The organism is Nonomuraea sp. NPDC050691 (assembly GCF_040654455.1).
Classification (GTDB): domain Bacteria; phylum Actinomycetota; class Actinomycetes; order Streptosporangiales; family Streptosporangiaceae; genus Nonomuraea.
This window is the reverse complement of record NZ_JBFAIA010000041.1, coordinates 1-51,187: the sequence shown is the minus strand read 5'-3', so window position 1 is coordinate 51,187 and position 51,187 is coordinate 1. Positions and strand designations below refer to the sequence as shown.

The window sequence follows — 51,187 nt, the reverse complement described above, 5'->3', positions numbered from 1 at the left end:
AGGTGCGGCCGATGCCGACGCAGCCCTCGGGCCGGTCGATGCTCACGATCTTGTCCCGGTGCGGGAACGGGGTCATCGGCTGCCAGCCGGGCGTGCCGGCCAGCGCGCGGGCCAGTTCGATGTTGCTCGGCCCGCTCTGCATCATGCCGTGCAGCAGCACCAGTCCGGGCCCGGAGCCGAGGGTGCGGTAGGCGATGGCGGTGCCGTCGGCCGAGGTCACGTGCTTGACGGCGGTCTTCACGTTGCGCATGGTCGTTCCCCATCCGTGGTGTGGACGTGCCAGAAGTCCACGCTGGGAGGCCCGGATATGCTTGCGAGTGCCATCTCGTGGCCGGGATCCGCCCCGCGCGGGTTTCGCTTCGAGGTTTTCCGAGGGCTCCGGCGGCGGTGTTCCCGCACCTCCGCCGGGGCCTTCATGCGTGTTCGGGTCAGTCCGTGACGCGCCCCCCTTCGGCCAGCTCGGCGACGTCCGCGGGGAGGCGGCCCGTCCCGTGGAAGGCGCGCCACTCCTCCAGCCGGGGGAACGTGCCGCCGGCCAGCTCGTCCAGCAGCGCCCGGGTCCACGCGGCCTCGGCCTCACGCATCGCCAGGCCGTACTCCGACTCCAGGACGAACAGCCGCGGAAGCCCGCCGGTGTCACGCTCCAGCGCCTCCCGCTGGGCGGCGATCAGGTCTTGCAGGGCGTCGAGCCGCCGGCGCAGCAGCGCGGTCACCTCCTCGGGAGGCAGCCCGGCCATGACCGACAGCCCCGCCTCGAACCTGCGCGGCGCCTCCTCGGGGTCGGACAGCAGCTCGCGGGTCCAGTCGGCCAGCTCGGCGCGCCCCTCCTCGGTGATCTCGTAGACGGTGCGCTCGGGCCGGCCGCCCTGCCGGTCACTGCCGGCCTCCCTCAGCAGGCCGTGCCGGGCCAGGTTGTGGACGACGGTGTAGAGGGACCCCCACTTGATCGCCATGTCCTGGTCCTTGCCGCGGGACCGCAGGACGGAGGCCATCTCGTAGGCGTGCATCGGGCGCTGGGCCACGACGGAGAGCACGGCGAGCGCCAGCAGGCTGCCCACCTTCCGCCGCTTCACCATCTCGGGGCCTCCACACTCGCTCGTTCACGAATACTCGTTTACGAGTATACGTCGGCGAGCATCGTCTGCACAGCCCTGTACGGCTCGCAATCCAGCCGATTCCCGGTGCTCCTGCCCTCCTGCTCACCGGCGAGATGGTGACCATCACGTCTGCGCCGATTGCCCACGTCGTGCGGGCCCCGGTCCGGTGAGCACATGGCGTCGAGTGTCTCCTCGCGGCGCCGGCCACCCGTCCGCGCCGATCCGGGCTTCGTCAGATGTCCAGGCGGGCGGCGATGCCGTCGAGGAGGCAGTCGAGGCCGAGGTCGAACTGCCATCGCGCGTCGTCCTTGCGGGTGGCGGTGCGCAGGTAGTGCTGGAAGGTGGGATAGCGGCCGGTCCGCATGTGCCAGGTCATGAGCGGGGCGAGTTCGCCGCGCAGTTCGTCGCCGCTGGACAGGCTCTGCTCGCTCATGAGGGCGCTGACGGCGCTCTCGTAGCTCATGGCGCCGTGCACGTAGGCGTCCACGCCGCGAAAGACGCTCATCATGGTGTCGGCGTCCAGACCGAGGCCGTCGAGCGCCGCCAGGGCCTTCTCGGCCACGGCCATCCGGCGGGGCGTGAGGGCGAGCTTGGCCTGTGGCGGCAGCTGGGCCAGCCATCGGTGGTCGAGCATCAGCTCGCGCGTGCTCATGGCGAGCGCGCGCAGGCTCTCCCGCCAGCCGAGGCCGTCGGGCAGGCGCAGGTCGGCGTAGACATGGTCGACCATGAGTTCCAGCAGGTCGTCCTTGCCGGACACGTAACGGTAGGGCGCCATGGGGGCGACGCTCAGCTCGGCGGCCAGGCGGCGCATGGTGATCGCCTCCAGACCTTCGGCGTCGGCGATCGCGACGGCGGCCGTGGCGATGCGCTGCGGCGACAGGAGCTGACGGGGAGCCGGTGCCGGCCGCTCCAGCCGCTCCCACAGCGATGTGCTCTTGTCGGTGCTCATGCCACCGGCCCTCTCTCCTCCACGTTTCGATACAACGTATCAGCAGTAGACAACGTACACACGGCTGTGTACGTTGTATCACCTAATGTACGATGTACACATAAGGGATGGACATGCTCAAGGTCACCGTCATTCTCGGCAGCGTCCGCGAGGGGCGCTTCGGCCCCGCCGTGGCGAACTGGATCATGAACCACCTGCACCAGCGCGACGACATGAGCGCCGACCTGATCGACCTGGCGCAGACCCCGCTGCCGACGGTTCTGCCTGTGCTCGGGCAGCCGCCCTCCTCCCAGGAGGACAGGGACCTGCTGGCGGCCGTCTCGCCGCGGCTGGCGGCGGCCGACGCCTTCGTCATCGTGACGCCCGAGTACAACCACAGTTTCCCGGCCGCGCTGAAGAACGCCATCGACTGGCACGGCACCGAATGGCAGGCCAAGCCCGTCGCCTTCGTCTCCTACGGCGCCTTCTCCGCCGGGCTGCGCGCGGTCGAGCAGCTGCGGCTGGTGCTGGTCGAACTGCACGCCGTCACCCTCCGCGACAGCGTCGGCCTGCAGCATCCGTGGGCGCAGTTCGACGGCGACGGCAAGGCCCTCGACCCGGCCGCCGACGCCGCCGCCAAGGTCATGCTGGACCGGCTCGCCTGGTGGGCGTACGGGCTGCGCGAGGCCAGGGCCGCCCGCCCCTACGCCGTCTGAGGCGCCATGACCCGCCTTGGAGTCCCCGGACCGCGGACCGGCACCACCGACCGCACCGACGCCGGCGCATCCACCCCCGCCCATCGACTCGGACGACGGAGCCTTCGCCGCGTCCCATGACAAGGAGTCTCGACATGCGGTTCTTCCGTTACCGCCGCGATCGGCCTGGCTCGGCGGCGCTGCGCGGCACGTTGCCGGAAGAGCGCCGGTCCTCCATGGACCGGAACGCGCCGGGCGTTGATCGCGTCGGCCTCGACGCCGAGCGGGTGATCCGGTGAGACTGACGCATTTCGGGCACGCCTGTGTACGTGTCCAGAACGGCGATCGGGCGCTGGTGATCGACCCGGGCACCTTCTCCGACGCGAAGACGGCGTTGGCCGGAGCCACGGCCGTGCTCGTCTCCCACGAGCACCCCGACCACGTCGACGTCAAGGCACTCGAGGCAGCCCGGGCCGGCAACCCCGCGCTGACCGTCCACACCCATGCGGCGCTGGCCGCCGAGCTCGGCGAGGGAGCGGCCGCGGTCGGCGCGGATGAGACCTTCACCGCCGCCGGCTTCGCCGTGAAGGCCGTGGGCGGCGTGCACGCCGAGGTCATCGACGGACTGCCCGGCTGCCCGAACCTCGGGTTCATCGTGGACGGCCTCTACCACCCGGGAGACTCCCTGTTCGTCCCCGCCGACGAGGTCGACACCCTGCTGGTCCCGGCGGCCGGCCCCTGGGTGAAGATCGGCGAGGCCATCACCTTCGTCCGAGGCGTCCGGCCGGCCCGCGCATTCCCGATCCACGACATCCAGCTCAGCGAGGTCGGTCTGGAGTACTTCGACGCGTGGCTCGAGGAGGAGACCGACTACGCCCGCATCCCCGTGGGCGATTCGGTCGATCTCTAGATCGATGCGGTGACCACCGGCGCCTGACGCGATCTACGGCGCGGTACGCAGCATGCGCGGGACCAGCTGCGCCGCCCGCTGCTCGGGGATGCCGCCGGCGAGGGCGACGCGGGCGAGCGCGGCGCGGAACCATCCGGCGCCGGGCCCGCCGTTCCGGCCGAAGATCGGCTCTGTGGCCGCCCGTTCGCCGCAGAGCGCCCGCAGCAGCCGGCAGGTCAGCGGCGGGAGCACGAAGGCGGCGGCGTCATCGTGTCCGGGATGGAGGACGATGACGACGTGCTGACCCCCGTGGCCGTCCGCGACGACGCGGAGGTCCTGCCGGGTCACACCGGCCACCGCCTCGGCCGGAGCGCCGGTCGCGTCCAGCAGGGCGACCGCGGCCGCCTCCGCCGTGTGGCCCTCGGCCGCCAGCTTGGCGACGCCCAGGCGCAGCGACCGGCGTTCGTCGCGGGTGAGCGTGACCGTCCCGCTCGTGGTGGGGGCAGGGGCCGCCCTGGTGTGGTCGTCGTGACCGGCCCGGATGGAGCCGGCCTCCCAGGCGAAGTGGTAGAGCGAGGTCAGGGCCGCGTGTCTCCTGCTCACCGTCGCCCTGGCCAGGGACCTGCCCGGACTCTGAGGCAGACGACCGGCCAGGGCCGCGTCACAGTACTGGCGGACGTGCACCCCGGTGGCGTCGAGCAGGGCGAGGCCCGGATGGCCGGCGCGCAGCCAGCGCAGGAACGAGGCGAGCGTCCGCAGGCGGAACCGCCGGGCGCCGTGTGAGGGGGCTTCGTGCAGCCAGGCGGCCACCGTGCGCCGGCTGATCAGACCCAGCCCGTCGACCAGGTCGATGTCGGCCCCGTCCACGTCACCGCCGTCACCGGGGCGGCGACGCGGACGCAGACCGCCGATCTGCCCGACACTCGCCACCCGTACCGCGGAACCGGCCGTCCGGGGCTTGGGGAGACCGAGGGGATCCGAGTCAGAGGCGCCAGTCATGCTGTGGATCTTCTCATGGGGGCGCGTTCGCCCGCTCGACCGGATGGCTTCTACGCTGCTCCGATGAACGTCGAGTTCAGCGGCGACATGTGGCTCTGGAGAGGGCCGGCCCCGTGGCACTTCATCACCGTCCCGGACGAGCGTCACGCGCTGCGCATGGCCGGCGCCGCGGTGAGCTACGGCTGGGCCTGATCCCGGTCGCGGCCCAGATCAACGGAACCCGGTGGAAGACCTCACTGTCCCCCAAGGACGGCAGTCATGTGGTGCCGGTGAAGGCGGGGGTTCGCCACGCTGAAGGCTCGACATGGGGGACGTGCTGACCGTCGATGTCCGAACCGATGCCGGGTTCGGCCTTTCGCCCTTCCAGGACGCCTGCGGACGCCCCATCTGATCACCAAACAAAGCCTCAAAAATCCACCCAAGACGGCTACACATGGGCCGAGCCGGGGAATTGCGGGATCAGAAGGACGTGACGCTTCCATGCTGAAGCACCATGACCAGCAGGGCGGCCACCAGCGTGGCGATGAGCACCCAGCTGATCAGGATGATGACCGTGGAGCGACGCGGCCTCCGACTGAGGGGCCCCTGGCCGGCGGCCTTCGCCTCGTTGCGGCGGACTCGCTCGTTGAACGACTCCAGCCGCGCCACGAGACGGGGATCGTCATCGACGAGGTGCCGCTCGATCTGTGCCAGCAATCGCTCCTCGTCCTGCGACCAGGCCATGGATGCACCTCCGGAACGCAAGCTCTGTGCGGGTGTTCTGCCCAACCCTGAAGATCATTAGCCCCCGCCCTGTCAGGTAATTGCCGCCTCTTTTCCGTTTGCGATCACGCTCGAACTTCTGTTCTAATCAGTGGCATGCGCTGGGACAACCTCCGCCTGACAGCCGCGAATGCGGATGATCCGGTCGTGCCGCTGTTCGCCCGTGGAGCGGTCACGCGCACCTTCGACACCCCCGAGTTCCGGGGCATGACGTTCTACGAGATCCACGCCCGCTCGATCATCAACCGGGTGCCGGCCGCCAGCCGCGTCCCGTTCGAGTACACGATCAACCCCTATCGGGGGTGCGGTCACCGCTGCGTCTACTGCTTCGCCCGCAACACCCACCGCTACCTCGACCTCGACACCGGGGCGGACTTCGACTCCAAGATCGTCGTGAAGGTCAACTCCGCCGACCTGGCCCGCAGGGAGCTGGCCGCCCCGGGCTGGCGGGGGCAGCACGTCGCCATGGGCACCAACGTCGACTGCTACCAGCGCGCCGAGGGCCGCTACCGGCTCATGCCAGGCATCCTGGGCGCGCTGCGCGACGCGGCCAACCCGTTCTCCATTCTCACCAAGGGCACGCTGATCCTGCGCGACCTCGACCTGCTCACCGAGGCGGCCGAGGTCACCGAGGTCGGCGTCAGCGTGTCGGTCGGCTTCATCGACGCCGACGTCTGGCGCTCGGTCGAGCCCGGCACCCCCGACCCGCGGCGGCGCCTTGAGGTGTGCGCCACCCTCAACGAACGCGGCATCGGCTGCGGCGTGCTGATGGCGCCGATCCTGCCCTATCTCACCGACTCCCCGGCCCAGCTCGAGCGCACGGTCAGGGAGATCGCGGAGGCGGGCGCGACGCACATCGCGCCGATCGTGCTCCACCTGCGGCCGGGAGCGCGCGAGTGGTGGCTGGCGTGGCTCTCCCGCGAGCATCCGCGTCTCGTGCCGCGCTACCTGGAGCTGTACGGCAGGGGCGCCTACGCGCCGCGGGAGTACCAGCGGCGGATCACCGAGCAGGTCAGGGGCCTGGCCGAGCGCCACAAGGTGGGCGCCGCCACCTCGCGGCAGAGGCGCCGCATCGGCCCGCCCTCTCCCGCGGCACCGCCCGCCCCCGCCGACCCAGCGCCGGAGCAGCTCAGCCTGCTCTGACGGGCTTGAGGCCGCTGGGACGGATACCGTTCCGACTCACTGGTGATGCTATGTCGGGTTTCGGGGCTGAATGGGTATTAAGCGGCTTAGTGTGCCGTTCGGGCACCATAGCCACACGGGGGAAACCATGGCAGACACCAAGAAGAAACCGGCCACCAAGTCCGGCAAGTCCAAGAAGGAAGCGATCAAGACCAGCAGGCAGGTCAAGGACGCCAAGAAGGACACCCGCAAGCCGGACGAGGCCTAGCCGGTGACCTGAGGGGCAGCCGCGGCCACGTCCCGGCTGCCTCACCCCCCACCGGGACGTCACGCCATCCCGGGACCGCATCCGGCGACGTCGATGCAGCCTTCGCACCGAGGCGCCCTTCCCCCGGCGCACCTTCGCCCCCAGCACAACCTTCGCCCCGGCGCTCCCCGTATCCGGGTTCACCGGGAAGCCGCCGGCCACCTGGTTCAGAGGGACGGCCGGCGACCTGGCTCGGGGGGCGGCCGACCACCTGATGCAGGGCGGCCGGCCGACCACCTGCCAAGGGACGTCGAACCACCTGGTGCGGCGGCCGTCGGCAACCCTGCGCCGGGCGGGGCCGTCGGCCACAACTCTCAGGCCGGACGACCACGCCACACGGAACCCACACACTGGGCCTTCAGACGGGACCTTCAGCGCGCCAGGGTCTCGGCTCGATCACCGATGCAACCTTAAGAGTATTTGCGGCGTCTAATGATCATAGGTGGGGATAGTGCCACGGGGATGAATGGTGCACTCCGCCGAAGCGAGACAATTAGCCGGTGGTGAGAGCGGCTCGCCACCGGCCACGTGTGTTGTGACACTCTCAAGTCAAGGGGGACCCCGCAGGTGCGCGCACTGGCACGCAAGGGCAAGTCGGCGATGGTCAGACTGTACAAGGGCTACAACCGGCGCAAGGTGCGCAAAGCACCGCCCCCTTCCATTCATCAGGTGCGGATCCTGCTGCTCCACGCCAACGGCATGGGCGGCACGATCAGGACCGTGTTCAACCTGGCCAGCTACCTGGCGCGCGAGCACGACGTGGAGATCGTCAGCATCCTGAAGGAAGCCGAGGAGCCGTTCTTCCCGATCGACCCGCGGGTCAAGTTCCGCTTCCTGGACGATCGGCTGGACCCGAGCGCGGACCCGATGCGGGCGATGCTGTCGAAGATGCCGAGCCGGTTGATCCCCAAGGAGGAGACCGCCTACCACCGGTTCAACCTGTGGACCGACCTCAAGCTCGCCCGCTACATCCGCTCCCTCGACACCGGCGTCCTCATGGCCACCCGGCCCGGGCTGAACCTGGCGATGGCCCAGCTCGCGCTGCCCAGCGTCATCACCGTCGGCCAGGAGCACGTGGCCCTGCGCACCCAGGTCGAGCCGATGCAGGAGCTCATCAAGTGGCGTTACCGCCGCTTCGACGCGCTCACCACGCTGACCAAGGCCGACCTGCGCGACTACCGCAACACGCTGCCGAAGAAGCCCAGGCGCCTGGTGCGGATCCCCAACGCCGTGCCCCCCATGGGAGGCGGCACGGCGGACCTGAACTCCAAGGTGGTCGTGGCCGTCGGCCGCATGACCCGGCTCAAGGGCTTCCACCGGCTGATCACCGCGTGGGAGACGGTCGCACAGTCGCACCCGGACTGGCAGCTGCGCATCTACGGGGCGGGACCGCAGGAGGACAACCTGCGCGCCCAGATCACCGAGGCCGGCCTCGAGGGCAAGGTCGTGCTGCCCGGCCCGACCTCGGACGTGGGCGCCGACCTGGAGAAGGCCTCGATCTTCGTGCTGAGCTCGCGGCACGAGGGCTTCCCGATGACGATCCTGGAGGCCATGGCCAAGGGATTGGCGATCGTCAGCTTCAACAGTCCGCACGGGCCCAAGGAGATGATCACCGACGAGGTGGACGGGCTGCTCGTCAAGCCCCGTACCAACGCCAACCTCGCCGCGGCGATCATCCGGGTGATCGAGGACGAGGACCTGCGCCGCCGGCTGGCGGCCGGGGCTCTGGAGACGGCCCGCACGTACGACGTCGACGCCGTCGGCGCGCAGTGGGACGCCCTGCTGGAGGAGCTGCTGGCCCGCCGCAACGGCACGTACGTCAAGCCGGAGCCCCCGGCTCCCACCACCACCGACCCCCAGGACGCCTCCGGGCCCCGGGAGGTCTCCGAGGCCCGAGCCGGCGACGCCCGTGACGACGCCGACGACGCCCAGGACGAGAACGAGGCCGGGGACGACGACTTCCGGGACTCCGAGGACGCCCGGGACGAGGACGAGTCCGGCGACGACGAGCGCGACGAGAGCGCCGGTCCGGAGGAGGGCGTCCGTCGGCTCGACCGTCCCGGTGACGTGCCGGGCCGGGGTGCTTTCGAGCCGCGCCGCCAGACCGTGAACGAGGCCACCGCCCCGTCCGCGTAGCGCGACCGGCCCGTACGACGCGACCGTTCATGACGCGACCGTTCACGACGCGCCGGACCGCGCCCCGGCCGGCGCGGCCAGGTCGGGCGCCCGACGACAAGAGTGGCGCCCGCTCGTCAGCGACCGTTCGCGCCACGCCAGGCAACGCCCTTGGCGCGGCACACCGGCCGGCCACTGTTCGCGATGCGCCCGGCCACGACCACCCGCGCGGGAGGCGACTCCCGTGCGGGCCCGCACGACGCCAGGACGTGCCACCACGGGCGCGACGGCGCCTTGAGGCTTCCGCCCACGCCCACGTACGTCCGTCCCGCGGAGAGCGCGCGGCCGCCGGCCAGGCGTGACCGGCCGGTTGGGGCAGCGTCACACCCGGCCGGGCACTCGACCGGTTGCGCCGCCTCGTCGGGCCACGCCTCCCAGCGCTCGCGCGGCCCGGCTCGTCCGGTCACGAACAGCATGGACGAGCCCGGGCTGAGCAGCCCGCACAGCACGCCCGCGGCCTTCTCCCTGGCGCCTCCCTGGTGCGCGACGTCACCGAGCGGACGCCTCGAGATCCTCGACGAGCACCCGCCACCCGCCGGCTCTCCCGCCTTAAGTGTCGAAGTCGGCTATGCCGGGAATCTCTCTAGAGATCTGTGCCCAACACCCGTCACCCCCCATCGGAGGCGTGCTTGAGCACAAAGGACACGGTCGCCCTCATCGCGGGAGGCGTCCTCGTCATCTCCCTCTTCGGCACCGCGAAGGGCACCCAGGCCACCCACGGCACCGCCGCCAACACCGCCACCAGCCCACTGGCCAACCGCGGCGGCACCCGCCCCGGCCTCGCCCCCATCACCTCCGACGCCGACCGGGCCGCCGCCCGCAGGCTCATCTCCCGGCTGCGCGTCAAGGGCCGCGGCCCCGCCACGGGGTACACGCGCACCCGGTACGGCGACAACTGGGCCGACACCGCCCCGAGCGTCCCGTACGCGGGCAACGGCTGCCGCACCCGCGACGACCTGCTCGCCCGCGACGGCCAGGACGTCCGCTACCGCAAGGGGTCGCGGTGCGTGGTCGTCGCCATGCGGCTGGCCGACCCGTACACCGGCAAGGCCATCGCGTGGCGCAAGTCCGACGCCGACGAGGTACAGGTGGACCACGTCGTCCCGCTCGCCTACGCGTGGCGGATGGCCGCCGCCCGCTGGCCGATGTCCAAGCGGCTGGACTTCGCCAACGACCCGCTCAACCTCCTGCCCGTGGACGGCGCCGCGAACGAGCAGAAGGACGCCTCCGGCCCGGCGAGCTGGCTGCCGCCCCGCCGCCGCATCCGCTGCGCCTACGTGACCCGTTTCGCCCAGGTCGCCGTCAAGTACGACGTGCCGGTCACCCCGGCCGACAAGCGGACCATGCTCGCCCAGTGCCGCTGACCGATCGGCGTCATCTGGTGTCCTGCCCGTCGTCCGACCACTCGAAGCCGTGGCCGAACGTCGCCTCGGCCAACACCCGCTGGCCGGCGGCGTTCGGGTGGAAGAAGTCCCACTTGCTGATGTGGTCGAGCGTGAACCGGAAGCGGAACACCTCCCCCTCATCCGTGCGGCAGGAGTCGCCCAGAGCGGCGCACGCCTCGGCCGCCTCCTCGTTGTAGGCGATCACCCTGTCGCGCACCCGCGCGCGCCGCTGCATGTCGGCCCGCTTGACCGACGAGGGACGCGCCAGCATGGACTGGCAGATGTGCCCGGCCGTCCAGAACGTCCTGGCGATGGCGTGGCTCCTGCCGACCTGCCACAGCCGCCGCAGGTCCGGGACGCTGGCCATGAACACCCGCACGCCTGGCACCCCCTCGCGCAGCGCCGCCAGCGCCGCGTCCAGCCGCTGCCGGTACACCGCCACCGGCGTCATCTCGCGCTCGGTTCCCACGCACGCGTCCTGGGCGCCGATGAGGATCGTCACGTAGCCCGGCTTGAGCTCGATGGCCTGACGCACCTGGTTCATCAGGCCGGCGCTGGTGGAGCCGGGCACGGCGAGGTTGCGGTTGTGCCCCCGGATGTCGCCGTCGAGGCGCAGCAGCCGCAGGTAGTGGCTGGTGACCTCCGCGTTGTCGCCCGCGGACCACGACCGGGAGGTGCACGACACGTACCAGCCGCAGGCGTTGAATCCGCTGGAGATCGAGTCGCCGAGTGCCACCATCGACGTCGGCACGGGGACACCGGTGGCGGCCCGCGCGGCGCCGGAGCCGTGCAGGACGCCGGAGCCGGACAGGAGGACCACGGCGGCGAGGAGGCGAGGGAACATGGCCCCCAAGGTAGGGATCCGATCTTGGACCCACTATGACCGGCGGGGAAGGTGGGCCATTTCACAACCGACTTCATATCCCGGCTTGACAGTCCCGCCGCGGGCCGGGCCGGAGGCGGCGATACCGCCAACAAGGCCGCACGTCCGCAAATATGCTGCTTTTTCTTGGATCTATGACCGTTACTCCCCATTCCAGGGGGTCACAGTCGAACGTGTTCAGTTCCCGCATAGAGTGTCTTGAGTGAGTGTCGCGCTCGGAACCACCCGCCCGCTACCGGTTCGCACCACGCCCGTGGGCGACCCCGGTGACCTGCTGGCTTCCCTGCCGAAGACCGCGCCGTTCGCGTGGATCCGGCACGGCGAGGGGCTCGTCGGCTGGGGGGAGGCCGCTCGCGTGGAGGTGCCGCCGGGTCCGCGCCGTTTCGCGTGGGCCCGTGAGTGGCTGGCCGAGGTGCTCGGCGACGCCCACATCGACGACGCGGTCAAGACGCCCGGGTCCGGGCCGGTCGCCTTCGGCACGTTCACCTTCGACGAGAACGCGCCCGGCTCCACGCTGATCGTCCCCCGGACGATCCTGGCCCGCCGCGACGGCCGCGCCTGGCTCACGACCGTGGGCGAGCCGGGCCTGCAGCCGTTCACCCCGATCCGTACGCCGGGCCGCATCCGCTACAGCGACGGCAGCCTCACCGCGCCCGAGTGGGAGCACATCGTCGCCCGCGCCTCGCGCCGCATCCGCGCCGGCGAGCTGGAGAAGGTCGTCCTCGCCCGCGACCTGCTCGCCACCGCCGAACGGCCCATCGACATTCGGCTCCTGCTGGCCCGCCTCAGCCGCCGCTACCCGGAGTGCTACACGTTCTCCGTCGCGGGCCTGGTGGGCGCCACCCCCGAACTGCTGGTCCGCCGTACCGGCAAGCACATCGAGTCGCTCGTACTGGCCGGGACGACGCCGCGTGGCACCAGCGCCGCCGACGACGTCGCCCGGGGCGCGGCGCTGTTCGCCTCCGAGAAGGACCGGCACGAGCACGAGTGCGCGATCGCGTCGGTCCGGCAGACGCTCGCGCCGCTCTGCGCCTCCCTCCACACCCCCGACGAGCCGGAGCTGCTGGTCCTGCCGAACGTCCAGCACCTGGCCAGCCACGTCACCGGGCGGCTGGCCGACGGGGCGTCCGTGCTGGACGTCGTCGCGGCCATGCACCCGACCGCCGCCGTCGGCGGCACCCCGACCGGCACGGCGATCGAGGTGATCCGCGAGCTGGAGGGCATGGACCGCGCCGGGTACGCCGGGCCGGTGGGCTGGATCGACGCCCACGGCGACGGCGAGTGGGGCATCGCCCTGCGCTCGGCGATCGTGGAGGGGCGCCGCGCCCGACTGTTCGCGGGAGGCGGCATCATGGGCAACTCCGACCCGGCGTCGGAGCTGGCCGAGGCCCAGGCGAAGTTCCGCGTCATGCAGTACGCCCTGGAGGGGTGAGCGCCTCGCCGTCTCAGGCCGACGGGACGTGGATGCCCTCGCCGGTCTCCACGCGGGCCCGCCCGGCGGTGAGCGTCGCCAGCCACGCGGTGAACGCGGGCACCTCGTCCTCCCCCACCGCCACCGCGAACTCGACGGCCGGCCCGTACGCCACGTCGCGCACGGCGTACCGCGACGCGCGCAGGCCGTTCTCCACCCGTCCCGCCTGGTCGTGCGCCACCGACACGCGCACCAGCCGGGCCGGCACCATGCGCACCGCCTCGGCGCGGTCCAACGTCTCCGTCACCGCCGAACCGTAGGCCCGGACCAGGCCGCCGGCACCGAGCAGGACGCCGCCGAAGTAGCGCGTCACCACGGCCACCACGTCGCTGAACCCCCGGCCGACCAGCGCCTGCACCATGGGGGTGCCGGCGGTGCCGCCGGGCTCGCCGTCGTCGTCCCCCTTCTGCACGCGCTGCCCGATCACGTACGCGGTGCAGTTGTGGGTGGCGGCCGCGTGGATCCGGCGCCGCCCGGCGATGAACTCCTGCGCCTCCTCGACCGCGCTCACCGGCGCCACCGCGCAGACGAACCGGGAGCGCCGCGCCTCCGTCTCGTGCTCGACGGCGGTTTTCAGGGTGAGGTACGAAGAGGACACGTCACCAAGCTACCGCCTTTACAAAGTAGATCAACGGCGTGGATCGAGAACGGCGACGTCAACGCGCGCACGGCGCTGCGCGAGGCGATCCGCCGGACGCTCGACGCCGACCCCGCCCTGACGAGCGAGCCGGCCCTCATCGCATGCGCGACGCGGCCGCTCACGACTTCAGCTTGAGCCTCTTCCTCGACGCCCCCGGGAACACGACGACCAGGTGCTGCTCCTCCCCCGCCTCGTCGACCCGCACGTGGACACGGAGCCGGTAGCGGCCCTTCCCCTTGATCGCCAGGTTCGGCATCGGGGCACCCGCGCCCGCGTCTCCGCCCTCGCCCTTCTCCGGCACGGTGAGCCGGCCGCTGCGGCTGACGATCGGCACCTCGGTGACCTGGTCCCACCCGGCCGTCCGCTGTGGCGGCGCGGCGCGGAAGGCCTTCACGGTGAGGCACAGATCAGAGACGTCTTCGACGTGCCCGACGAGCACCGTGCTGCCGGCCACCCCGATGAGGGTGCTGTCGTCGTAGACCTTGTCCATCGCCTGCTCCGCCGCCTCGTCGGCCGATTCGTCCTCGGGATCGTGGACGAGATAGCCGTGATCGCCGTCGACGAACAGGAAGTAGTTGGCCGTGGCCTGGACGACGCCCTTCGCCCGGGGCCACGGGTCGCGGCACTTCGCGTTCTTCTCGGCGATGTAGGCGGTGTTCGCCGCCTCCGTCTCCGCGGCCGACCGCAGCAGCTCGGGATGGGTCGCACCGACGATCTCCGGGCAGACGTGGACGAGGTCCCAGGGGTCCGCGCCCCAGGCGGGCCGCGCGCTCCCGGCCCGCGTCAGAATCGCCTCCTGCTCGTCGCGGTCCTTCGTACGGCACAGCGTCCGCCCGTACGCGAGGATCGCCTGGTCCGGCAGGTCGTCCGGGAACATGGGCGGGACTCCGCCCTCTCTGCTCCGCGCTCGGCACAGGAACGCGGCGTCGCGTTCCGCGGGTTTCAGGTCGCCGAAGCCGGGCCGGTCATAGCAGTCGATCGACCAGCCGGTGTAGGTGTTGTGCGGCGTCTGCTCCGGGTGGATCATCGCGATGATCGGCAGTACGGTCACGGCCGCCACCGCGAGGCGGATCACGCGCCGCCGCGCGGGCGGAAGGTCCGCCGGGTGGTCCTCAGCGGGCAGTTCACGGGCGGTCGCCGCGATCCACACGGTGCTGACGAGCCCCACCGCGTCCACAAGGACCAGCATCGCCAGATGACCGCTGGAGATCCTTCCGAGGAGAAGGTTGAGCGGGATGACCAGCGCGTAGACTCCCACCGACAACCACCCGGCGACCTGCGTGCCGCGGCTCCACCGGCCGTCGCGCCGCTGCCCGACGACCGTGATGATGGTCGCCGCCACTCCGCCCAGCATCAAGCCCACTTCGACGACGCCGCCCGATCCGAGCTCCGGGAGGTCGAGTTCGTCGAGAAGCGGGTTGGCCGTCCCGGCCAGCTCGACCGCGAACATCGCCCCGGCCGCCGCGCGCAGCACGCGGGACCGCCAGCGGATGACGAGCAGGTAGAGGACGTCGATCGCGGTCCATAGCGCGAGCTGGAATGCCGCGTCGACCGCGTCGGGCAGCAGCCCGATCGGGTACCACAGGACAAGGATGTACGCCACCGCCAGATACAGCAGCCGGCGCAGCGCCTTCGCCCGGCGGTCCAGCGGTCCCTGCGCGGGGGCGCGCAGGATCAGCCACAGGAGCGCGGCCTTCACCAGGGCGGCCACGAGCAGCGCCACAACCGTCGGGGTGTCGAACCCGCCGCGGGCGTGGAATTCCCCATAGGCGGTCGGCGGCGACCATTCGGCGGCCACCCAGAGCCAGGCGTCGTCGAGCACCAGGCCCGCGAGCGCCGCCGCAAGAGTCAGACCTACCGAGCCGATCCTGATAATCCGCCAGAGATCATCCGAAAGCACGGGACGCGATCTTAGCGCGGCGGTCGGCCTTCAACGCCCGACTGTCGGTGCGGATCCATAGGCTGCGGCCCATGATCGACACCACGTTGTGCGAGACACCCGCATGAACGCCGTCCAGGAGCTGCTCGACCGGATCGAGGCAGGCTCGGTGGCGAACCTCGTCACGTACCTGAACGGTCTCGGCGAGGACGACAAGCGCGTGGCCGCCCGGCACCTGCCCACTCATCTCGGCGAACGCCGGCGTTCCGGGTTCGAGGCCGAACAGCGGGTACGCGAGCTGGCCCTCCTCTACCGTCTGGCCGGAGCGGCCTGCCTGGGCGGGCCCGGACAGGTGGCGAGCTGGCTCGACCGGCGTGAGCTGCGCTGGGTGAAGCCGGAGGCCGACGCCGCACACGTCATGTCCGTGCTCAGCGACCGGCCGGAGGAGTGGCGGCGCGACCTGGCCGTACGCCTGGTGCAGCGGCTGCGGCCGGCCACCGGTTCGACGTGGCAGCGCATACAGGCGCTGGGAAACTGGGATCTGGCCGCGGCGCTGGTGATCGAGACGGGCGCGGAGCCGCCGGAGAACGACGCGTTCGTGTCCGGATGGGTGTTGCGTATGGCCGAGCGGCAGCGGTTGAACCCGAACCGGGTGCTCGCCGGCGATCGGCTGCTCGATCACATGCTGCCCCGCCTGTTCCAGGCCCAGGGCGTGGCGGACGGGCTGATGTGGGACCGGGGCTGGGGAGACGGCCCCACCGTCCTCGGGCAGCTCGTCGCGATGGCCGGGACGGGCCGCGTACCGCGCCAGGTGCTGCTCGACGGCTGTGTGAGCCGGTTCCTGGCCGGAGCCGACGCGGCCGAGGCCGCCCCCTTCGTCACCATGTGGCGGGAGCTGGAGCCGGAGGCGGCCGAGGTGCCGGTGGCCGACTTCGTACGGATGGTGCCATCGGCGTCCTCGCCCGTGGTGCAGCTCGCGCTGGAGGAGCTGCGGAGGGCGGAGCCGGCGCTCGACGGGGAGCTGTTCGCCGAGGCGGTCCAGGCGCTGGCGTACCGGCCGGAGAAGAAGTACATGGCGGCCGCGGTGAAGTGGATCGCCGCCGCGTCGCCGTCCAGGGGCGCACTCGCGGTCGCCGCGCTCGCCCCCGTCTTCCACGTGGACACGCCCAGCCTGCGCGAACGCGCGGTGCGTGTCGCGGTCAAACTCGCCCCGCACACCGCTGAGCCCGGCAGGGAGGCGATCCGCGAGGCGGCCGCCTGGCTGCCCGCCGACCTGCGCGAACGGGTCGCCGCCGCTTTCGGCGCGGTGGAGGAGTTCCAGCCGGAGCCCATGAGCGCCGCGACGCTGACCGCGACGCCGCTGCCCGCCCTGGCCCCGCCCATGACCTCGGTCGCGGAACTGGCCGCCGAGCTGGCCGAACCGCTCTGGCCGGAGGTGCCCGCTCAGTTCGAGCGCATCCTCGCCGCTCTGGTCAGGCTCACCCACCAGGACCGCGACGCCGTCGTGGCGGGGTTGCAGCCCTGGTGGCAGACGAACTGGCGGCATCCGTTCGACGCGCACACGTACGCGCACGGCATTTCCGGCTTCGACGAGGACATCCGTTCTCTGCTGGCGCGTTGCGCGCTGGCCGTCGTCTCACCCGCCGACAGCCGTGTGCTGACCGCGACGCTGAACGAGAGCAGCAGCCGCTGGCCCAGCTCCGAACCAGCCCCGCAACGATTCGTCCAGCGGCGTTTCCGCGAGGTCATGTCCCTGTTCGAACGGGGCGAGTCGATCCCTGTGCTGCTGGCCACCCCGACCTCGCCCACCGGACACGTCGACGCCGCGACCCTGCTCACGCGCATGGAGGAACTGGGCGACACCGAGCCGCTGGAGACCGACTTCCTGCAGGCGCTGCTGCGGTTGCCGCGCCACATCGATCCCGGACTGGTGGTGCGGGCGGAGAAACTGCCGTCCCAGGCGGGCCGGCGGCTGGCAGCCTGCCTGCGCGACGGCGGGCTGCCCGAGCCCGTCGTCACGTGGGAGCTTCTGGCGTTCGACCGCCCGGCGTCCTACCAGCAGTCGCTGCAGGAGGCCCATGCCGGCCTCACGCCGCCCGAGGGCGTCTCCGGGCAGCTCGCCGAACTCTGGACGCTGCACCCCAAGCCCGGCTATCCCCCCTTCTCCCGGCACATGGTGTGGTGGCCGCCCGCCATGCCGTCCCACCGTGAGGCCGTCGCGGCCCACGTCCTGGCGTGCCTGCCGTGGGCCGCGGACAGCACTACCGGCCAGGTCGAGGTCGTGGCCGCCCTGGCGCACACCGGCGGCCCCGCGGGCATCGCGACCGCCGGCGCGATCGTCATCGGCATGGGGCATCGGCTCCCCGCCCAGCGGGCGCTCGCCGCCGACGCGATCATCACCCTGGCCGCGTACGGTGACCTGCCGGCAGCCGACCTCGGCCGCGCCGTGGGCCGGATGGTCCGAGGCGAACAGGTCAAGCTCCATCGGGTCACCGGCGTACTCGACGAGGTCACCTCAGCCGGGGCGCACGCCGAGGTGTGGACCGCCCTGAAGGAAGCGATCCCGCTGCTGCTGCCCGGGCCCGGCGAGAAGGCCAAAGCCGGGCTGGGCGAGCTGCTCAAGGTCGCCGTGCGAGCGGCGGAGTCGACCGGGGCGCGGGGCGACATACCGAGGCTGGCGGACCTGGCCGCGCGCAAGGGCTCAAGCCAACTGCTCCACCAGGCACGACGCCTGTACGAAGTGATCGCGGCGTAGTGCACGCGGACCCGGTAGTGGCCCGGGCGGCCGTCGAGGGACAGGTTGGGCAACTCGGCGCCGCCCAGATCGTCCCTGAGCACGATCTCGCCGGTGGGTCGATCACGCCCGGGGGCCGATCCAGACGACTGTGGCGGGATTCCCGTCGTCCATCTGATCGCATGGGGGGCGACATCGACCCCCGCTCAGAGGATCAGACCCGTGAGCACCGCAGCGCCCGGACTCGGCGGTCCGGGCGAGGGTCAGGCCGTCAACGCGGTGCGCAGCTTGGTGAGCACGGCGCGCAGGATGCGCGAGACGTGCATCTGCGAGATCCCGAACTCCTTGGCGATCTCCGACTGCGTCATGTTGCCGTAGAAGCGCATCAGCAGGATGTTCTTCTCCCGGGGCGGCAGTGCGTCGATGAGCGGCTTGATCGCCTGCGCGTCGAGCAGGGTGTCCAGCGACTGGTCCTGCGCAGGCAGGAGGTCACCCAGCTCGGCCGCCTCCTCGTCGCCGTTGCCGACCGGGGCGTCCAGCGACAGCGCCGAGTAGGCGGTGGACGCCTCCATCGCCAGCAGCACGTCCTCCTCGGAGATGCCCAGCTTGGCGGCCAGTTCGGCGACGGTCGGCGAGTGTCCGAGGACCTGGGTCAGCTCGGCCGTCGCCTTGTTGATCTCGATGCGGCGTTCCTGGTAGACGCGCGGCACGCGGACAGCCCAGGTGCGGTCGCGGAAGTGCCGTTTGACCTCGCCGAGCACGGTGACCATGGCGTATCCCCTGAACTCGTGCCCGAGGGAGGGGTCGTAGCCGTTGACGGCCTTCATCAGGCCCACGTAGGCGGCCTGGCGCAGGTCGTCCATGGACTCGCCGCGGTAGCGGTAGCGGCGGGTGATCTCGCTCACCAGTCCCTCGTGCATCTCCACCAGACGCTCGCGGATGCGCGCGGCGTCCAGGTCGGAAATGCCGGGGTCGGCCAGGCGGGTCAGGAGTTCCTCGGCGGTGAGCTGGCGGGATGTGGTGGTCAGGACGGGCACGTGCTTCTCCCAGATGTGCCGGCGGCCCCGTCCATGAGAAAAAGCCCATGCAGAGGCACGCCTCGTTTCGCGTGAGAGGAAGCCCTCTGCTGGACTTCGAGATCCACCATCCCCGCCGGCGCCCCTCCTCTCACCTGCTAACGGTAACGGATTCATAACTAACAGCCCAAAAGTCGCGGCCATCGAACCGTATGCTGTACGGTACAGCGTACCGATACGATGGAGGCATCGCTTGACCCCGAACGACATCCGGCCCTTCCGCTTCGAGCCCGACCGCGGCGACCTCGACGACCTGCGGGAGCGACTCGACCGGGTGCGCTGGCCCGACGAGGTCCCCGGCCTCGGCTGGCAGTACGGTGTTCCGCTCGCCCGCATGAAGGAGCTGGTCGGCCACTGGCGCACCGGCTACGACTGGGACGCCGCGCTGGCCGAGCTCAACGCGCACGACCAGTTCGTCACGGACATCGACGGCCAGAACGTCCACTTCCTGCACGTCCGATCCGCCCGCCAGGACGCGTTGCCGCTGCTGATCACGCACGGCTGGCCCAGCTCCCCGGTCGAGTACCTCGACGTGATCGAGCCGCTCGCCCGCGACTTCCACCTGGTCATCCCGTCCCTGCCCGGTTACGGCCTGTCCGGCCCGACCACCGAGACGGGCTGGGGCTCGACCCGGATCGCGAAGGCGTGGCTGGAGCTGATGACCCGCCTCGGCCACGAGCGGTTCGGCGTGCAGGGAGGCGACTGGGGCACGTGGATCTCCCGAGAGATCGGCGTGCTCGCGCCCGAACGGGTGGCCGGCATGCACGGCAACGGCATCATCTGCTTCCCCATCGGCGTTCCCGGCGAGCTGGACGGGCTGACCGAGGTGGAGCAGGAACGCATGGCCTTCCGCGAGCGCTACCTGACCGGCCAGTACGGCTACAAGCTCATCCAGTCGGCCCGGCCGCAGACGTTCGCGTACGGCATGGCCGACTCCCCCGTGGCGCTGCTGGCCTGGTTCGCGAGCGTCTACCACGAGTGGAGCGACGAGCCGATCCCCGACGACCGGCTGCTCACCACCGTCATGCTCTACTGGCTGACCAACACGGCCGGCTCGGCGGCCCGCTCGTTCGTGGAGACGCCCGACACCGACCAGGACACCAGCGTCGAGTGGGAGCTCAAGCCGGCGACGGTGCCCACGTCGATCTCGGTGTTCCCGAAGGACATCCTGCGGCCGATCCGCCGATTCGCCGAGCGTGACAACGCCGTCGTCGGCTGGGTCGAGCACGAGCGCGGCGGCACGTTCGCCGCGCTGGAGCAGCCGCAGGCGTACGTCGAGGACGTGCGCGCCTTCTTCGCCACGCTCCGGTGACGGCACGGAAGATCTCGCCCGGCACACAGTCCGGACCTTGACGGATCTTACACTCAGGGCATGGCCGCGCTTACTCTGGTGGTCATGTCCGTGACCCCTCTGCGGGGTGGTCCCGCACGTGAGGCCGAGCTGCTCGGCGCGGTGCTCGAGGTGTTACGCGAGACCGGTTACGACCGGCTGAGCGTGGACACCGTCGCGGCCCGGGCCAGGGCGAGCCGGCAGACCGTCTACCGGCGGTGGCGGACGAAGGCGGACCTCGTGGTGGCGGCGTTCGTCAGCGCGGCCTCCCCTCTGCCCGACGTGCCCGACATGGGGAGTCTGCGCGGCGATCTGCTGTGGCTGATGGAGTTCCTCGTCGCCGAGTTGGAGCAGCTCGGCGACGTCATCGCCGGTCTGGTGGGCGAGATCCGGCACAACAGGGAGCTGGCCGCCGCCGTCGACCGGCACTACGTGACGGGCCGCAGGCGGCTCATGCTGGAGGTGTTCCAGCGGGCCTGGGACCGGGGGGAGCTGGCGGCGGCCGCCGACACCGAGCTGTTGTGGCAGCTCGGCCCGGCGGCCCTGCTGTTCCGCGGGCTGATCAGCGGCGAGCCGGTGGACGGCGACCTGGCCCGCCGGCTGGTCGACCACGTCCTCCTGCCCCTCGCCCTGGCCCGCAGATGACGATTCCCGGCGGAATCACTCGCGCCGCAGCTCGTGCTCCAGCTCCTCCAGCTCCGCCCCGCCCGCCATCAGCCCTGTCAGCTCCTCGCGGGTGATGTCGGCCTTGCCGTACTCACCGAGGCTCGTGCCCCGGTTGAGCAGCAGGAACCGGTCGCCCACCGGGTAGGCGTGGTGCGGGTTGTGGGTGATGAACACGACTCCGAGCCCCCGGTCGCGGGCCCGGACGATGTAGCGCAGCACGACGCCCGCCTGCTTGACGCCGAGCGCCGAGGTCGGCTCGTCGAGGATGAGCACCCGGGCGCCGAAGTGCACGGCCCGGGCGATCGCCACCGACTGCCGCTCGCCGCCCGACAGGGTGCCGACCGGCTGGTCCACGTCGCGGATGTCGATGCCCATGGCCAGCAGTTCCTCCCGGGCGATCCGGCGGGCCCGGGCCACGTCGAAGGCCAGGCCCCTGCGCGGCTCGGAGCCGAGGAAGAAGTTCCGCCACACCGACATCAGCGGGATCATGGCGAGGTCCTGGTAGACGGTGGCGATGCCCCGGTCGAGCGCCTCGCGCGGGCTGCCGAGGCGCACCTCCCGGCCGTCCACGAGGAACGTCCCGGCGTCGTGCCGGTGCACCCCCGACAGGATCTTGATGAGGGTGGACTTGCCGGCGCCGTTGTCGCCGAGCACACAGGTGACCTCGCCCGCCGCGACCCCCATCGACACGTCCCGCAGGGCCAGCACCGAGCCGAACGTCTTGCCGATGCCGCGCGTCTCGATGATCAATGCTTCACCTCCTCGGCGTACCGCCTGACCAGGCGGTTGGCGAGCGTGGCCAGCAGCAGCATGGCGCCGAGGAAGAACTTGAACCAGTCGGCGTCCCAGCCCAGGAACACGATGCCCTTGTCGGCCATCCCGAAGATCACCGCGCCGACGGAGGCGCCGATCGCGGAGCCGTACCCGCCGGTGAGCAGGCAGCCGCCGATCACCGCGGCGATGATGTAGATGAACTCCTGCCCGATGCCGATGTTGGCCTGCACGGACGTGTAGCGCAGGGCGAGGATCGAGCCGACCAGCCAGGCCGCGAACGAGGTCGTCATGAACAGCGCGATCTTCGTGCGCGCGGCGGGCACGCCCACGGCCCGGGCCGCCTGCTCGTTGCCGCCGACCGCGAAGATCCAGTTGCCCGCGCGGGAGCGCATGAGCACCCAGGTCGCGACGGCCGTGACGAGCAGCCACCACAGGATCGCCACCCGGAACGGCGTGCCGCCGATCTCGACGGTGCCGGCCAGGAGCGTGCGGGCGCCCTCGTAGCCGTCGGCCCGGCGCAGCCCGCTGACCTGCACGGTGCCGGTGAGCGCCTTGGTGACGCCGAGGTTGACGCCCTGGAGCATGAGGAACGTGGCGAGCGTGACGATGAAGCTGGGCAGGCGGGTCCTCGTCACGATCAGCCCGTTGGCGTACCCGATGGCCAGGGCCACGACCAGGCCCACGAGCATCGCCGTCCACACGTCCAGGCCGTACCGGGTGGCGAGGGTGACGAGGATCAGGCCGGTCGTGCCGGTGAGGACGCCGGCCGACAGGTCGAACTCACCGCCGATCATCAGCAGCGCGATGGCGACCGCCATGATGCCGAGCGTGGCCGCCGGGTCGAGCCAGTTGGCGACGCCCTGCGGCGAGCGGAACACCGGCGACTGCGCCGCGAAGAACGCGAACACCGCGACCATCCCGACGACCGCGCCCAGCTCGGGGCGGATCAGCAGCCGTCGCGCCAGGCCGGCGCGGGCGACGCGCTCGTCCGCCCCGCCGGCCACCGCGGTCACGACTGCCCTCCGACACGGGTCATCGGGTGCCCGCCTCGGCCAGCTTGGCGACCTGCTCGGCGTTGTCCTTGGTGACGAAGCCGGGGCCGGTGTTGACCGGCAGCCCGCCGCCCACGGTGTTGAGGTTCTTCTTGTACAGGGTGAGGAACGTGACGGGCAGCCACCCCTGGAGGTACTGCTGCTGGTCCACCGCGAACAGGATCTCGCCGTCCTTGATGGCCGTCACGACGTCACCCGACAGGTCGAACGTGGCGAGCTTGGCCTGCGAGCCGGAGTCCTTGACCGCGTCGCGCGCGGCGACCGCGACGGCCGGGTTGAGCGCGAGCACGCCGTTGACCTGCTTGTCCGACTGGAGCTTCGCGGCGACCTTGGACGTGACGTCGGCGAGGTTGCCCACGTCGACCTGGAGCCGCTCGACCGTGCCGCCGAGGCCCTGCTCGGCGCCCTTGCACCGCTGGTCGAGACCCACGTTGCCGGCCTCGTGGACGACGCACAGCAGCTTGGTGACGCCCGCGGCCTTGAGCTGCTCGCCGGCGCCGCGCCCGGCCACGTCCTCGGACTGGCCGACGTGAGTGATCGCGCCGAACGCCTTGGACGAGGCGGCCCCCGAGTTGATCGTCACGACCGGGATCTTCGCGGTGACGGCGCGCCCGACGGCCTCCTTCAGCGCGTCGGGGTTGGCCATGGACACGACGATGCCGTCCACCTTCTGCGAGACGGCCTGGTCGATGAGCTGCGACTGCTTGCCGGGGTCGCCGTCGCCCTGGTACGTCACGGTGACGCCGTACTGCTTGCCGGCCGCCTCGGCGCCGTTCTTGACCACGTCCCAGAAGGCGTCGCCCGCCGAGGCGTGGGTGATGACGGCGAACGTGCCGCCGCTCGCCGCGGGCGGCGCGGAGCCGGAGGCCGGAGCGCTCTCCGCACCCGCGCCTCCGGACGAGGAGGAGCAGGCGCCCAGCGTCAGCGCGCAGAGCAGGGCCAGCACGACAGGGGTTCGTCTCACAGGACACCTCCATGACCATCAGGCTCGCCCCGGTTGTACATCAATATCAATTCTTTGTATAGACATACGGACCAATGCGATCGATCCTTGGAACGGAAAGCTACGTTCCGCTATACTGCGGGACATGACGACCCCACCCTTGAGCGGGCGCAAGGCCCAGGCCGCGCGCAACGACGAACTGATCCTGAAGGCGGCGCGGGCGGTCTTCACCGCGGACCCCGGGGCGCCGATCGCGGCGGTGGCGGAGCGGGCCGGCGTCGGGATCAGCGCACTCTACCGCCGCTACCCCAGCAAGGAGGACCTGCTGCGCAAGCTGTGCTTCGACGGGCTGCAGCTCTACATCGCGGTGACGGAGAAGGCCCTGGACGACCAGGGCGACCCCTGGGAGGCGTTCGCTGGCTACATGCGCGGAATCGTGGACGCCGACACCAACTCGCTGACCATCAAGCTGGCCGGCACCTTCCAGCCCACGCCGGAACTGGGCGCGGCGGCGAGGCGCGCCTCCGAGCTGGCCACGCGCGTCCACGCGCGGGCCGTGGAGGCCGGGGTGCTCCGGCCGGACGTGACGACGGCCGACATCGCGCTGCTGTTCGAGCAGGTGGCGTCGGTCAAGCTGGGCGACGAGGAGCGCACGGCGCAACTCCGGCACCGCTACCTGGCGCTGCTGCTGGACGCCCTGCGCCGCCCCGCCACCCACGGCGGCCTCCCGGGCCCGGCCCCCGAGGACCCCGAACTCGCCGCCCGCTGGGTCCCCTGACGGCTTCCCGCCCAAAGACGCGAGCCGGCCGAGAGGGCGCAGCACATCAGGCGCCCGAGCCGTCACGGCGAGAGGGCCGGGCCGATCCTCACCTCACTCCGCCACCTCATTCCTTCCTCCCCCTCAGAAGACGCGAGCCGGCAGAGGCGGCGCGCCATGTCAGGCGGCCGCGCCGTCACGGCGAGAGGGCCGGGCGAGGCGAAGGGGGCGAGCAGGCGGAGGGTGTAGGCGCTTGGCGGGGTGAGGTGGCGGAGGGGTCAGGCACGTGACGGGAGGGAGGGCGCGGAAGGGGTCAGGCACGTGACCGGGAAGAGCGCGGAAGGCGTCAGGCGGGTGGCGGGGAGAGGTGGCAGGACAGGGCCAGGGTGCGGCGGGCGCGGGCCACGATCGGGGCGTCAACGAAGCGGCCGTCCGGCAGCGCCACCGCGCCCAGCCCCTCGCGCTCCGCCCGCTCGGCGGCCTCGGCGATCTCCGCGGCCCGGGCCGTCTCCTCCTCGGTGGGCGTGAAGGCCCGCCGGATCACCGGGATCTGCCGCGGGTGGATGGCCGCCCGGCCGAACATCCCGATCCCCCGCCCCGCCGCGCACGACGCCAGCAGCCCCGCCTCGTCCCGCACGTCCGGATAGACGGACATGGGCACGGGCGGCAGACCCGCCGCGGCGGCGGCCAGGACGACCTGGAGACGTAGCTGGTTGAGGGCGGCCTCGTCGGTGATGGACAGCTCGGCGGCCAGGTCCTGCTCGCCCAGCGCCACGCCCGCCACTCGCGGGTGGGCGGCGATGGCGGGAGCCGCCAGGATCCCCGCGGCCGACTCCAGCACCGCGTACGCGGGCACGGGGCAGTCGCCGAGCGCGTCCAGAACCCCGGCCGACTCGACCTTGGGCAGCCGGAGACCGTCGAGTCCGGGCAGGCCGGCGAGCGCGGCCACGTCGTCGCGGCCTCGCGGCGTGGTCAGGTCGTTGACCCGCACGTGGATGGCCACGTGGCTCCCAGCCCGTTCAGCCTGTTCAGCCTGTTCAGCCTGTTCGGCCGCGTCAGCCGCTCCGGACGCGCTGAACGCGCCGGACGTGGTGGATGCGCGCTCGCGCACATAGGCGGTGACGTTGGCGCGGGCCTCGTCCTTGCGGGCGGGCACGACCGCGTCCTCCAGGTCGATGATCACCACGTCCGCCCCCGACGCGACGGCCTTGGCGAACCGCTCGGGCCGGTCCCCCGGCACGTACAGCCAGGAGACGGCCGGCCGGTGGAAGGCGGGCGCTCCGGACGCCGGGGACGTCATCCGATCACCCCCTTGGCGCGCAGGCCGGCGATCTCCTCCGCCTCGTAGGCCAGTTCCCCCAGCACCTCGTCCGTGTCGTGCCCGAGCGGCCGGCCCGGCCAGCGCACCTCGCCGGGGGTGCCCGAGAGCCGGAACAGCACGTTCTGCATCGTCACCGTGCCCAGGTCCTCGTCCGGCAGCTCGACGAACGTCTCCAGCGCCTCGTACTGCGGGTCCCGGGCGATGTCCCGGACGTCGTAGATGGGCGCGACCGCCGCCTCCGCCTCCTCGAAGCGGGCGACGACCTCGTCGGCGTCGCGGGCGGCGATCCAGGTGGCGACGGCCTCGTCGAGCTCGTCCACGTGCGCGACCCGGCCGGCCCCGCTGGAGAACCACGGCTGCGCCACCAGGTCGGGCCGGCCGACGAGCGTGACGACGCGCTCGGCGACCGCCTGCGCGCTGGTGGACACGGCCAGCCAGCGGCCGTCGCGGGTGCGGTAGGTGTTGCGGGGCGCGTTGCTGCTGGAGCGGTTGCCGGTGCGGCGCGGCACGACGCCGAGCGCCTTGTACGCGGTCATCTGCGGGCCCAGCAGGCCGAGGATCGGCTCGATGATCGCCATGTCGACGACCTGCCCGCGTCCGGTCCGCTCGCGGGCGTGCAGCGCCACCATGATGGCGTACGACATGGCGAGGCCCGCAATGCCGTCGGCCAGCGCGAGCGGCGGCAGCGTGGGCGGCCCCTCCGGCTCGCCGGTCATGGCCGCGAACCCACTCATCGCCTCGGCCAGCGTCCCGAACCCGGGGCGCCGGGCCATCGGGCCGCTCTGCCCGAAGCCGGTCATGCGGGCGACGATCAGCCGGGGGTTGAGCTTCAGCAGGTCCTCGGGGTCGAGGTCCCAGCGCTCCAGCGTGCCGGGGCGGAAGTTCTCGATGAGCACGTCGGAACGGGCGGCGAGGCGGCGCAGGATCTCCTGCCCCTCGGGGCGCGACAGGTCGATCGCGGCGGCGCGCTTGTTGCGCGACAGGGACTTCCACCACAGGCCGACGCCGTCCACCGAGGCGCCGTGCCCGCGCGCCGGGTCGCCGCGCCGGGGGTGCTCGATCTTGATCACATCGGCGCCGAAGTCGCCCAGCATCATCGCGGCGGAGGGGCCGGCGAACAACGTCGCGGCGTCGATGACCCGCAGGTCGGCGAGGCTCGTCATGGCTTATAACTTATAAGAAGTACATGTCGGGTCAACCGGGGGCCTTCGTGCGCGACACTGAACTCATGCCCAGCTCCGATCCGCGCCCCTCCGTGACCCCGCCCATGAGCAAGGCGGACTACGTCTACGGCGTGCTGGCCGAGGAGATCCGCACCGCCCGCATCCCGGGCGGCACCGCGCTGCGCGCGGCGGCGGTCGCGCGCCGCCTCGGGGTGTCGGTGACGCCGGTCCGCGAGGCGCTGCGCCGGCTGGAGAAGGACCGGCTGATCAGCTACGAGGCCCACCACGGCGCCACGGTGGTGGACCTCGGCGACGACGCGCTGGAGGAGTTCTACGGCCTGCGCGCGGTGGTCGAGGGCCTGGGGGCCCGGCTGGCCGCCACGCGGGTCACGCCGGAGGAGCTGCAGTGGCTGCGCGACCTGCACGCCGCGATGGCCCGCGACGCCGCCGGAGGGCGGTTCGACCGGCTGGGCGAGCAGAGCCGGCACTTCCACCTGCGCATCGCCGACATCGGCGGCCCCGCCTTCCTGGGCCAGCACGCCCGGGCCGTGCACGACAGCTTCCCGGTGCCCGCCACGGCCTCGCTGTGGCTCGACCCCGCCCAGGTGCCGCACCAGCTGGAGGCGCACGAGGGCATCCTGGACGCCCTGGAACGCGGCGACGGCGCCGCCGCCGAAGAGCTCATGATCGAGCACGTGCGGCGGGCGGGCGAGCACCGCCGCGACAACCCGCCGACCGACTGAACCGCCTCACCCTGAACCGCCTCACCCTGAGCCGCCTCACCCTGAACCGCGTCACCCTCAGCCGCGAGCCCGCCTCGGGCGGGCCCGCCCAGGCGCGGACGGCTTCCGCGCGCGGGCCCGCGGACGGTCAGGTGGCGAGCGCGGCGCGGATCTCGGCCAGCACGTCCAAGGTCTCCGCGGCGTCGTGGGCCGAGCGCGACAGCCGGGCGAACGCCTCGTGGTGCGCCTCGACGGTCTCGGGGTCGTCCACCACGGTCGAGCCGTGCAGCAGGTGCAGCACCAGGACGCCCCGCCGGTCCGGCCCGGCGAAGCCGAGCAGCGTGAACGGCGGCCCGTGGTAGAGGTGGCCGGTCTCGGCGCACGGCCGGGTCACCTGGACGGCGACCTCGGGCCGCCCGGCCGCCGCCGCGATCGCGTCGACCTGCCCGGCACGGTCCGCCGGGCGAGCCAGCGGCGGGTCGAGCAGCGCCCTGCGGTCCACGACCGCCCGCACGCGCGGGCCGCCGTCACGCTCGAGCAGCTCCTGCCTGCGCAGGATCACCGCGGCACCGGCCTTCACCTGCTCGGGCGTCAGGCCCGGGTGGCCGCAGGCGCGGACCGTGGCCTCGGCGTAGGCGGGCGTCTGGAGCAGGGCGGGGACGAACATGGGCGCGTACGCGTCGACCTCCACGGCCTCGTCCTCCAGCGCCAGGAACCGCGACAGCCACAGCGGCATCTCCGGCGCGTCGAACCAGCCGGGCTCCCGCTCGCCGCGCAGCAGCGCCAGCACGTGCCACCGCTGCGCGGGGTCGTGCACGCCGTACAGCTCCAGCAGGGTGGCCGTGGTGGACTCGCGCGGCGCCACGTGCCCGTGCTCGATGCGGTAGACCGTGGACGTGTTCAGCCCGGCCGCCTCGGCGGCCGTCTTCATGGACAGCCGGCGCGCCTGCCGCAGCGCCGCGAGCCGCGCAGCGACGATCTCATGCATACGTCGAATCCCCCACGCCGGTGAGAGTGAGCCAGGCCGGGACCTGGTGTGTTGCAACATACCGGCGCTTGATGCACGATGGCCACCTCTTGATCTAGACCCGTCATGCATACGCCGACCGGGAAGGGCCGACGCCGTGGCCTACACGTGGATGCTGCGTCCCGACTACCGGACTCCCCCGGCGCCCGCGGGCGAGGCCGTCCCCGCGGGCCCGTGGCGTCACGCCGACAACGGGCAGGTGATGAACGGCGTCTACGAGCGTTTCCTGCCCGGCCTGCGGATCGAGGTGGTGGCGATCTGGTACGGCTACGCGCTGAGCCGCTGCGACGGCCCGCGCATGCCCCGCTTCACCAGTCCCCTCGTGTCCGCCTGGAACCCGGTGCTGGCCCAGGGCCTGACGTCCGGGCCGGGCGCGCCGTCGCCGTACCGGGACGAGTGGTGGTGCGACCGGTGGATCGCCGAGGCCCTGCTGTACGGGCGCAAGCCCTTCGGGGTGTTCACGCTGCCAGAGGAGGAGGCGATGCGCTGGTTCACCCGCAGCGGCGGCACGGCCCTGGTCTACCGGGCGCAGCGGGCCGGCGACGGGCTGGTCCGGGTGGTGGCGGGGCTGTCGGAGCCGTACGGGCGATTGTTCGACGTGGACGCGCTGATCGCGGACTACCGGCGGGCGCTGCCGGGCGACCTGGGCGAGGAGGAGGCGGAGGCACTCGCCGCACACCGGGCGTCCTCCCCCGCCCTCGGGTACGTGCTGCGCGACGACGCCGAGGGCTCGTTCCGGCGGGCGCCGCTGTCGGTGCGCGGGCTCACGCTCGGCTATCCGCCGTACGAGACGGCGGCCCGCATCCTCGCCGAGAAGGGTGCGAGGATAGGGGTGTGATCCGCGGCGTCCTGCTCGACCTTGACGGCACCCTGCTCGACCACCGTTCGGCGGCCGACGCGGCGGTCACGCACTGGCTGTCCGGGCACGCGCCCGGCCACCCGCGCCTGGCCGAGGCGGCCGCGCTGTGGCAGGCACTGGAGGAGCCGCACCTGCGGGCCTGGCACGCCGGCGAGTGCTCGTGGGAGGAGCAGCGCCGCCGGCGGATCCGGGCGCTGTGCGTGGAACTGGCCGTGACGGTGCCGGACGACCTCGACGCGGCGTTCGGCGCGTACGCCACCCGCTACCGGCGGAGCTGGAGCGCCTACCCGGACGCGGCGGAGGCGGTCGCGGCGCTGGCGGGGTTCCGGCTGGGCGTGCTGACGAACGGGTCGCAGCGCATGCAGGAGGCCAAGGTCCGGGCGATCGGCTTCGGCGGACAGGTCGGGCCGGTGCTGACGGGCGAGGTGCTGGGCGGGCGCTACAAGCCGGCTCCGGCCTGCTACACGGCCGCGGCGCGGGCGCTGGGGCTGGCGCCCGGCGAGGTGCTGCTGGTGGGCGACGACGTGGTCAACGACGTGACGGGGCCGGCGGCGGCCGGGATGCGGTCGGTGTGGCTCGACCGGCTCGGCGTGCAGCCGCCACCCGCGGGGTTCCCGCGCATCACGTCGCTGTCGGAGCTGCCGGCGCTCGCCCGCGACGGCCTGCCCACGGCGTGAGCCGCCGCCTCCACCTGACGCGCGGCCCCGCTCCGCCCGGTCGGAGCGACCTCAGGGCCGCGTGCGGTCAGGGGGCGACCTCGGCCAGGGCCGAGGCGGCCAGGTCGAAACCGCCGACGCAGGCGAGGTAGTCGCCCGTGGCGAGCGGGTCGCCCAGGTAGACGCCACCCGCCTGACGCACGAGCAGGGCGCCGGCCGCCACGTCCCACGGGTTGGCGCGCGTACCGTACGCGGCGTCCGACCACCCGGCGGCGACGTGCGCGAGCTTGAGCGCGGCGCTGCCCACCCGGCGCACCGCCGAGAACGACGTCAGGAACCGGCCGTAGCGCCGCAGCGCTTCGTCCCCGGCGGCTATGTCGCGGGGCGTCGGATAGCTCGTCAGCAGCATGGCCTCCCGGTCGCCGGCGGCGCCGGCGCTGCGGATGGGCGTGCCGTTGCACCAGGCGCCCGCCGTCGAGGCGGTGAACTCGTCGTCGCGCACCGGGTCGTACACGACGCCCGCGACCAGTTCCCCGTCCACGGCGGCGGCGATCGAGACGCAGAAGAAGGGCAGCCCGGCGGCGAAGTTGGCGGTGCCGTCGATCGGGTCGACGTACCAGCGCAGCCGGCCGGAGCCGGTCGCCCCGCCCTCCTCACCGAGGACGGCGCTGCCGGGCCAGCGGCCCCCGATGACGGCGCGGATGGTCTCCTCGGCCGCCTTGTCGTGCTCGGTCACCGGGTCGTGGAAGTCGCTCTTGGTGGCCACCTCCGGGCGGGAGCGGAACGCCTTGCGCAGCCGCGGACCGACCGCCCGGGCGGCCTCACTGGCCGTCTCCAGCAGCGCGTCGTACGGGAACGACGTGTCCTCGTGTGGCGTGGCGTTCATGCCCGGCTCCCCCTCGTGGCCTCGACACCGCGGTATGAGGGCTCCCCTGCCCATTCCGGCGGGGTTCCCCCTTCGATCATGCCGTACGAGCTCCATGACCGTCGCATTTGTCTGGACATTATGACCTGCGTTAACCTGATCGGCATGACCGCGAATCTGGCGATCGACCTGGACCGATCCAGTCCCGTGCCGCTCTATTTCCAGGTGGCCGAGCAGATCGCCGAAGCGATCCGGCGAGGCGACCTGGTGCCCGGCGCCCGGCTCGACAACGAGATCCTGCTGGCCGACAAGCTCGGGCTGTCCAGGCCCACCATCCGCCAGGCCATCCAGTATCTCGTGGACAAGGGCCTGCTCGTCCGCAAGCGCGGCGTCGGCACCCAGGTGGTCCACGGCCAGGTCAAGCGGTCGGTGGAGCTGACCAGCCTGTACGACGACCTGCGCCGCGCGGGCCAGGAGCCGGCCACCCAGGTCATCGCCCTGGAGCCGCGGACCGTCGACGAGGAGATCGCGGCCATCCTCGGTCTGGAGCCGGGCACCGAGGCGCTCTACCTGGAGCGGCTGCGGTTCGCGGCCGGCGAGCCGCTGGCCCTGCTGCACAACTGGCTGCCCCTCGGCCTCGCCCGGCTCGGCGCCGCCGAGCTGGAGACCCGGGGCCTGTACGAGCTGCTGCGCGGCGCGGGCGTGCGGATGCGGGTGGCCAACCAGCGCATCGGGGCCCGCGCGGCGTGCCAGAGCGAGGCCAGACTGCTGGGCGAGCGGCGCGGGGCCCCGCTGCTCACGATGATCCGTACCACGTACGACGACCAGGGCCGGGCCGTCGAGCACGGCTCGCACGTCTACCGCGCCTCGCACTACTCCCTGGAGGTCACGCTCATCGAGCGCTGACCAGCGGCGGGTCGCCCGTCGCGTCGATCAGGCGCCGACCTGCGCCGGAACCCCGAAACGGGGCGTCGGCGAAATGCCCGCCGTCCCGAAGGCGTTGTTCCTCCCATAGGCGTGACTCCTCCGCCCCCCGAAGGGAGCGGCTGCTGTCCCTCCCCGGCTGAGGCGGCGGAGCAGGTGACGGCCGAGCCCTGACCGGCCCCCCTCGCCGGCCTCGGGGGCGGTGATCTTCACGGAGGGAGGTCCCATGGAAGCAGGGTCCGCGAACACCGGACCGGATCCGCGGCGGTGGAAGGCCCTCGCGGTCACCCTCGTCGTCGGCTTCATGATCCTGCTCGACGTGACGATCGTGGCGGTGGCGCTGCCGTCCATGCAGCGCGACCTCGGGGCCTCCCCCGCGCAGGTGCAGTGGGTGGTCTCCGGGTACGCGCTCACGTTCGCGCTCTCCCTCGTCCTGGCCGGGCGGCTGGGCGACGCGATGGGCCGGCGGCGCATCTTCCTCGTCGCGCTGGCCGCGTTCGTGTTGTGCAGCATGGCCGCCGGGGCGGCCCCCACCATCGGGCTGCTGGTCGCGGCCCGGCTCGCGCAGGGGATCGCCGCCGGCTTCCTCGCCCCGCAGAACTCCGCCCTGATCCAGCAGATGTTCAGCGGCGCCGAGCGCGGGCGCGCTTTCGGCTTCTTCGGCGCGACCGTCGGCATCTCCAGCGCGGTCGGCCCCATCACCGGCGGCCTGATCCTCGCGCTCGCGGGCGGCGACCAGGGCTGGCGCTGGATCTTCTTCGTGAACGTGCCGATCGGGATGGCCGCGTTCGTCCTGGCCGCCCGGCTGCTGCCGCACGCCCGGGGCGGTCGGCGCGGCACGCTGGATCTGGCGGGCGTGGTCCTGCTGGGCGCCGGCGTGTTCCTCGTCATGTTCCCGCTCGTCCAGGCCGACGCGGGCGGCGTGCACAAGCTCTGGTGGATGTTCCCCGCCGGGGCGGTGCTCCTCGCGGCGTTCGTGCTCTGGGAGCGGCGGGTCGCGGCCCGCGGGCACGAGCCGCTGCTCGCCCCCAAGCTCATCACCGAGACGCGTGGCTACGCGCCGGGCGCGGCGCTCGCGACGGTCTACTTCATCGGCTTCAGCGGCGTCTGGCTGGTCTTCGCGCTCTACTTCCAGATCGGGCGCGGGTTCTCGCCCCTGATGTCGGGGCTGTGCGTCACGCCGTTCGCGATCGGCTCGGCCGGCGCCGCGGTCGTGGCCGGGCGGCTGGTGGAGCGGCTGGGACGGCTGCTGACCGTGCTCGGGCTGGCCGGGGTCGTGGTGGGGCTGTCCGCGGCGGCGCTGCTGCTGGGCTTCGCCTCGCCGGGCCTGGCCGTGTGGGCGGCGATCCCCGCGCTGCTCGTCGGCGGTATCGGCAGCGGCTTCGTGATCTCGCCGAACATCACCATGACGCTCAAGGAGGTGCCCGTGCGGATGGCCGGCGCGGCCGGCGGCGCCCTCCAGACGGGCCAGCGCCTCGGTGGCGCGGTCGGCACGGCGGCCCTGCCGGGCGTGTACTACCTGGTGCTCGCCTCCAGCGGCGACACCTCGGAGGCGGTGACCGTGTCCCTGGGCGCGGCGGTCGCCGGGGTGCTGGTGGCCCTCGCCATCGCCGTGGCGGAGTGGCGGCGGGACGGCCGCACCAGGGCGGCCGGGCCGTGCCCGCCCGAGGTCGCCCACGGCCACACCCACGCCGGCCAGGGCTGACCGCCCCGCGAAAGCCCGGCGCACAGGACGCCCCTTGCCATACCAGGACACGATCCCGCATCATGCCTGGTGGGCTCGGTGCCGCGTCGTGAGCGGCCGGGCCCGAGGGGACCGGGGCTCCATCGCCTGCAGGAAGGGAGCGGACCGCTACCCGGTGGCACGTCTCCAGGAGACAGCGATGTCGCATCGCCCAGACACCCGTACAGCGGACGACCGAGAAGCCGGCGACAGAGCGGCCGGCGACCGCGTGGCCGACCACCAGACCGCGGCCGGCCGAGCCGCCGACGCCCGAGCCGCCGCCGCCGGGCCGGAGTCGCCGAACCTCGACTTCGCGGGCACCACCCCGTACGAGGACTACGTCCGCGCGGACGTCCTCACCCACCTCCAGCACCCCCTGTCCGACGACCCGGGCGAGATGGTGTTCCTGGTCACCACCCAGGTCATGGAGCTGTGGTTCACCGTGATCGTCCACGAGTGGGAGACCGCCGGCCGCGCGCTGCGCGAGGACCGGCTGCCCGTCGCCATGGCCGCGCTGCGGCGCAGCGCGCGCGAGCTGGAGGCGCTGAACGCCTCCTGGCGGCCGTTGGCGCAGCTCACCCCGGCCGAGTTCAACGCGTACCGGGCCGCGCTCGGCGAGGGCTCGGGGTTCCAGTCGGCGATGTACCGGCGGATGGAGTTCCTGCTCGGCGAGAAGTCGTCGTCCATGCTGGTGCCGCACCGGGGCGCGCCGCGCGTCCACGAGGAACTGGAGAAGGCCCTGCACGAGCCCAGCCTGTACGACGAGGTCCTGCACCTGCTCGCGCGACGCGGCCACGCCGTGCCGCGGGCCGTGCTGGAGCGGGACCTGTCACAGCGGTACGAGCCCCGCGCCGAGGTCGAGGCGGTGTGGGCGGAGATCTACTCCGGCGACCCGGACGCCGACCTCGCGCGGCTCGGCGAGGCGCTGACGGACGTCGCCGAGCTGGTGTGGCGCTGGCGCAACGACCATCTGGTGGCGACCCGGCGCGCGATGGGCGCCAAGACCGGCACCGGCGGCTCGGCCGGCGTCGCGTGGCTGGAGAAGCGGGCCGCGAAGACCGTGTTCCCCGAGCTCTGGACGGCACGCAGCCATGTCTGACCCGCACCCGGCATCCCACCTTCCCGAGAAGGCGCGCAAGCTCGACGAGGCGGACCCCCTGCGGGCCAAGCGCGCGGAGTTCGTCCTCGACGACGACACCGTCTACCTCGACGGCAACTCGCTCGGCGCGCTGCCCGCCGTCGTGCCCGCCCGGCTGGCCGACGTCGTGGAGCGGCAGTGGGGGCGGCTGCGCATCAGGTCCTGGACGGAGTCCGGGTGGTGGACGGCGCCGGAGCGCGTCGGCGACCGCGTCGCCCCGCTGGTCGGCGCGGCCCCCGGCCAGGTCGTGGCCGGCGACTCCACCAGCGTGAACGTCTTCAAGGCGCTGGTGGGCGCGGCCCGGATGGCGGGCGAGGAGCGCGACGAGATCGTGGTGGACGCGACGACGTTCCCCACCGACGGCTACATCGCGGAGTCGGCCGCGCGGATGACGGGCCGCCGCCTGGTCGCCGCCGACCCGGCCGAGCTCGTGGACGCCCTCGGTGCCCGTACCGCCGTCGCCCTGGTCAACCACGTCGACTACCTCAGCGGGCGGCTGCACGACCTGCCGGGCGTGACGGCCGCCGCGCACGAGGCGGGCGCCCTGGTGGTGTGGGACCTGTGCCACAGCGCCGGCGCGCTGCCGGTCAGGCTCGACGAGCACGGGGTGGACCTCGCGGTCGGCTGCACGTACAAGTACCTCAACGGGGGCCCCGGCTCACCGGCCTACCTGTACGTCCGCCGCGACCTGCAGCCCCGCTTCGACTCGCCGCTGCCCGGCTGGAACTCCCACCGCGACCCCTTCGGCATGTCGCGGCGGTACGAGGCCGCGGACGGAGCGCTCCGCGGCCGGGTGGGCACTCCCGACATCCTCTCGATGCTGGCCCTGGAGGCGGCGCTGGAGGTGTGGGACGGGGTGCCGATCGAGGTGGTGCGGGACAAGAGCCTGGCCCTGACCGACTTCTTCCTGGAGTGCGTCGCCGCGTACGTGCCGCCGGGACGCGTCGAGTCGATCACCCCGGCCCGGCACGGGGAGCGGGGCAGCCAGGTCGCGCTGCGCTGCGCCGGGGCGGGCGAGGTGATGGACGCGCTGATCGCCCGCGGGGTCGTCGGCGACTTCCGGCACCCGGACGTGCTGCGGTTCGGCTTCACGCCGCTGTACGTGTCGTTCGCGGAGACGGAACGGGCGGCGCGCGTGCTGGCCGAGATCCTGACGACCGGCGCGTGAACGCCGACGCGCGGGACGCCGCCGAGCAGGCCTCGGCCTTCTCCCATCCGCACGTGGAGCCGGACGCCACCGTCTCCTACGGCCCCCACCCCGACCAGATCGTCGACCTCTACGCCCCCCGCGACCGGCCCACCGGCGGGACCTCACCCGCCCCCGGGCCCCGCGAGGCGGCCGCGCCCGCACCGCTCGTCGTCGTCCTGCACGGAGGGGCGTGGCGGGCGGCGTACGACCGGCTGCACGTCTCCCCCTTCGCCTCCTTCCTCGCCCGCCGGGGCCTCGCGGTGGCCTCGGTCGAGTACCGGCGGGGCGGCGCGGCTCCGGGCGCGGCGGGGCGCTGGCCGGAGACGTTCGACGACGTGGCCGCCGCCCTGGACGCCCTTCCCGCCCTCGCGGCGTCCGCGCTGCCCGAGGTCGGCAAGGGCCGCGTCGTCCTCACCGGGCACTCGGCGGGCGGGCACCTCGCGTTGTGGGCCTCGGCCCGCCACATGCTCCCGCCGGGCTCGCCGTGGCGGCTCCCCGGCCCGTCCGTCGCGGGCGTCGTGGCCCTCGCGCCGGTCGCCGACCTCGTACGGGCACGCGAGCTGTCCGTGTGCTCGGACGCCGCGCTCCAACTGCTCGGCGGCCCGGACCGCTTCGAGGAGCGACGCCTGGCCACCGACCCCGCGACGCTGCTGCCCACGGGCGTGCCCACGACGATCGTCCACGGCCGCGAGGACGTCGTCGTGCCGGTCGAGGTCGCCACGTCCTACGCCCGCTCGGCCGCCGCAGCGGGCCAGGCGGTACGCCTCACGCTGGTGGAGGACGCCGGCCACTTCCCGCTGATCGACCCGGCGGCGCACGCCTGCGCCCTGGTCGCCGAGGAGATCACGCGCCTGCTGACTTGTCCGTGACCCGGGAGCACCCGGTGCGGCCGAGGAGGCGGAGGAGCTCTTTCTCCCGGGCCGCGCTGAGCCCCGCCCGGCGCTCTCGGTCCAGTCCCTGGTCACGTTCCCACGCCGGCACGTCCGCGAGCAGGCCGGCCCGCGGTCGCCGTCGGCGGCGGCCGGGACGGATCCGCGACCGCGGCCGGCGGACTACCGGCCCGTGTGAGGGCGGACGTCGATGACCGTCATGCCCGCCGCCAGGGCCGCCGCGACGCCTTCGTCACTGTCCTCGTAGACGGCGCACCGGTCGGGAGCGATCCCGAGCCGGTGTGCGGCCAGGAGGAAGATGTCCGGCGCCGGTTTACCGCGTTCGACGTCCTCGCGGGTGACCACGGTGGAGAACAGGGAGGCGTAGGGCAGGTGTCGCATGGTCCGGGAGATGACGGCGCGCGATCCGCCGGAGGCGACGGCCATGGGCAGCCGGCCGTGCCAGGTCCGGACGACCTCCAGGACGGCAGGGTGCGCTCGGATGCGGTGGGCCTGCCGGAGGAAGTGCTCGTCGCGCCGGGCGACGATCTCGCGCACCGGGACGGGCAGGTCCAGGCCGCCTTCCTCGGTCAGTGCGCCGATCATCTCCGCTGACGACAGCCCGGTGCGGGCGTCGAACCAGGCCCTCTCCAGCGTCACGCCCAGCGGGGCCAGGGCTTCGGTCATGGCGCGGTAGTTGGCGCTTTGGCTGTCCACCAGCGTGCCGTCCCAGTCGAACAGCAGGCCGTCGGCGTCCCTGGGGGCAAGCGGGGAGAGCACGCGACAGTTACGCCTTCCGAGATGCTTTGCGAAAGATGGGCAAATCCTACCTGAACGTCCCTTTGTGCGACTGTCGCGGACAGCGGAGCGATCCGGCTGGAGGGTGAGCGCGGCGACGACGGTCACGCCCATCACCGCGGCGCCCAGCCAGGATGCCGTCGTGTACCCGGCGGCGCCGAAGGCCGGCGGCAGGACTCTTCTCCTCCCCGTGACGTCCCGAGGCCGCCGCTCCCGCTCAGGCGCTCGCCCCGCTGACCTTTGTGGTCCCTCCGGCCCGTCAGGGCAGATGAAGGACGCGCGCGATCCGCGCGGCACCGCCCAGACGGACCACGAGGTCCCTCGGGGCGGCGGCGATCGTGGAAGGGCTGCCGAGGGAGTCGCCCATGTCCACGGCAATGCCGGTGAACCCCTGGCCGGCCAGGTGAGCGGCGAGGCAGGCGGTGCCGTTGGCGTTGGCGACGTCCTCGGGCACGCCGATCGACGGGGCGAACATGCGGGCCGCGACCCGGCCGGAGCGCTCCGGGACGGAGTAGACGTAGCAGCCGAGGAGGCCGAGCCGGTCGCAGGCGGCGCGGAGCCGGTCGAGGTCCGGGTCCAGCGCGGCCAGGGCCGACCGCGTGGCGACCGGAGATCGCGACCCGCGCGCCGTTGCCGCTCGTCGGCGCTCCCTTCCAGCGTCCCGCTCGGCCCTGGCCGGCCGCGGGGGTTGCGGCGCTTCCGGGAACGGGACGGCCCAGGGCTCGTCCTCCAGCAGGAGGCCGTTGGCGAGGTAACCGACGGTCCGGTACCAGCCGGCCAGGACCAGGAGTTCGAGCAGTTGCTCATCCTGGTAGTGGACGCGCAGGGCGTCCCAGGCCGGCTGCGACAGCCGCGCGGTCTCGTGCAACTCGTCGACCGCGTGCAGCAGCGCCGCATGGCGCGGCGGCCAGGAGCCGTCGACCTCGGGGGCGGCCGTCGCCCGCAGCCGCTCCGGGGTCGGCCCGGCCCTGCAGTAGCCGCGGTCAGCGTTCGCAGTACGCCTTGAGACCCCGCGCTTCGGTGTCGATGTATCGGCGGGTGAGCCGATCGGTGAGCAGCCGGACCACACCGGCCAGAGGACCGGAATGATCGATGCTGAGGGTGAGGATCGTTCCGCCTCCCGGGCCCGCGGACAGCAGGTGTCCCCCGACCGTGGTCACCCCAGCTGAGCGCCGAGCCCAGGAGAAGGACCTCTCCTGATCCAGTTCGGTGATCTCCCACTCGGCGCTGCCCAGCCGCGGCTGGGTCAGGCGCGCACGTCGCCCCGGCCGCGTCGGGCCCGAGTCGAGCCACATGGCCGTGGTCACCGTGTCGGTCCAGTCAGGCCACCGCTCGATGTCCAGCAAGACCGTCCAAACGGCCGGGACGGGAGCCGCGACAGTGGTCGACGTCCGCATGAGGATCTCCGTTCCAACAGGGCACACCTTGGCGTACCAAACGGTACATGTACCATGTGGACCATGGCCAAAGGGGCTGCCATGTCAGGCACGGCGAAAGAGGCGCTGCTCGAACGCTGCATCGAGCACCTGCAGGACGTCGGCTTCAGCGATCTCAGCATGCGCGAACTCGCCGCGGCGATCGGCACGAGTCATCGCATGCTGCACTACCACTTCGGGTCACGCGACGGCTTGCTGGTCGAGATCGTCAACCTGATGGAGGCTCGCCAGCGCGCCGCCCTGGCGGCGCTCGAAGCCGACGCAGGCGATCTCACCGACCTGTCCCGAGCCTTCTGGAAGCGCGTCAGCGACCCCGCACTCGCGCCGGCCGAGCGGTTGTTCTTCGAGATCTACGCGCACGCCCTGAACGGACGCCCTTGGGCGGCCGCGTTCCGCGAGTCGGTCGTCAGGGCCTGGACGGACCCGATCGCCGACATGCTCACCAAGCATGGTCTCCCCTCGCAAGAAGCCGGCCGCCTGGCCCGGCTTTCGCTCGCCGTCGGCCGCGGACTGCTTCTGGATCTCCTCGCCACCGGCGACCAGGCGGCGGTCGACGACGCCGCCGACCTCTTCGCCGAGTTGATCACGCGGGTCGAGGGAACACGAGACAACCATGAGCGGTGAGATGAAACATGGTGTGGGCGATCACTGCGACCTGGGGAAGCGCTGAAGAGCGTGTTATCGCGCCCGGACTGTCGCGCCATGGTCGGGCGCACTTTTCTGCACCATGTCCTCCCTGTCGATCCACCGGAAGTCCGGACTGCTGAGCCGGCCGTGACCAGCGGGCCGAGGAGGTCAAGCGCCTCCCGAGCCGTCCATGACCCAGGTGACGGTGCGGGCGACCGGGCCGAAGCCCATCGAGCGGTAGAGCCGTCCCGGCACGGGATAGGCGTCGTCGCCCCGGGGGTACACGACGGCGTGCTCCGCGCCCGCCTCCCGGGCCGCGCGCAGGGCGGCGAGGCACACCGCGCGGGCGAGCCCCCGCCGGCGGTGCCCGGGCAGGGTGCCGGTGGGCTCGATCTCGGCGACGCGCCGCGCCTCGTCCAGCCAGACCAGGCAGTACGCGGCGGCCTCGCCGTCCGGCGTCTCGGCGATCCAGTCCAGGTCCGCCCGGTACGGCCAGGCGGCCCGTACGGCCCGGTAGCTCTCCTCGGTCACCCGTGACGGGTGGAAGGCCGCCCGGTGGACCGCCACGCGGCCCGGCACGCGGGCCTCGTCCACGGCCCGCAGCCGGAAGCCCGGTGGCGGCGCGGGCTCGGGCAGGCCGTCCAGGCCGCGCACCAGATGCGTGAAGAACGGACCGTCGTCGGACGGCCGGTAGCCGGCCCCGCGGAGCGCGGCGGCGAGGTGCTCCTCGGTCTCGAGCACGGTCACGGAACGCTCGCCGGGGACCAGGCCCGCGAACCACTCCAGCACCTCCCCCGCCAGCTCCGGCCGGGCGGGGTCCACGGCCAGGTCGAGGGAGCCGGGCGGCTGGACCCATCCCCAGGCCAGCGTGCGACCGCCGGCACGCCACAGCCGGGTCGGCCACTCGTGCTCCCGCCCGGTGTGCTGGAACCTGCCCCAGGCGAGGTCACCGACATGCCAGCGCGACCGCGGCGACCAGAGACGGCTGCACAGCTCCTGCATGGCCCGCAGATCGGCCGGACCCTCGTACGTGCTGGCGATCACGCCGCCAGTCTGGCGGGCGGCCCGCCCGCGCGCATCCGGTTTTCGGCCGCCCGGGACGTCACCCGCCGGTCGCCGGTCGCCCGCGGGCCCGGCGACGTGGACGCCGTGCCGCTCAGGCGAGGGCCGCGCGGACCGCCTCCTGGGCGGCGTCGCGCAGGCGGGCGTGGACCAGCGCGTTCTCCTCCCGGTCCGTACGCACCTCCACCACGCGCGGCCCCTCGCCCCGCAGCGCCTTGGACAGGTCTCCCAGCTCCTCCACCAGCCGGTACGGCGTGCCGGTCGCGGCGGCCACGTACCCGAGGTCCACCCCGTGCGGCGTGCCGAAGACCCGCTCGAACGGGTCGCGCAGCGCCGCCTGCGGCAGCAGCGAGAAGATCCCGCCGCCGTCGTTGTTGACCACCACCACGCACAGGTCGGGCCGGGGCTCGCGGGGGCCGAGGACGAGCCCGTTCTGGTCGTGCAGGAACGACAGGTCGCCGAGCAGCGCGTACGACGGCCCGTTGTGGGCCAGCGCGGCGCCCATCGCCGTCGAGACGGCGCCGTCGATGCCGGAGGCGCCCCGGTTGGCCAGCAGCCGCAGCCCGCGCCGGGGCCGCATGGCCTGGTCGAGGTCGCGGATCGGCATGGACGAGCCGCAGAACAGCAGGGCGCCGTTGGGCAGCGCGTCGGCCAGGTCGCGGGCCAGGCGCGGCTCGCTCGTGCCCGAGGTGTCGAGCACCTGGTCCACCGCGGCCCGGGCGGCCTGGTCGGCGTGCCGCCAGGAGTTCAGCCAGCCGTCGTCACCGGAGGCCACCGGGATCTCCACGGCCTGCGCCACCTGGGTGGCCGAGCGGGTCGGGTCGGGCCAGCGGTCGAGGTCGGAGGCGACGACGATGTGCTCCTGGGCGCGCTTCAGCCACGACAGCAGCGGGCGCGACAGCCCCGGCCGGCCGAGCGTCACCACCACGTCGGGCGCGTGCGTGTCGGCGAACTCGGGGGTGCCCAGCAGGTAGTGGTAGGTCGAGACGGCGTGGTCGCCGTAGCGGCCGCCTCCGTTCGGCTCCGACAGGACGGGCCAGCCGGCCATCCCGGCGGCGGCGACGTAGCGGCGCACGTTGGCCGCGCCGTCGCCGATCACGAGCACCCCGCGCCGGGTCGGCGCGATGTGCAGGGCGACGGGCGGCGGAGCCACGCGGGTGCGCACCCATGGGCCGGTCGCGTCGCCGTCGAGCGGCTCGCTCCACGAGGTGTCGCCGTCGGGGATCAGCGGCTCGCGGAAGGCGAGGTTGAGGTGGACCGGCCCGGGATCGGCGGGCCCGGTGGCGCGATGGTAGGCGCGGCAGGCCAGCGACCGCCAGTACGCCACCTGGCCGGGACGGTCCTCGGGCGCGCCCACCTCGACGAACCAGCGGGCCGCCGTGCCGTACAGCTTCACCTGGTCGATGGTCTGGTTGGCGCCGGTGCCGCGCAGCTCGGGCGGCCGGTCGGCGGTGAGCACGAGCAGCGGGACGCCCGACTCGCTCGCCTCGATGACGGCCGGGTGGAAGTTCGCGGCGGCCGTGCCCGAGGAGCAGATCAGCGCCACGGGCCGCTCCGAGCGCCGGGCCAGACCGAGCGCCAGGAACGACGCCGACCGCTCGTCCACGCGCACGTGCATCCGCACCCGCGACTCGGCGTGCAGCGCCAGCGCCAGCGGCGCCGAGCGCGAGCCGGGCGCGAGCACGACGTCGGTCAGGCCGCAGCGCACCAGCTCGTCGACGAGCACCGTGGCCAGCGCGGTCGCGGGATTCACCGGGACGCCTCCTGCATTCGGCCGAGCCACCGGGGGGAGTCGATGGCGAACTCTGACAGGGCCCGCTCGTCCACCTCGGGCCGCCGCACGCGCAGCGCGCCACCGTCGGGCGTCAGGGGGGCGGCGGTGACGTCGCCGGACAGCAGCGTCATCGTGCCGAGGCCGCACGCGTACGGCAGCTCGGGCAGGGCGGCGGCCAGCGCGAGCCCGGCGGCCAGCCCCACGGACGTCTCCACGGCGCTCGACACGACCGCGGGCAGCCCGCACGCCTCGACCACGCGCAGCGCCTGCCGCACTCCGCCGAGCGGCTGGACCTTGACCACCGCGATGTCCGCCGCCTCGGCCGCCCGCACCCGCAGCGGGTCCTCGGCGCGGCGGATCGACTCGTCGGCGGCGATCGGCACGTCGCAGGCGCGCCGCACCCGGGCCAGCTCCTCCAGGGTGGCGCACGGCTGCTCGGCGTACTCCAGGCCGAAGCGGTCGAGCTCCTTCAGCCGTCGCACCGCCTCGTCGGCGCTCCAGGCGCCGTTGGCGTCCACGCGCAGCCGCCCGGACGGCCCGAGGGCGTCGCGCACGGCCTCCACCCTGGCCAGGTCGTCGGCGAACGTCTGGCCCGGCTCGGCGACCTTGACCTTCGCGGTGGCGCAGCCGGACCGGCGTACCAGCTCGAACGCCCGCTCGGCCGGCACGGCCGGAACGGTGGCGTTGACCGGGACGGTGTCGCGGACCGGCGCGGGCCAGCCCTCGAAGGCGGCCTCGCGCGCGCAGGCCAGCCAGCGCGCGCACTCCCGCGGCCCGTACTCGGGGAACGGCGAGAACTCGCCCCAGCCCGCCGGACCGCGCAACAGCACGCCCTCCCGGGCCGTCTGCCCGCGGAACCGGGTGCGCATCGGGATCCGGAACACCACGGGATCGCGGGTCAGCCCCCACTCCCCTCCGCCGGCCATGTCACCGGTCACCCCGCCGGCCATGCCATCGGTCACTCCGCCGGCCATGCCATCGGTCACTCCGCCGACCGTGTCGCCGGTCACGCCCGCGCCCTGCCCGTCCACGCCGGGTCGCGCGCCCCACCCTGCCACCACCGCGTCACCACTGAGTCAGTACCGATCTGTCGCCACTAACCTTACGAGCATGCCGAGCACGTCGTCGCATCCGGACCGCCCGTTGCGGGCGGTCGTCATGCCCCCGGGCCCCGAGCTGTTCTCGGCGGTGCGCGACGCGCTGAACGGCGACGGACCGGCCGTGCTGCCGCTGGCCCCCGGACCGGCCGCCGACGCCGCGATCGCCGCGCTGCGCCCCGCCGACGTCAACGGCGAGCCTCTGGAGGGCGGCCGCGGCGTGCCCGGCGACGTCGCCGTGGTGATCGCCACCAGCGGCAGCACGGGCGCCCCCAAGGGCGTCATGCTCTCCGCGCGGGCGCTGCGCGCCTCGGCCGCCGCGTCGCTGCGCCGCCTCGGGGCCGGCAAGGGCGAACGGTGGCTGTGCTGCCTGCCGCCGTCGCACGTGTCCGGGCTCCAGGTGCTCGTCCGGGCGCTGCTGAGCGAGACCGAGCCGATCGTGCACGACAGGTTCGACCCCGAGCGGGTGCTGACCTCCGGCGCCCACCACGTGTCGCTGGTGCCCACGCAGCTCCACCGGCTGGTCGGCATGCGGGCCGACCTGTCGGTGTTCGCCACGATCCTGCTCGGGGGCGCGGCGGCCCGTCCCGCCCTGCTGGACGAGGCGCGCGACCTCGGCGCGCGGGTGGTGACGACGTACGGGATGAGCGAGACGTGCGGGGGCTGCGTGTACGACGGCCGCCCCCTCGACCACGTGGACGTGAAGGTGGGCGACGACGGCCGGATCCGGGTGGCGGGGCCGGTGCTGTTCTCCGGCTACCGCTCGGGTGAGCCGGTGCCGCGCGACGGCGCCTGGTTCGTGACCTCCGACCTGGGCGAGCTGTCCGGCGGGCGGCTGCGCGTGCTGGGCCGGGCCGACGACGTGATCAACACCGGTGGCGAGAAGGTCGTGGCGGGCGCGGTGACCGCGGTGCTCGGCGAGCATCCGGAGGTGGCCGACGTCGCGGTCGTCGGCCGGCCCGACCTCGAGTGGGGCGAGGTGGTGGTGGCCGTGGTGGTGCCCGCCGACGCCTCCCGCCCGCCGACGCTGCCGCAGTTGCGCGCCTACTGCGCCGACCGGCTGCCCGCCTACGCCGCGCCCCGCGAACTGCGCCTCGCGCCGCGCCTGCCCCTGCTGCCCAACGGCAAGCCCGACCTCGTACGTCTGCGCTCCGAAGCCTGACCCCGGCCCGCCCGGCACACCGGCCACGGGCCGCGTGACCACCTGCGCACGGCCCGCTCGACGCGCCGGCGCAGGAACCCGATGACCATCCGGTGCGTCAAAGTGGAGAAGAGCAAGGGAGGAGCCTTCATGGATCAGACCCGCAAGATGTGGGCATCCGCGGCGGTCGTCGGCGTCATCGTCGTCGGCGGCGTCTCGGTCGCGGCGGCCGCCTCGGCGGGCAGGCTCGAGAAGGTCTCCAAGGAGACCAAGGCCGTGGTGCAGGTCGACTCCGGCCAGGTGGCCGAGCTCACCGGGCAGACGCCCGAGCCGTCGTCCGACACCGTGGTGTCCCGGGACGTGAACCCCGACCCCGACGCGGTCATCGACTACTGGACCGACGAGCGCATGGAGGACGCCGAGCCCATGCCGATGCCCGAGGGCGAGCCCGGAAAGGTGACCGAGGGCCCCTCAGGAGTGGTGCCCGACGGCGATCCGGGCCAGGTCAGCGGCAACTAGCCGCCCGCAGGCCGCACGTACCCGGGGTGGGCCGCCGCCGAGGCGGTCCGCCCCTTTTTCGTCCACGCGGGAACAAATAGCGGCAAATGGCGTTATTGATACTGGTGCGCCGAGCGGCCCGTACCGCCCCACCACAATCTGCCCGATCGCTTCTACTCCGTATGGAGGAGGTGTCCTCATGCCCCGAACCGCCGTGGCGACCCCACCCGCGACCCTCGACCAGCTCCTTGACCGAGGGCGAGCACAGGGTCACCTTTCTCTCGCGGAGCTGCGTCACGCGTTCGCCGAGGCAAGGATCAACCCTGCCGAGGGCCGGTCGATCCTTCGCGAGCTCACCGAGGCGGGCGTCAGCCTGGCCGCCGAGGACGAGCCGTCCCTGGGCCGGTCCGCACGCACAACCGCGAGAAAGACCACCACGACGAAGACCGCTACCAAGCGCCCGGCCAAGCCGAAGTCTACCGGCTCCGGTGCCGCCGAGTCCAAAACCGACATCACGCCCGTTCCCCCTCTGAGCGAGGCCCGCGACGACGCGCCCGCGGCCCCCAGGAAGACCCGGGCCAAGTCCACCGCGAAGACCGGCTCCGAGGCACCGGCCGACGCCGAGCCGGACCCCGACGCCCTCGCCATGGGCGGCGAGGATGCGGAGTTGGAGGCCGAGGAGGTCCTGGACCTCGACGACAACCAGTCGGCCATGGGCGACTCGGTCCACACGTACCTCAAGTCGATCGGCCGCCGCACGCTGCTCACCGCGGCGCAGGAGGTCGAGCTGGCCCGGCGCATCGAGGCCAGCCTGTACGCCGAGTACAAGATGGAGACCGACCCCACCCTGTCCGTCGCCGCCCGCGAGGACCTCGAGATGGTCGTCGAGGACGGCAGGCAGGCCAAGGACCACATGCTGGAGGCCAACCTCCGCCTGGTCGTCTCGGTCGCCAAGAAGTACACCGACCGCGGCATGTCGCTGCTCGACGTGGTCCAGGAGGGCAACCTGGGCCTCATCAGGGCGGTGGAGAAGTTCGACTACACCAAGGGCTTCAAGTTCTCCACGTACGCCATGTGGTGGATCCGCCAGGCCATCCAGCGCGGCTTCGCCGACTCGGCCCGGACGATCCGGCTGCCCGTGCACGTGCTGGAGATGCTCTCGAAGCTGTCGCGCGTCGAGCGTGACATGCACCAGCGCCTCGGCCGCGAGCCCACGCCGGAGGAGCTGGCCAGGGAGCTGGACAAGACGCCCGACCAGATCGAGGAGCTGCTGCGCACCAGCCGCCAGCCGATCTCGCTCAACGCGACGATCGGCGAGGACGGCGAGACCACGATCGGCGACCTCATCGAGGACGTCGACTCCCCCGAGGCGTCGGAGATCGTCGACCGCCAGCTGCTGGGCGACCAACTGCGGGGCGTGCTCGACAACCTGTCGCCGCGCGAGTCGAAGATCATGGCGCTGCGGTTCGGCCTGGTGGACGGCAAGCCGCACACCCTCGACGAGATCGGCAAGCACCTGGGGCTGACCCGGGAGCGTATCCGGCAGCTCGAGAAGGAGTCGCTGTCCAAGCTGCGCCACCCGAGCAACACCCGGCCGCTGCTCGACTGGGCCAGCTGACACCTCGCGCGTCGCGGGATCCGTCGTCCCGCGACGCCCGCTGGGCGCCGTCCCGGCCTGACAGACGTCCTGGGCGCGACACTGCGCGCACCACGAAAAGCCCCGGCTCTCCAGCCGGGGCTTTCACCATGTCCGCTTCTCGCCGCGCTCAGGCCGAGGCGGATGACCGCTTGAGACCTCGGTCAGCGCACCGCGGGGACCGGGCGCGGGATGCGCGGGATGCCCCACAGACGGTTCTCCTCGCGGAGGGTGCGCAGCCGCTCGACCTCGTCGGTCCACAGCCTTCCCGCCGGCGTCGCCTTGGCCTTGCGGCGGGCGATGCGGTCGTCGTAGGAGCGGACGCCGAACGTGGCCCGCTGCCCCGCCTCGGCGGCCCGAAGCGCCTCGGTCAGCGCCTTGTCGAACGCCAGGCCGGCGCCCAGCAGCACGATCTCGTCGGCGTCGGCGGCCCGCAGGTCACGCAGTGTCCGCTCGGCCTGCCTGGCCTTCTCCAGCAGCTCGGGGAAGCTCTTGGAGATCTCCTGATCCGCGTGGTAGCGGACCTCGGCCTCCCGGCTCACCCGCGGACGGAAAAACGCCATCGGCTCTGCCCCTTCGCGCAGTCGTTCTGTTGTCCGCGACAAGGGTACGCCCCTCGGCGACACACCACGTCATCGGACCACGGCGACGGCCTTTACATAGTAAGATCCCGGCATGCCCGCCAAGAGGCCACCCGTCCCCCTGTCCCGCGAGCGCATCATCGAGACCGCGCTCCACATCGCCGACACGCAAGGGTTGCGCCGGCTCACCATGCGCCGGCTCGGCGACGCCCTCCAGGTGGAGGCCATGGCCATCTACCACCACCTGCCGCGGGGCAAGGAGGCGCTGATGGACGCGCTGGCCGAGCACGTCACCGCCATCCACGTGGAGCCGGGCACGACCTGGCAGGACACCGCCCGGGCGTGGTGCCGGGCCGCCCGCGAGCTGCTGCGTGACCACCCGGGCGTGCTGGCGCTCGCGCTGACAAAGCCGCCCAAGGGCGCCACCGCGATCTCCATCAGGGAGCAGACGGACCAGCTCTCAGAGGCGGGCCTGCCGGACGCGGCCGAGGCGGTGCGGACGCTCCGGGCGTTCGTCTTCGGCAGCGTGGCGGTCGAGGTGCAGCAGTCGGGCTGGGCCGACCCCGAGGTGGACGAGTGGGTACGCCGCGACGAGCGGGCCGACGCCGACTTCGAACGCGGCCTCGACGCGCTGCTCAGGGGCCTGCGCGCCTAGCACCGCCGTCGCGACGGGCCGCGGCGCCTGCTGATCACGTGAATCACCCACCACAGAGCCGTGTTCTGGCTAGGGTGGCGAATTCACGATCAAGGAGGACGCACCATGAAGCAGACCGTGGCCCTGCGGATCGGCCGGTCGGCGCTCGTGACGGCGCTGGCCGGGGGCGCCGTGCTGACGGGCGTCGCGCCCGCGGCGAACGCCGCCCCCGCCATCACCGCCGCATCCGCCGCCTCCGCCGCCTCCGCCGCGCAGACGTTAGGGCCGTTCGGGTACGGCCGCATCAAGCTCGGGATGAGCGAGGCGCAGGCCAGGGCGACCGGGCTGGTCGTCCGCAAGAAGATCAAGGCTCCCACCACGTGCTCGACCTATGACCTGAAGGCGCACCGGTACGGGGGTGACCGGGCGGGGTTGTTCATCTCGAAGAAGCGGGGCGTGGTCACGATCTCCGCGCCCGGCGCCGTCAAGACGCCTCAGGGCATCGGCAGGGGCTCCACCCCCGCACAGCTGAAGGCCGCGTACCCCAAGCTGAAGCAGAGCGCGCTGTACGGGACACCCATCGTCCCCGTGCCGGGCAACCCCAAGGCGTCCTACGTCTTCCTCGTGTCGAAGCGCATGGTCGTCGGCGTCGTCCTGATCCTGACCGCGCAGGACTGCCTCAGATAGCGGCCCGCCTGGAGGAGCGCTACAGAAGATCTCGCGCCCCGGCCGGGCAAAGGGTTGCGAACATAGTGGCGTGTCGAGCTTGGCCCGTTATCCTGCATAAGGCACGCTGTGTCGAGGGTCACACCATCCGGGCATCCTCCTCTAACAGTCCGAACGGACTATGTCGGATTATGTGACATACGCCGCACACTTGCTAAGACAATCAGCCCGAGCCGCTCCCGTGCCCACGGGGGCCTTCCACGAGATATCGGAGGCACGCCGATGTGCCCGCACGACCCGGTCTGTCCGTCCGCCGAGGCGCCCGACCGTGAAGCAGCACGCACTGTCGCGTGCCACCCCGAGCAGGGGTGGAGCCTGCTCTGCAACGGCGTGGTCCTGTTCGAGGACACCGGGGAGCTGCTGCCGGGCGGCACCGCCATCGCCCCGCACCGCCCCGTCGTGGGCGCCGCCTGAGCTGCGCGTCCTCGCCGGGCGTCGCCGTGCGGCTCTGAGGCCGGCGCCCGGGGCCACCGCCCCTGAGGCCGCCGGGCACGCGCCGCCCGGTCCTCCCCTCACCGTCAGGACCCACCGGGATCCACCAGGCCGGTCCACCCGCAAGCCCCCTGGGGCGCACCAGACCGGCCTTCAGAACCCACCCGGCCGAGACCGGTCCTCCTCAAGCCCACCGGCCCGGAGCGGCCCGGGAGTATCGGTCACGCCGGCGATCACGCGTACGACATGATCCAACCGGCGACCAGCTCGCCCACCCGGGCGGGATCCTTCTTCAGGTCGTGCCCCTCCCCCGGCAGCACCACGAGCCGTGCCGCGTCCGCGGCGTCCGGCACCCCGAACGGGTCGCGGTCCCCGTTCACCACGAGCACGTCGACGCCCGCGCCGCGCAGCTCGTCCGCCCTGGAACGTTCCGGCTTGCCGGGCGGGTGCAGCGGGAACGCGAGCGCGACCACGGCCGCGGCCCCGACGTCCTTGGCGGTGCGGCAGGCGACCCGCGCGCCGTTGCTCCGCCCGCCCTGCACCAGCGGCAGGTCCGGCACGGTCGAACGCAGCCCGGCCAGGACGGCGCGCCACGCCTCGTCCTGCCGCTCCGCGGAGCCGGGGGCGCGGGCCCCCGCGAGCCTGAACGGCTGCGTCACCCGGGCCACGCTCGCCCCCGCCGCGAGGGCCGCGTCGCGCACGGCCAGCAGGTCGGGCGCGTCGACTCCCCCGGCCGATCCGTGGGTCAGCACGAGCAGCAGCCGGGGCCGCTCCGCCTCGTCCACCTGGACCAGCGCGGGCCCGCGCGGCGTCATGACCTCCATGCGAGAACCGTATCGGGCGCCGCCCCGCGACCGCCCTCCGGACCCACCGCGAGCGTACGGGGCCCGGTGGCCCCGTACCCGGGGATGACGCGTGAATCGACCCCAGGTCGGATGACAGCGCCTCCTGCCGGGCGCAGGATGGGGTCCATGCCTGACATGCGCCCCGTTCGTGAAGACCTCCAGGCGACGCTCGACGCGCGCCGCGACCTCGGACCGGACTACGAGGCGGCGCTGGTCGAGTCGTTCGCCGACCGGCTGGACGCCACGATCGCGGCCCGCGTCCAGGCCGAGCTCCACCGCCAGGGCCCCGTTCCGGGCCGGCCCCGGCGCACGGGGCCGCCGCTGATGCCGCTCGCCCTGGGCTCGATGGGGCTCGGCATCCCGCTGACGGCCATCGCCGCGATCAACACCGGCCTCCTGGGCCTCTCGGTGACCTGGATCGCCATCGCGGTCATCAACGTGGCCGCCGCCATGGCGTACGTGCGCCGCCCCTGACGACAGAACCTTGGGGAAGGGCCTTCGACCGGCCGAGGACCTCCCCGGGAGGCGCTCAGGCCTCTCACACGGAGATCTCCCGGAGGCGTTCAGTCCTCACGCGGAGAACTCCCGGGGACATGCTCACGCCCTCACGCGCGGACCTCCCGGGGTGATGGAGAGCTCAGGCCCTTCGACGCGGGGACCTCCGGGAAAAGGGGGGCGGGGGTCTCTCCGGGGAAGGGCTCAGGCGTCGCGGTCGCGGCGCAGGCGGACCTCGGCCGCCAGCGTCTCGTCCTCGTGGTCCAGGCCGTACGCCCAGACCTGCTCGGTCGCGATGATGGGCGGGATGTTCTTCCTCACCTTCTACCTGCAGATCGTGCTCGGCTTCAGCCCGGTCCAGGCGGGAGCGCTGATGATCCCCTTC

Annotated in this window: 53 protein-coding genes and 1 pseudogene; 29 read left to right on the top strand and 25 right to left on the bottom strand. The window is 72.8% G+C overall.

The genetic code is table 11. From position 1 onward, the window contains the following. From AB0H81_RS17945 to AB0H81_RS17935, 3 genes and pseudogenes are all read right to left on the bottom strand, one after another. Positions 1-250 (bottom strand): annotated as a pseudogene (locus AB0H81_RS17945) (hypothetical protein); the annotation flags it as partial. A 178-nt stretch (positions 251-428) separates the two neighbouring features. Further along, a complete protein-coding gene (locus tag AB0H81_RS17940) occupies positions 429-1,076 on the bottom strand; it encodes a PadR family transcriptional regulator (RefSeq protein WP_358375607.1) in 648 nt (215 codons plus the stop codon). 253 nt (positions 1,077-1,329) lie between these two features. Beyond that, positions 1,330-2,046: a TetR/AcrR family transcriptional regulator C-terminal domain-containing protein gene (locus AB0H81_RS17935; protein ID WP_358375605.1), complete on the bottom strand. Its 717-nt coding sequence runs from the start codon at positions 2,044-2,046 to the stop codon at positions 1,330-1,332. A 107-nt stretch (positions 2,047-2,153) separates the two neighbouring features. On the opposite strand from AB0H81_RS17935, the gene AB0H81_RS17930 reads away from it, so the two are divergent. The 3 genes from AB0H81_RS17930 to AB0H81_RS17920 all read left to right on the top strand — a co-directional run bounded on the left by AB0H81_RS17930 (position 2,154) and on the right by AB0H81_RS17920 (position 3,630). After that, entirely contained in the window at positions 2,154-2,741 is a 588-nt protein-coding gene (locus AB0H81_RS17930) for an NAD(P)H-dependent oxidoreductase (RefSeq protein WP_358375603.1), read from the top strand. A 134-nt stretch (positions 2,742-2,875) separates the two neighbouring features. Then, complete coding sequence (locus tag AB0H81_RS17925; RefSeq protein ID WP_358375601.1) at positions 2,876-3,019, top strand: hypothetical protein; 144 nt, start codon at positions 2,876-2,878, stop codon at positions 3,017-3,019. After that, the gene (locus AB0H81_RS17920) at positions 3,016-3,630 is read left to right on the top strand and encodes an MBL fold metallo-hydrolase (RefSeq protein WP_358375599.1); all 615 of its coding nucleotides are present in this window, start codon (positions 3,016-3,018) and stop codon (positions 3,628-3,630) included. Before AB0H81_RS17925 ends, AB0H81_RS17920 begins: the two co-directional genes overlap by 4 nt. A gap of 33 nt (positions 3,631-3,663) precedes the next feature. Here AB0H81_RS17920 and AB0H81_RS17915 read toward each other — a convergent pair whose 3' ends face one another. Beyond that, positions 3,664-4,608, bottom strand: coding sequence for a hypothetical protein (locus tag AB0H81_RS17915; protein ID WP_358375597.1), 945 nt, complete (start codon positions 4,606-4,608; stop codon positions 3,664-3,666). Positions 4,609-4,671: 63 nt separating this feature from the next. Between AB0H81_RS17915 and AB0H81_RS17910 the strand changes: the two genes are divergently transcribed. After that, the gene (locus tag AB0H81_RS17910; RefSeq protein WP_358375612.1) at positions 4,672-4,800 is read left to right on the top strand and encodes a hypothetical protein; all 129 of its coding nucleotides are present in this window, start codon (positions 4,672-4,674) and stop codon (positions 4,798-4,800) included. Continuing rightward, entirely contained in the window at positions 4,791-4,928 is a 138-nt protein-coding gene (locus AB0H81_RS17905) for a DUF1905 domain-containing protein (protein WP_358375610.1), read from the top strand. The genes AB0H81_RS17910 and AB0H81_RS17905 overlap by 10 nt, the downstream gene beginning before the upstream one ends. Positions 4,929-5,067: 139 nt before the next feature. Here AB0H81_RS17905 and AB0H81_RS17900 read toward each other — a convergent pair whose 3' ends face one another. Beyond that, positions 5,068-5,331 (bottom strand): DUF3040 domain-containing protein, encoded by a 264-nt coding sequence (locus AB0H81_RS17900; protein ID WP_358375595.1) that lies wholly within the window; start codon positions 5,329-5,331, stop codon positions 5,068-5,070. Between the two features lie 135 nt (positions 5,332-5,466). Between AB0H81_RS17900 and AB0H81_RS17895 the strand changes: the two genes are divergently transcribed. Then, the gene (locus AB0H81_RS17895) at positions 5,467-6,513 is read left to right on the top strand and encodes an Rv2578c family radical SAM protein (protein WP_358375593.1); all 1,047 of its coding nucleotides are present in this window, start codon (positions 5,467-5,469) and stop codon (positions 6,511-6,513) included. 853 nt (positions 6,514-7,366) lie between these two features. Then, positions 7,367-8,935, top strand: coding sequence for a glycosyltransferase family 4 protein (locus AB0H81_RS17890; RefSeq protein ID WP_358375591.1), 1,569 nt, complete (start codon positions 7,367-7,369; stop codon positions 8,933-8,935). Positions 8,936-9,051: 116 nt separating this feature from the next. Here AB0H81_RS17890 and AB0H81_RS17885 read toward each other — a convergent pair whose 3' ends face one another. After that, entirely contained in the window at positions 9,052-9,423 is a 372-nt protein-coding gene (locus AB0H81_RS17885) for a hypothetical protein (protein ID WP_358375589.1), read from the bottom strand. A gap of 180 nt (positions 9,424-9,603) precedes the next feature. Here AB0H81_RS17885 and AB0H81_RS17880 point away from each other — a divergent pair, with 180 nt between their 5' ends. After that, the gene (locus AB0H81_RS17880) at positions 9,604-10,338 is read left to right on the top strand and encodes an HNH endonuclease family protein (RefSeq protein WP_358375587.1); all 735 of its coding nucleotides are present in this window, start codon (positions 9,604-9,606) and stop codon (positions 10,336-10,338) included. A 10-nt stretch (positions 10,339-10,348) separates the two neighbouring features. Here the strand turns inward: AB0H81_RS17880 and AB0H81_RS17875 are convergent, their stop codons facing one another. Further along, entirely contained in the window at positions 10,349-11,203 is an 855-nt protein-coding gene (locus tag AB0H81_RS17875) for a GDSL-type esterase/lipase family protein (protein WP_358375585.1), read from the bottom strand. A gap of 241 nt (positions 11,204-11,444) precedes the next feature. Between AB0H81_RS17875 and AB0H81_RS17870 the strand changes: the two genes are divergently transcribed. Next, positions 11,445-12,674: an isochorismate synthase gene (locus AB0H81_RS17870; protein ID WP_358375583.1), complete on the top strand. Its 1,230-nt coding sequence runs from the start codon at positions 11,445-11,447 to the stop codon at positions 12,672-12,674. Between the two features lie 13 nt (positions 12,675-12,687). Here AB0H81_RS17870 and AB0H81_RS17865 read toward each other — a convergent pair whose 3' ends face one another. Further along, complete coding sequence (locus tag AB0H81_RS17865; protein WP_358375582.1) at positions 12,688-13,311, bottom strand: YigZ family protein; 624 nt, start codon at positions 13,309-13,311, stop codon at positions 12,688-12,690. 160 nt (positions 13,312-13,471) lie between these two features. Then, positions 13,472-15,253 (bottom strand): hypothetical protein, encoded by a 1,782-nt coding sequence (locus tag AB0H81_RS17860; protein WP_358375580.1) that lies wholly within the window; start codon positions 15,251-15,253, stop codon positions 13,472-13,474. An 88-nt stretch (positions 15,254-15,341) separates the two neighbouring features. Between AB0H81_RS17860 and AB0H81_RS17855 the strand changes: the two genes are divergently transcribed. Beyond that, the gene (locus AB0H81_RS17855) at positions 15,342-17,987 is read left to right on the top strand and encodes a DUF6493 family protein (RefSeq protein WP_358375578.1); all 2,646 of its coding nucleotides are present in this window, start codon (positions 15,342-15,344) and stop codon (positions 17,985-17,987) included. A gap of 242 nt (positions 17,988-18,229) precedes the next feature. Here AB0H81_RS17855 and AB0H81_RS17850 read toward each other — a convergent pair whose 3' ends face one another. Further along, positions 18,230-19,003, bottom strand: a complete 774-nt coding sequence (locus AB0H81_RS17850) for an RNA polymerase sigma factor SigF (protein ID WP_358375576.1) — start codon at positions 19,001-19,003, stop codon at positions 18,230-18,232. A 232-nt stretch (positions 19,004-19,235) separates the two neighbouring features. On the opposite strand from AB0H81_RS17850, the gene AB0H81_RS17845 reads away from it, so the two are divergent. Then, entirely contained in the window at positions 19,236-20,354 is a 1,119-nt protein-coding gene (locus AB0H81_RS17845; RefSeq protein ID WP_358375574.1) for an epoxide hydrolase family protein, read from the top strand. A gap of 60 nt (positions 20,355-20,414) precedes the next feature. After that, positions 20,415-21,017, top strand: coding sequence for a TetR/AcrR family transcriptional regulator (locus tag AB0H81_RS17840; RefSeq protein WP_358375572.1), 603 nt, complete (start codon positions 20,415-20,417; stop codon positions 21,015-21,017). 15 nt (positions 21,018-21,032) lie between these two features. Here the strand turns inward: AB0H81_RS17840 and AB0H81_RS17835 are convergent, their stop codons facing one another. Genes AB0H81_RS17835 through AB0H81_RS17825 form a run of 3 tightly spaced genes read right to left on the bottom strand, consistent with a single transcriptional unit; the run spans position 21,033 to position 23,828 of the window. Continuing rightward, complete coding sequence (locus AB0H81_RS17835; protein WP_358375571.1) at positions 21,033-21,788, bottom strand: ATP-binding cassette domain-containing protein; 756 nt, start codon at positions 21,786-21,788, stop codon at positions 21,033-21,035. Beyond that, on the bottom strand, positions 21,785-22,825 hold the full coding sequence (locus AB0H81_RS17830; protein ID WP_358375569.1) for an ABC transporter permease: 1,041 nt from the start codon (positions 22,823-22,825) through the stop codon (positions 21,785-21,787). The genes AB0H81_RS17835 and AB0H81_RS17830 overlap by 4 nt, the downstream gene beginning before the upstream one ends. Positions 22,826-22,844: 19 nt before the next feature. Continuing rightward, positions 22,845-23,828 carry a sugar ABC transporter substrate-binding protein gene (locus AB0H81_RS17825; RefSeq protein ID WP_358375568.1) on the bottom strand — a complete coding sequence of 328 codons (984 nt, stop codon included), beginning with the start codon at positions 23,826-23,828 and terminating at the stop codon, positions 22,845-22,847. Positions 23,829-23,952: 124 nt separating this feature from the next. Here AB0H81_RS17825 and AB0H81_RS17820 point away from each other — a divergent pair, with 124 nt between their 5' ends. Continuing rightward, positions 23,953-24,585: a TetR/AcrR family transcriptional regulator gene (locus AB0H81_RS17820; protein WP_358375566.1), complete on the top strand. Its 633-nt coding sequence runs from the start codon at positions 23,953-23,955 to the stop codon at positions 24,583-24,585. A gap of 325 nt (positions 24,586-24,910) precedes the next feature. On the opposite strand, the gene AB0H81_RS17815 is transcribed toward AB0H81_RS17820, so the two are convergent. Together AB0H81_RS17815 and AB0H81_RS17810 are read right to left on the bottom strand one after the other, a co-directional pair. After that, complete coding sequence (locus tag AB0H81_RS17815; protein WP_358375564.1) at positions 24,911-25,864, bottom strand: CoA ester lyase; 954 nt, start codon at positions 25,862-25,864, stop codon at positions 24,911-24,913. After that, on the bottom strand, positions 25,861-27,048 hold the full coding sequence (locus tag AB0H81_RS17810; RefSeq protein ID WP_358375562.1) for a CoA transferase: 1,188 nt from the start codon (positions 27,046-27,048) through the stop codon (positions 25,861-25,863). The genes AB0H81_RS17815 and AB0H81_RS17810 overlap by 4 nt, the downstream gene beginning before the upstream one ends. 65 nt (positions 27,049-27,113) lie before the next feature. Between AB0H81_RS17810 and AB0H81_RS17805 the strand changes: the two genes are divergently transcribed. After that, positions 27,114-27,791 carry a GntR family transcriptional regulator gene (locus AB0H81_RS17805; protein WP_358375560.1) on the top strand — a complete coding sequence of 226 codons (678 nt, stop codon included), beginning with the start codon at positions 27,114-27,116 and terminating at the stop codon, positions 27,789-27,791. Between the two features lie 127 nt (positions 27,792-27,918). Here AB0H81_RS17805 and AB0H81_RS17800 read toward each other — a convergent pair whose 3' ends face one another. After that, on the bottom strand, positions 27,919-28,758 hold the full coding sequence (locus tag AB0H81_RS17800; RefSeq protein WP_358375558.1) for a helix-turn-helix transcriptional regulator: 840 nt from the start codon (positions 28,756-28,758) through the stop codon (positions 27,919-27,921). Between the two features lie 136 nt (positions 28,759-28,894). On the opposite strand from AB0H81_RS17800, the gene AB0H81_RS17795 reads away from it, so the two are divergent. Together AB0H81_RS17795 and AB0H81_RS17790 are read left to right on the top strand one after the other, a co-directional pair. Continuing rightward, a complete protein-coding gene (locus AB0H81_RS17795; protein WP_358375556.1) occupies positions 28,895-29,635 on the top strand; it encodes a hypothetical protein in 741 nt (246 codons plus the stop codon). Beyond that, complete coding sequence (locus tag AB0H81_RS17790; RefSeq protein WP_358375555.1) at positions 29,632-30,333, top strand: HAD family hydrolase; 702 nt, start codon at positions 29,632-29,634, stop codon at positions 30,331-30,333. The genes AB0H81_RS17795 and AB0H81_RS17790 overlap by 4 nt, the downstream gene beginning before the upstream one ends. Positions 30,334-30,400: 67 nt before the next feature. On the opposite strand, the gene AB0H81_RS17785 is transcribed toward AB0H81_RS17790, so the two are convergent. After that, positions 30,401-31,198, bottom strand: coding sequence for an inositol monophosphatase family protein (locus AB0H81_RS17785; RefSeq protein WP_358375553.1), 798 nt, complete (start codon positions 31,196-31,198; stop codon positions 30,401-30,403). Between the two features lie 144 nt (positions 31,199-31,342). Between AB0H81_RS17785 and AB0H81_RS17780 the strand changes: the two genes are divergently transcribed. The 5 genes from AB0H81_RS17780 to AB0H81_RS17760 all read left to right on the top strand — a co-directional run bounded on the left by AB0H81_RS17780 (position 31,343) and on the right by AB0H81_RS17760 (position 37,020). Beyond that, a complete protein-coding gene (locus AB0H81_RS17780) occupies positions 31,343-32,083 on the top strand; it encodes a GntR family transcriptional regulator (protein ID WP_358375551.1) in 741 nt (246 codons plus the stop codon). A gap of 244 nt (positions 32,084-32,327) precedes the next feature. Further along, positions 32,328-33,806, top strand: coding sequence for an MFS transporter (locus AB0H81_RS17775; protein WP_358375550.1), 1,479 nt, complete (start codon positions 32,328-32,330; stop codon positions 33,804-33,806). Between the two features lie 178 nt (positions 33,807-33,984). Continuing rightward, positions 33,985-34,923 (top strand): tryptophan 2,3-dioxygenase family protein, encoded by a 939-nt coding sequence (locus AB0H81_RS17770; protein WP_358375548.1) that lies wholly within the window; start codon positions 33,985-33,987, stop codon positions 34,921-34,923. Beyond that, positions 34,916-36,130 (top strand): kynureninase, encoded by a 1,215-nt coding sequence (kynU, locus tag AB0H81_RS17765; protein ID WP_358375546.1) that lies wholly within the window; start codon positions 34,916-34,918, stop codon positions 36,128-36,130. The genes AB0H81_RS17770 and kynU overlap by 8 nt, the downstream gene beginning before the upstream one ends. Next, entirely contained in the window at positions 36,127-37,020 is an 894-nt protein-coding gene (locus AB0H81_RS17760) for an alpha/beta hydrolase (protein WP_358375544.1), read from the top strand. The genes kynU and AB0H81_RS17760 overlap by 4 nt, the downstream gene beginning before the upstream one ends. Positions 37,021-37,203: 183 nt before the next feature. On the opposite strand, the gene AB0H81_RS17755 is transcribed toward AB0H81_RS17760, so the two are convergent. The 3 genes from AB0H81_RS17755 to AB0H81_RS17745 form a co-directional block, all read right to left on the bottom strand. Next, positions 37,204-37,800: an HAD family phosphatase gene (locus AB0H81_RS17755; protein WP_358375542.1), complete on the bottom strand. Its 597-nt coding sequence runs from the start codon at positions 37,798-37,800 to the stop codon at positions 37,204-37,206. A 277-nt stretch (positions 37,801-38,077) separates the two neighbouring features. Beyond that, positions 38,078-38,686 carry a PhzF family phenazine biosynthesis protein gene (locus tag AB0H81_RS17750; protein WP_358375540.1) on the bottom strand — a complete coding sequence of 203 codons (609 nt, stop codon included), beginning with the start codon at positions 38,684-38,686 and terminating at the stop codon, positions 38,078-38,080. 115 nt (positions 38,687-38,801) lie between these two features. Next, entirely contained in the window at positions 38,802-39,215 is a 414-nt protein-coding gene (locus AB0H81_RS17745; protein WP_358375538.1) for an SRPBCC family protein, read from the bottom strand. A gap of 63 nt (positions 39,216-39,278) precedes the next feature. On the opposite strand from AB0H81_RS17745, the gene AB0H81_RS17740 reads away from it, so the two are divergent. Beyond that, positions 39,279-39,878 (top strand): TetR/AcrR family transcriptional regulator, encoded by a 600-nt coding sequence (locus tag AB0H81_RS17740; RefSeq protein ID WP_358375536.1) that lies wholly within the window; start codon positions 39,279-39,281, stop codon positions 39,876-39,878. Positions 39,879-40,049: 171 nt separating this feature from the next. Here AB0H81_RS17740 and AB0H81_RS17735 read toward each other — a convergent pair whose 3' ends face one another. From AB0H81_RS17735 to AB0H81_RS17725, 3 genes are all read right to left on the bottom strand, one after another. Further along, positions 40,050-40,925, bottom strand: a complete 876-nt coding sequence (locus AB0H81_RS17735; RefSeq protein WP_358375535.1) for a GNAT family N-acetyltransferase — start codon at positions 40,923-40,925, stop codon at positions 40,050-40,052. 112 nt (positions 40,926-41,037) lie between these two features. After that, positions 41,038-42,696 carry a 2-succinyl-5-enolpyruvyl-6-hydroxy-3-cyclohexene-1-carboxylic-acid synthase gene (gene menD / locus AB0H81_RS17730; protein ID WP_358375533.1) on the bottom strand — a complete coding sequence of 553 codons (1,659 nt, stop codon included), beginning with the start codon at positions 42,694-42,696 and terminating at the stop codon, positions 41,038-41,040. Further along, on the bottom strand, positions 42,693-43,643 hold the full coding sequence (locus tag AB0H81_RS17725; protein WP_358375609.1) for an o-succinylbenzoate synthase: 951 nt from the start codon (positions 43,641-43,643) through the stop codon (positions 42,693-42,695). Before AB0H81_RS17725 ends, menD begins: the two co-directional genes overlap by 4 nt. A gap of 184 nt (positions 43,644-43,827) precedes the next feature. Here AB0H81_RS17725 and AB0H81_RS17720 point away from each other — a divergent pair, with 184 nt between their 5' ends. From AB0H81_RS17720 to AB0H81_RS17710, 3 genes are all read left to right on the top strand, one after another. Beyond that, a complete protein-coding gene (locus tag AB0H81_RS17720; RefSeq protein WP_358375532.1) occupies positions 43,828-44,976 on the top strand; it encodes an AMP-binding protein in 1,149 nt (382 codons plus the stop codon). A 129-nt stretch (positions 44,977-45,105) separates the two neighbouring features. After that, complete coding sequence (locus AB0H81_RS17715; protein WP_358375531.1) at positions 45,106-45,474, top strand: hypothetical protein; 369 nt, start codon at positions 45,106-45,108, stop codon at positions 45,472-45,474. 178 nt (positions 45,475-45,652) lie between these two features. Next, positions 45,653-47,071, top strand: a complete 1,419-nt coding sequence (locus AB0H81_RS17710; protein WP_358375528.1) for an RNA polymerase sigma factor — start codon at positions 45,653-45,655, stop codon at positions 47,069-47,071. 182 nt (positions 47,072-47,253) lie between these two features. Here AB0H81_RS17710 and AB0H81_RS17705 read toward each other — a convergent pair whose 3' ends face one another. Then, positions 47,254-47,652 (bottom strand): hypothetical protein, encoded by a 399-nt coding sequence (locus AB0H81_RS17705; RefSeq protein WP_358375527.1) that lies wholly within the window; start codon positions 47,650-47,652, stop codon positions 47,254-47,256. A gap of 112 nt (positions 47,653-47,764) precedes the next feature. Here AB0H81_RS17705 and AB0H81_RS17700 point away from each other — a divergent pair, with 112 nt between their 5' ends. The 3 genes from AB0H81_RS17700 (at position 47,765) to AB0H81_RS17690 (ending at position 49,444) form a co-directional block, all read left to right on the top strand. Next, the gene (locus tag AB0H81_RS17700; RefSeq protein WP_358375525.1) at positions 47,765-48,325 is read left to right on the top strand and encodes a TetR/AcrR family transcriptional regulator C-terminal domain-containing protein; all 561 of its coding nucleotides are present in this window, start codon (positions 47,765-47,767) and stop codon (positions 48,323-48,325) included. A 105-nt stretch (positions 48,326-48,430) separates the two neighbouring features. Continuing rightward, positions 48,431-48,991 carry a hypothetical protein gene (locus AB0H81_RS17695; protein ID WP_358375523.1) on the top strand — a complete coding sequence of 187 codons (561 nt, stop codon included), beginning with the start codon at positions 48,431-48,433 and terminating at the stop codon, positions 48,989-48,991. A 261-nt stretch (positions 48,992-49,252) separates the two neighbouring features. Next, positions 49,253-49,444, top strand: coding sequence for a DUF5999 family protein (locus AB0H81_RS17690; RefSeq protein ID WP_175590377.1), 192 nt, complete (start codon positions 49,253-49,255; stop codon positions 49,442-49,444). A 251-nt stretch (positions 49,445-49,695) separates the two neighbouring features. Here the strand turns inward: AB0H81_RS17690 and AB0H81_RS17685 are convergent, their stop codons facing one another. Next, on the bottom strand, positions 49,696-50,286 hold the full coding sequence (locus tag AB0H81_RS17685; RefSeq protein WP_358375521.1) for an alpha/beta family hydrolase: 591 nt from the start codon (positions 50,284-50,286) through the stop codon (positions 49,696-49,698). A gap of 147 nt (positions 50,287-50,433) precedes the next feature. Between AB0H81_RS17685 and AB0H81_RS17680 the strand changes: the two genes are divergently transcribed. Beyond that, the gene (locus tag AB0H81_RS17680; protein WP_358375519.1) at positions 50,434-50,781 is read left to right on the top strand and encodes a hypothetical protein; all 348 of its coding nucleotides are present in this window, start codon (positions 50,434-50,436) and stop codon (positions 50,779-50,781) included. Positions 50,782-51,187 lie beyond the last annotated feature (406 nt).

Excerpts from the sequence above, each read along its gene's own strand:
- AB0H81_RS17940 (WP_358375607.1), bottom strand. The coding sequence starts at position 1,076 with ATGGTGAAGCGGCGGAAGGTGGGCAGCCTGCTGGCGCTCGCCGTGCTC.
- AB0H81_RS17935 (WP_358375605.1), bottom strand. The coding sequence starts at position 2,046 with ATGAGCACCGACAAGAGCACATCGCTGTGGGAGCGGCTGGAGCGGCCG.
- AB0H81_RS17930 (WP_358375603.1), top strand. The coding sequence starts at position 2,154 with ATGGACATGCTCAAGGTCACCGTCATTCTCGGCAGCGTCCGCGAGGGG.
- AB0H81_RS17925 (WP_358375601.1), top strand. The coding sequence starts at position 2,876 with ATGCGGTTCTTCCGTTACCGCCGCGATCGGCCTGGCTCGGCGGCGCTG.
- AB0H81_RS17915 (WP_358375597.1), bottom strand. The coding sequence starts at position 4,608 with ATGACTGGCGCCTCTGACTCGGATCCCCTCGGTCTCCCCAAGCCCCGG.
- AB0H81_RS17910 (WP_358375612.1), top strand. The coding sequence starts at position 4,672 with ATGAACGTCGAGTTCAGCGGCGACATGTGGCTCTGGAGAGGGCCGGCC.
- AB0H81_RS17900 (WP_358375595.1), bottom strand. The coding sequence starts at position 5,331 with ATGGCCTGGTCGCAGGACGAGGAGCGATTGCTGGCACAGATCGAGCGG.
- AB0H81_RS17895 (WP_358375593.1), top strand. The coding sequence starts at position 5,467 with ATGCGCTGGGACAACCTCCGCCTGACAGCCGCGAATGCGGATGATCCG.
- AB0H81_RS17875 (WP_358375585.1), bottom strand. The coding sequence starts at position 11,203 with ATGTTCCCTCGCCTCCTCGCCGCCGTGGTCCTCCTGTCCGGCTCCGGC.
- AB0H81_RS17840 (WP_358375572.1), top strand. The coding sequence starts at position 20,415 with ATGGCCGCGCTTACTCTGGTGGTCATGTCCGTGACCCCTCTGCGGGGT.
- AB0H81_RS17820 (WP_358375566.1), top strand. The coding sequence starts at position 23,953 with ATGACGACCCCACCCTTGAGCGGGCGCAAGGCCCAGGCCGCGCGCAAC.
- AB0H81_RS17815 (WP_358375564.1), bottom strand. The coding sequence starts at position 25,864 with ATGACGTCCCCGGCGTCCGGAGCGCCCGCCTTCCACCGGCCGGCCGTC.
- AB0H81_RS17810 (WP_358375562.1), bottom strand. The coding sequence starts at position 27,048 with ATGACGAGCCTCGCCGACCTGCGGGTCATCGACGCCGCGACGTTGTTC.
- AB0H81_RS17805 (WP_358375560.1), top strand. The coding sequence starts at position 27,114 with ATGCCCAGCTCCGATCCGCGCCCCTCCGTGACCCCGCCCATGAGCAAG.
- AB0H81_RS17800 (WP_358375558.1), bottom strand. The coding sequence starts at position 28,758 with ATGCATGAGATCGTCGCTGCGCGGCTCGCGGCGCTGCGGCAGGCGCGC.
- AB0H81_RS17785 (WP_358375553.1), bottom strand. The coding sequence starts at position 31,198 with ATGAACGCCACGCCACACGAGGACACGTCGTTCCCGTACGACGCGCTG.
- AB0H81_RS17780 (WP_358375551.1), top strand. The coding sequence starts at position 31,343 with ATGACCGCGAATCTGGCGATCGACCTGGACCGATCCAGTCCCGTGCCG.
- AB0H81_RS17775 (WP_358375550.1), top strand. The coding sequence starts at position 32,328 with ATGGAAGCAGGGTCCGCGAACACCGGACCGGATCCGCGGCGGTGGAAG.
- AB0H81_RS17770 (WP_358375548.1), top strand. The coding sequence starts at position 33,985 with ATGTCGCATCGCCCAGACACCCGTACAGCGGACGACCGAGAAGCCGGC.
- kynU (WP_358375546.1), top strand. The coding sequence starts at position 34,916 with ATGTCTGACCCGCACCCGGCATCCCACCTTCCCGAGAAGGCGCGCAAG.
- AB0H81_RS17745 (WP_358375538.1), bottom strand. The coding sequence starts at position 39,215 with ATGCGGACGTCGACCACTGTCGCGGCTCCCGTCCCGGCCGTTTGGACG.
- AB0H81_RS17740 (WP_358375536.1), top strand. The coding sequence starts at position 39,279 with ATGGCCAAAGGGGCTGCCATGTCAGGCACGGCGAAAGAGGCGCTGCTC.
- AB0H81_RS17725 (WP_358375609.1), bottom strand. The coding sequence starts at position 43,643 with ATGGCCGGCGGAGGGGAGTGGGGGCTGACCCGCGATCCCGTGGTGTTC.
- AB0H81_RS17720 (WP_358375532.1), top strand. The coding sequence starts at position 43,828 with ATGCCGAGCACGTCGTCGCATCCGGACCGCCCGTTGCGGGCGGTCGTC.
- AB0H81_RS17715 (WP_358375531.1), top strand. The coding sequence starts at position 45,106 with ATGGATCAGACCCGCAAGATGTGGGCATCCGCGGCGGTCGTCGGCGTC.
- AB0H81_RS17710 (WP_358375528.1), top strand. The coding sequence starts at position 45,653 with ATGCCCCGAACCGCCGTGGCGACCCCACCCGCGACCCTCGACCAGCTC.
- AB0H81_RS17705 (WP_358375527.1), bottom strand. The coding sequence starts at position 47,652 with ATGGCGTTTTTCCGTCCGCGGGTGAGCCGGGAGGCCGAGGTCCGCTAC.
- AB0H81_RS17700 (WP_358375525.1), top strand. The coding sequence starts at position 47,765 with ATGCCCGCCAAGAGGCCACCCGTCCCCCTGTCCCGCGAGCGCATCATC.
- AB0H81_RS17695 (WP_358375523.1), top strand. The coding sequence starts at position 48,431 with ATGAAGCAGACCGTGGCCCTGCGGATCGGCCGGTCGGCGCTCGTGACG.
- AB0H81_RS17690 (WP_175590377.1), top strand. The coding sequence starts at position 49,253 with ATGTGCCCGCACGACCCGGTCTGTCCGTCCGCCGAGGCGCCCGACCGT.
- AB0H81_RS17685 (WP_358375521.1), bottom strand. The coding sequence starts at position 50,286 with ATGGAGGTCATGACGCCGCGCGGGCCCGCGCTGGTCCAGGTGGACGAG.
- AB0H81_RS17680 (WP_358375519.1), top strand. The coding sequence starts at position 50,434 with ATGCCTGACATGCGCCCCGTTCGTGAAGACCTCCAGGCGACGCTCGAC.